Genomic DNA, 54,670 nt, shown 5'->3' on the forward strand with positions numbered 1-54,670 from the left:
AGTCGTCGTCGGTCATTTCTAGTCGAGTTTGCCGGTATCGGCTTTGGCGCGAATCAGGTTCAACAGCAGGATGTCGCGGGCGGCTTCGAGGTCGGCCACGCGCCGCGAACCCAGTTCTTCGGCCACGCCCTCGGCCACCTTCTCTTTGAGCTCTTCCGTCATCGACGGCGCGCCGAGGTCCTTCCACCAGTCCTCGATCGGTCCGCCCAGATGGGCGAGCACATGCTCGATGCCGCCCGCGCCACCCGAGAGGTGCAGGTTCATGAAAGGGCCCATCACGGCCCAGCGCAGGCCGGGGCCGTGCGCAATGGCGGTGTCGATGTCGGCCACGCTGGCCACGCCTTCGTTGACCAGGTGAAAGGCTTCACGCCAGAGCGCGGCCTGCAGCCGGTTGGCGATGTGGCCCTTGACCTCGCGCTTCACGTGGATCGGCCGCTTGCCGATGGCCGCATAGAAGGCCATCGTGCGGTCGATGGTCTCGGCTGAAGTGCGCTCGCCGCCCACCACTTCCACCAGCGGAATCAGGTGCGGCGGGTTGAACGGGTGGCCCAGCACCACGCGTTCCGGGTGCTTGCACTCGGCCTGCACGGCGCTGATGGCCAGCCCCGAAGAGCTCGATGCCAGGATGGCGTGGGCCGGTGCGGCCTCGTCCATGCGCCGGAACAGGTCGATCTTGAAATCCAGCCGCTCGGGGCCGCTCTCCTGGACGAAGTCGGCCTCCGCCACCGCGTCTTCAAGCCGCGCTTGAAAGCGCAGCCGCCCGGCCGACGCGCCCGCGGCCAGGCCGAAGCGTTCGAGCGTCGGCCAATGCGCGGCCACCGCCGCGCGCAGCCGCGCCTCGGCATCGGGTGAGGGATCGGTGGCGTCCACGTCCAGGCCCTTCGCCAGGAAAAAGGCGGCCCAGCTGGCGCCGATGACGCCGGTGGCGACCACCGCCACGCGCTGAGGGATTTCCGCAGGTCGGAGAGTCGGTTCCATCCGCATCGCCTCAGGAGTCCGCCGTGAAGCCGATCTTCTTCACCAGCGGCCCCCAGCGCTCCGCCTCGGCCCGCTGCGAACGCGCCATCTCCTCGGCCGTGGAGCCCTGGGCGATCAGGCCGACCACGGCCAGGCTGTCCGTCACCACCTTTTCCTTGATGGCCGCATTGATCGCGGCATTGGCCGCGGCCACCACGCTGGCGGGCGTTTTGGCCGGTGCATAGAAGCCGAACCACTCTTCGGTCGTCAGCTCGCCGAAACCCTGTTCGGCAAAGGTCGGCACTTCCGGCGAGAAGGGCGAGCGCGCCTTGCCCGACGTGGCGATCAGCCGCAGCTTGCCGGCCTTGTGGTTGGGAATGAAGTCGCCGCTAGGAGTGACCATGGCCGCGATCTGCCCGCCCACCACATCGGTCACGCCGGGAATCGAGCCGCGGTAGGGCACGTGCTTCAGGTCGACCCCGTTGTTCAGGCCCAGCAACGCGCCGATGAAGTGGGGCGTAGAGCCCGCCGCCGGCGAGCCGTAGCTGGCCTGGTTGGGGTTGGCCTTGGCCCAGGCGAGAAAGTCTTTCACCGTGCGCACATCGGGCGGCACCAGCTGGCCGACTGCAAGGCCATGGTGCATGACGGCGGCAATCGACACCGGCACGAAGTCCTTGCTCGGGTCGTAGCTGAGCTTGCTGTAGATGTGCGGATAGATCGAGGTGCATGAGAACGGCGACAACGCCAGCACGCTGCCGTCGGCCGGCGCGCTCTTGAGCGTCTCCAGCGCAATGCGGCCGCCGGCGCCCGGCTTGTTTTCGACCACCGCCACGTTGCGGGTATAGGCGGAGCCCGCGAGCTTTTCGCCCACGCGGCGCGCCACGCTGTCGCCCGAGCTGCCGGCCGGAAAGCCGTAGTAGATCTTGACCTGCTCGAGCGCCTGGGCCAGCGCCGCCAAGGGCGAGAGGGTGCCCAGCGCAGTGGCTGCGCCCAGCGTGTGGAGGAAGTGGCGGCGGTTGTTCATGGCATGTCTCCTGTTTTTCTGGCGGGTTATGGCAAGGTTCTGCGGGGTCGATCGGCCGCTTCAACGCGGCGCGAACTCGGGGCGCGGCCCGCCTCTGCGCGGCAGTCCCATCATCTGCCTTGCTTCGGCCGGCGTGGCCACTTCCATGTCGAGCTCATGGATAACGCGCACGATGCGTTCGGTGAGCTGCACGTTGGTGGCGAGCTCGCCGTGGCGGAAGTAAAGGTTGTCCTCCAGCCCCACGCGCGCATGCCCGCCCAGGAGCAGCGCCGCCACGTTCGCTTCGAGCTGCGAGGTGCCGATGCCGCTCACGCCGAAGATGCTGCCGCGGGGCAGGGTGTCGACCATCATCTGCAGGAAGCGCGGCGAATACGGCATCGCGTTCTGGAAGTTGCGGTGCACGTTCATCACCAGGTTGATGAAGTAGGGCTCGTCGTCATGGCCCTCGCCGATCAGCGTGGTCGTGTCCTGCAGGATGTGGGTGGGGCTGAACACCTCCCACTCGGGCTTGATGCCGCGCGCCTTCATGCCGGCAGCCAGTTCGCGGCCACGGGTAATGGGCGTGTCCATCAGGATCTGCTTGCCCTCGAAGCTCAGGTTGAGCGTGGTCGCGTCCAGCGTGCACATCTCGGCGCCCGCGTCCATGCCCTTGATGCGCTCTTCCCACGCAATCTCCCAGCGGTCGCCCGCCAGCGGCTTCACCATGTCGCCGTGCACACCGCCGCCGGTGGAGTTGTTGATGACGATGTCGCAGCCGCCCGCGCGAATGCGGCTGTTGATGTCGCGATACACCTCGGCATCGCAGGTGGCGCCGTCGTCCGGGCGGCGTGCGTGGATGGCCGCCACGCTGGCGCCGGCGTTCCAGCAGCGCAGCACGTCGGCCGCGATTTCGGCCGGCTGGGTGGGAAGGTGCGGGTTCTGCGACTTGTGCGCCATGCCGCCCGTGGGGGCGATGGTCACGATCACTTTGCGCTTCGACGACATGCTCCGGGTCTCCTGGTGTCTTCGTTCATGAGGGGCGCGCTATTATTTTTTGGAGGCGCAGGCACACTCAGTCATTGCGACGACATTTGGAGTCAGGGTTTACGCGGCGCGGCCCCCTTTTCCACGCCATCAGGAGCTTTCTTTTCATGTCCACGACGAAGCCGGCCATCAAGGCGGCATCGCTCACGATCGAGCAGCTGCTTCAGCGCTCGGCCTGGTTTCCGCTGCTCGACGAAGCGGCGCGCGAGCGCGTGCTCGACGAGATGCGCGAGGTCGAGGTGGCAGCCGGCGCCGCGCTGTGCCGCCGCGGCGATACGCCGCTGCACTGGTACGGCACGCTCGAAGGCCTGCTCAAGTGGTCGATCACCTCCAGCGACGGCCGCTCGGTCACCTTCGGCGGGCTCTCGGTCGGCTGCTGGTTCGGCGAAGGCACGCTGCTTCGCGCGGCCCCGCGATCGGCCGACGTCATTGCGCTACGGCCCAGCCGCGTGGCCCAGTTGCCGCTGGAGACTTTCGAGTGGCTGCACCGCACGCAGCGCGGCTTCGATCACTTCCTGCTGCAGCAGCTCAATGAGCGGCTGCACTGGTTCATGGGCAACTACGCGGCGCACCGGCTGCTCGACGCCGACAGCCAGGTGGCTCGCGCGCTGGCGGGGCTGTTCCACCCGTGGCTGTACCCGGGCAGCGAGCTGCATCTGCAGACCTCGCAGGAAGAGATCGCGAATCTCTCGGGGGTGTCGCGGCAGCGGTGCAATGCGGCACTGAATCGGCTGAAGGAGGCGGGCTTCCTGCGGATCGAATACGGGGGATCACCGTGATCGACCTGGAAGGGCTGCGGCGCTTCATCGAATAGGCGCGGCGAGCCGCGCCTGTGTGCCCTTCATTTCGCCGGCTTCGCCTTTTCCGCCAGCCGCTTGCGGAACTCCGTCGTCGTCAGGCCCGCAAAGCCCCAGTCGTCGGTGTCGATCTCTTCGATCACGATGTGCGTCCACTCGGGCGGCTTGTTCAGCACGCGTTCAAGCGTTTCCGTGAACTCGGCGATGACCTGGGTCTTCTGTTCGCGCGTCACGCCGTCGCGGGTGATCTTCAGGTTGATGAAAGGCATGGTGTGCTCCTTGGATGAATGAATGGTGTGATTACCACTTGCCCGTGCTCATGCCGCCGTCCACCGGCAGCACCACGCCCGTCGTGAAATCGGCGCTCGTGAGGTAGAGCACGGCGTCGGCGATTTCGCGCACGGTCGCAATGCGGCCGGCGGGCGAGAGGCCGTTCAGGAAGCCGTGCTGCTCAGGCGTGTACAGCGGCGTGTCGACGATGCCGGGCGCCACCGCATTCACCTTGACGTTGTGCGGCGCGAGTTCGAGCGCCAGCGCGCGCGTCGCGGCGTTGATGCCGCCCTTGATCAGCACCGGCAACGCGGCCGGCACCTGCTGGTTCGGCTGCAGCGCGATGCTCGCGGTGATGTTCACGATGTGGCCCCGGCGGCGCGCGACCATGTGCTTCGCGGCGGCCTGCGAGGCGTAGACGAAGCCCTTGAGGTTGGTGGCCACCAGCTGGTCGAGCTCTTCCGCTGTGTACTCGACGAACGGCTTGGCGTTGAAGATGCCCGCGTTGTTGATGAGCACATCGACTTGGCCGAAGCGCTCCACGGCACGGTCGATGAGTTGCTGCGCGGTCGCGCGCTGGCCGATGTCGCCGGCGACGCCGAGAAAGCGTGCCGGGTTGCCGAGCTGCTTTGCCGCGGCCGCGAGCCGCTCGTCGGTGCGTGCATTGGCGACCACGTTGAAGCCGCGTTCGAGGTAGGCCTCGGCCAGGCCCAGCCCGATGCCGCTCGAGGCGCCGGTGATGACGACCGTGGATGAAGTGCTGCTGTCTTGCATGTCGGGTTCTCCAGAAGTTGATGACGTGGGGAGAACTGTATTGATGACGCAGACATAGATAAATTACTAGACTCGCACTTCAATTGATACATGGGGTAATCAAACGATGCAGCGGCAGTTCGGCGACATCCTCCTGGGCAGCATCGAACTCTTCTGCCTTGCTGCGGAGACGGGCGGCTTCACGTCGGCGGCGCTCGCGGCGGGCGTGACACCGGCGGCCGTGAGCCGCTCGATCTCACGGCTAGAAAAGCGGCTGGGGCTGCGCCTGTTCGTGCGCACCACGCGCAGCGTGCGGCTCACCGATGCGGGCCGCACCTACTTCGCGCAGTGCCAGCAGGCGCTGGCGCAGCTTGCCGATGCCGAGCGCGAGGTGATGGGCCAGCAGGCGCTGCCTTCGGGCACGCTGCGCATCAGCGTGCCCACCACCTACGGCCACCACCGCATCCTGCCGCTGCTGCCGGGGTTCCGCGAACGCTTTCCCGACATCCGGCTGCACGTGCACCTGAGCAACCGCAACATCGATTTCGTGGAAGAGGGCTATGACATGGCCGTGCGCGTGCGCGCCCAGCCCGACTCCACGCTGATCGCGCGGCACCTGGAAGATGCAGACCTGGTGGTGGTCGCCACCCGCAAGTACCTGAAGAAGGCCGGCACGCCGCGCACGCTGAGCGACCTTGCCGCGCACGAGTGCGTCCAGTTCGAGCTGCCCAGCAGCGGCCGCCGCATCTCATGGCTCTTCAAGGAGAACGGCAAGGACCGCGAGGTCTTCGCGGACAGCGCCTACAGCTGCTCCGACGACGTGCTCGGCGGCGTCACCCTTGCCAAGAGCGACGCCGGGCTGTTCCAGACCTACCGCTTCGTGGTGGAAAAAGAGCTGGCCGACGGCACGCTCGTCGAAGTGCTCAAGCCCTTTGCCGGCCGCTCGCGCCCCTACACGCTGCTGTACCCGGACGGACGCCACGTGCCGCTGCGCATGCGGGTGTTCATCGACTTCCTCATGGCGCAGCGGCCGAACTGAAGGCTCAGCGGCAGGCGAAGCTGGCCGCCGCCTTCACGTCGCCGCCAAGGTAGGCAAGCTTCTTCGGATAGGTGCACAGCGGCCGTGCGAGCGATTGGTCGGCGTTCTGCAGCACCAGGTTGTCGGGCGCCACGCCTTTCTCGACCCAATCGGTCAACGCGGCGAACAGCTGGTTCGGTGCCGGCAGCGGCGGGTTGGCCGCGGGGCTCACGCCAGCGAGTCCGTTCACGGAGCCCACGCCCGCGCAGTGCCCCATCGCAGGAATCTCGAGGTAGCGGTAGAACTTCTGCGTCTCATCGATGCCGCCCATGGCCTTGGCCGCGCGCTCGTAGTAGTTGGCCGTGCCCGAGTTCGGAATCAGCTGGTCGGCCAGGCCGTGGTACGTCAGCAGCTTGGCGCCGCGGTCGCGGAACCTGGCCAGGTCTGGGTTGTCGGCATTGATGTTCGCGAACGCGGTTTGCAGCGCCTTGCCGCGGTCGCTGGCGTTGGCCAGTTGCGCATACGACAGCGCCTTCCAGTTGTTCGCGCCGTTGCCTGTTGCATTGATGAAGTCGGGCGTCGCAATCGTCGGGTCTTGCAGGTTCAGCGCCACCTGGTGCGCTGCAATCGGAAACGGGTTGGGCACGCCGCCCGTGGAGTCCGCGAGCGAGAACCCCGGCATGCCGGGGCTGTTGAGCGCGGTGCCGCGCGTGAGGCCGTACCAGAGCTGGCCCGAGCCCAGCGTAGCGCCGTAGCCCACGTCGCTCGCAGGTGCCGGTGCGCTGCCGTCGCGCGTCTGGCCGTACCAGATCTTGTTGACGGCTTGTGCCTGCACGGTCGTCAGGCAGGCGGCGGTGGCATTGCTGCCGCCGCTGCCGGTGCACAGCACGGCGGTGTCCTGCGTGGGGTCGTACTTGCAAGCCGCCGGGTCGCTGATGAAGCCTTCGTGCTGGCCGGTGAGCGTGCTGTCGCAGGCGCTCACCGCGGCGGACGACACCAGCGTCATCTGGTCTGGCGTGAGCGGCGTGCCGCCCAGGTCGCGCTGCATCACGATCTGCGGGTACAGCTCGGCGGTGATGAAGGTGGTCCAGTTGATCGCGCTGTTGCCTGCGAGGATGCCGTCGAAATCGTCGGGGTTCACCTGCGCCTGCATGTGGCCCTGGCGGCCGCCGGTGGAGCAGCCGTCCCAATAGGCGTACTTTGCGTCGCGCTGGTAGAAGCCGGCCGCGAGCGCCTTGGCTTTCACGGCCATTTCGTGGATGCCGCGGCTCGCAAAGTCCGTCCAAAGCGTGGTGTTGATGGTGCCGTCGGGGTTCATTGCAAAAGAGCCGTCCACCGCGCCGATGGGCAATTTCGATGCATGTCCTGCATCGGTGACTGCGCTCACCGAACCTTCGCCCGCCGCAATGGCGGCCGCGCCGACGCCGCCGATCTGCGTTTTGGCGCTGATGCCCGCATCGCCCACGAAGCCGCCGCCGCCGAGCACGCGCAGGCGATTGTTCCATTTGGCCGTCGTCGGCAGCCACACCTCGATGCCGATGCCCGGCGAGGTGGACGGCGCATCGGCCGGCCCTGCGTTGCCCGGCCCGACGTTGAGCTTGACCATGCATACGTCGCTGGCCGCCACGGTGCCCGAGGCCTTGCCGTCCAGGTTCAGGTCATCGCCCTGCTTGAACTGCTTCACCACGGTGACGGTGGTGTTCGCGTCGGGCTTGAAGGCGGTCTTCAGGCTTTCGTCGCAGGCCAGCGCCGTGGGGGCTGTGGGCGTTGTGGGGCCGGCGGGCGGCGGCGATGTGGGGATGAAAGGCAGCGAGGGCCCCGAGGAGCCGCTGCCACCGCAGGCCGTGAGCGCCGCGGCGGCGCACATGCCCATGCACAGGGCGGCCAACGCAGAGGGTGCAATGCGCGAAGGGGTGCGCGTGTTTTGTCCGGTGCGCAGGGTCGTTCGGGGCATCTTCTTGTCTCCTGTTGTGTGGAGATCGAATTTGCCTCTCGCCTGCGTCCTGGTCTATCGACAAGCGATCATCGCTTGCGGGATCCGTTCACCTCGCACCGGGACTTACCCGAGCCGTGCGCGCGCGGGCGTGGTGCCGACCAGCTGCTTGAACACCTGCGTGAAGTGCGCCTGGCTCGAGAAGCCGACCGTGTGCGCGATCTCGGCCAGCGACAACCGGCCTTCCAGCAGCGTGAGTGCGTGGCGCACGCGCTGCTCCATCACATAGCGGTACGGCGTCGAGCCTGTGCTGGCCCTGAAGAGGCGCGTGAAGTGCACCGCGCTCATGTTCAGTTCGGCCGCGAGTTCATCGATGCCGAAGTCTTCGCCCAGGTGCTGCATCACCCAGTCGTACACCCTGCGCAGGTCCGCCTGCGAGAGCCGCCCCGGCGCGCGCTTCGCGTTGCGCGCCCCGCCGTAGCGGCTTTGCAGATAGCTCACCAATGCCATGGACAGGCCCTGCGCATGCATGCGGCCCGACGTGCAGCCGCGCTCCACTTCGTCGCGCATGGCAATGGCGAGCGAGGTCAGCGTGGCGTCGGTGGTCGAGAGGTGCGTCTGCAGGTGCAGCTCGCCATCGCTCTCGGGCATCAGGCTGCGCAGCGTCTCGGGGCGGATCTCCAGCGCGATCACTTCGTCGCACTGGCCGGACCACGTCACGCGGTCGACCTCGTAGCCCTGGTCGAAGATGCACACGCTGCCGGGCCGGCTCTCGACGTGGCTGGTGCGTCGCCCCGTGGTCATTGCGGACTTCACATGGCCGCGCATGCAGAAGGCAAGCAGCGGATAGGGGTTGTAGCAGGCCGGGTTTTCGCCGCCGCCGTGCATCGCGCGCACCTCCAGCGCAAAGCCCTGCCATGGCGTGGCGGCCGCGTTCATCAGCATCCTGCCGTCGAAGCGCACGGGCTTGCCCGAAAGGTCGAGGAGGCTGATCTCGCGTGCCATCGCCATGCGCTCCTTCTACATCCCGCTCTACACGCCCAGCAATTCCTCGAGCGCCTTCGGCTCGGCCAGCAGGTCGGCCGACGCGCCATGCCGCACGATCTGCCCCTTTTCCATCACCACCGCAAGATCGGTGTGCGCGAGCACCTTGCGGTAGTCGCGGTCGACGATCAGCGTGGCGATGCCGGTCGCGCGGATCTCGCCGATCACGCGCCAGATCTCGGCCACGATCAGCGGTGCGAGCCCTTCGGTGGCTTCATCGAGGATGAGCAGGCGCGGGTTGGTCATGAGCGCGCGGCCGATGGAAAGCATCTGCTGCTCGCCGCCAGAGAGCTGCTGGCCGCCATGCGAGAGCCGCTCGGCCAGCCGCGGAAAGGTGGCCATCACTCGGTCGAAGGTCCAGGCGCGGCGGCCGTCGATGCCCGCGCGCTCGCTCATCACGAGGTTCTCGCGCACCGAGAGGTTCGGGAAGATGCCGCGGCCTTCGGGCACATAGCCGATGCCCAGGCGCGCCATTTTTTCGGGCGGCCAGCCGGTCACGGTGCGGCCGTCGACCTGCACTTCGCCCGAGGCCGGACGCACGTAGCCCATCATGCTGCGGATGAGCGTCGTCTTGCCCATGCCGTTGCGCCCGAGCAAGCCGACCGACGTGGCAGCAGGTATGCCGGCATGCACGCCGCGCAGGATGTGGCTGTTGCCGTAGTAGGTGTTGAGATCGCGGACGACGAGCATCAGTGGTCCTCTCCGAGGTAGGCGGTTCGCACTTCTGGGTTCTCACGGATCGATCGAGGGTCGCCCGTGGCGATCACCGTGCCGTTCACCATCACGGTGATGCGGTCGGCAACGCGGAACACCGCATCCATGTCGTGCTCCACCAGCAGGATGGCGTGCGTGGCCTTCAGCCGCGCGAGCAGGGTGAGCATGCGGTCGGTTTCCTCGGCGCCCATGCCCGCGAGCGGTTCGTCGAGCAGCAGCACGCGGGGCTTGGTGGCAAGGCACATCGCCACTTCGAGCTGGCGCTGCGCGCCATGGCTCAGCGTGCCGGCAATGCGCTGGGCTTCGTTCGAAAGGCCCGCCGCTTCCAGCGCCGCATCGGCCGCCGCATTGCTGGCTGCGCAGCACTGCGACGACTGCCACACCGTCCACGGCCGCGCCGTGGCCGCCTGCGCCGCGAGCCGGCAGTTCTCGTGCACGCTGAACTCCGGGAAGATAGTCGTGCGCTGGTAGCTGCGGCCCACGCCGGCGCGGGCGCGGCGCCATTGCGCGCGCTGCGTCACGTCGGCGCCGTCGAGCGTGATGCGGCCTTCGGAGGCCTCGATCTCGCCCGAGAGCATGTTGATGAGCGTCGACTTGCCCGCGCCGTTGGTGCCGATGACTGCATGGACTTCGCCGACGTGCAGGTCGAGGGTGACGGCGTTCACGGCGGTGAGGCCGCCGAAGCGGCGGGTGAGGCCTTGAACGGAAAGAAGGGCGGTGGCGTTCATGGTGTTGCTCCTTCCCCCCTCGGGGAAGGTTGGGATGGGGGCAGGCAAGGCGCTCGACGGTGGCGCCGCGCGCCCCCGGCCCTCCCCGGAAGGGGAGGGAGAAAGACAGAAGGCCGGTCATGCAGCCCCCTTCGGCGACAGCCGCTTCGCAAGGCCGATCAGCCCCTTCGGCAACAGCGCCACGAACACGATGATCGCGATCCCCAGCGTCAACTGCCAATGGTCCGCGAGCGGCCCCATCACCGCATGCGTGGAAAAGATCTCCTTCAGCAGCGTGAACGCAACGGCACCGATGACCGCGCCGCGCAAATGGCCCAGGCCACCGAGGATCACCATCAGCAGCACCTCGCCCGAGTTGTGCCACGCCATCAGTTCGGGGTTCACCACGCCGTCGCGCGAGGCCAGCAGAAAGCCCGCCAGCCCGGCCAGCGCACCCGCCAGCACGAAGGCCGCAAGCTTGTAGCCATACACCGGGAATCCCGCCGCGCGCATGCGCTGCTCGTTCACGCGAATGCCCGCGAGCGCTGCGCCGAAGCGCGAGCGTCGAACCAGGGCGAGGAGCCCGTAGGTGAACACCAGCGATGCGAGCACCACGTAGAACAGCACCATGCGGTTTTCCATGTCGAGCTTGCCGATGGCCGGGCGCACATACATGTAGATGCCGTCGCTGCCGCCGCCCACCTTGGTGTCGTGGAACACGAAGAAGGCCATCTGCGCGAAGGCCAGCGTCACCATGATGAAGTACACGCCGCGCGTGCGCAGGCTGAGCGCGCCCACGAACAATGCATAGAGCGCAGCGGCACCCATGGCCGCGGGCAGCAGCAAAGCGAGGTTGCCGCCCTCGTTGCCTGAGGCCAGCACCGTGACATACGCGCCGATACCGTAGAACGCCGCATGGCCCAGGCTCACGAGGCCGGTCATGCCGACCAGCAGTTCGAGGCTCAGCGCGAAGATCGACAGGATCATGACCTTGACGACGAAGTCCGACACGTAGTTGCCCATGAGCGGGCCCAGCACGCCGATGGCAACGGCGCAGATCACCGGCACGAGAAACGCGCCGCGCCGCATGGAAGTGTGCGCCTGCGTCATGGCCGCCTCCCCATCAGCCCTTCAGGCTTCCAGATCAGCACGATGGCCATCAGCAGGTAGATGCCGATGCCGGCAAGGTCCGCGAAGAACACCTTGCCGAAGGTGTCGACAAAGCCCACCAGCAGCGACGCCAGCAGCGCGCCGGTGATCGAGCCGATGCCGCCGATCACCACCAGCACGAAGCAGATGATGAGCACGCTCGCGCCCATGTTCGGATACACCGACGACATCGGCGCCGCGATCATTCCGGCCAGCGCCGCAAGCGCCACGCCCGCCGCAAACACGATGCGGTAGAGACGCTTCACGTCGATGCCCAGGCCGCGCACCATGTCGCGGTTGCTCGCGCCGGCGCGGATCATCATGCCCAGTCGCGTGCGGTTCACCACCCAGTACAGCGCCACCGCCAGCACGATGCAGGCGGCCGAGGCGAAGAGCCGGTACCACGGGTAGCTCATGACGTTGCCAAGCGCAAAGCTGCCGTCCAGCCACGCCGGCACCTTGACCCCGTGCACATCGTTGCCCACCAGAATGGAGCGCAGCTCCTCGAACACCAGGATCAGCCCGTAGGTCATGAGCACCTGCTGCAAGTGGTCGCGCTGGTAAAGGTAGCTGAAGAAGGCCCATTCGAGCACGTAGCCGAAGATGGCCGCCAGCACCACGCCGGCCACCAGCATCAGCAGAAACTGGTCCCCGAACAGCGGCGCGAGCGTGAACGCCATGTACGCACCGATCATGTAGAAGCTGCCGTGCGCCAGGTTGATCACGCCCATGATCCCGAAGATCAGCGTGAGCCCCGAGGCCACCAGGAAGAGCAGGAGTCCGTACTGAACCGAGTTCAGGCACTGGACGAGAAAGGTGCCGAAATCCACGTTAGGTCATCCCGGTAGGGGGCTTAAAGAAAGAGCGTGGCGCGCAGCGCCCGCGATGTTCGGGGGACACCGCGGAACCGGCTTTGCCGGGCCGCTGGTGTCGCCCCCTTGAGGGGGGAGTCGAGCTACACGAAGTGAGCGAGGGACGGGGGTGGGTCACATCCTGCAGCCACGGGCCGGGTCCGCCAGCCCCTTGGCCGCAATGCTCACCAGCCGGTTCTCCTTGCCTTCCACCTTGCGCAGGTAGATGTCCTGCACCGGGTTGTGCGACTTGCTCATCGTGAACGCGCCGCGCGGGCTGTCGATCTTGGCCTTCTCGATGGCGGCCGTGAACTCGGCCTTCTTGCCGATGTCGCCCTTGGTAGCGGCCAGGCCCACGCCCAGCATCTGCGCCGCGTCATAACCTTGCACCGCATACACGTCGGGCTGCAGCTTGAACGACTTGGCATACGCCACGCGGAACGCGTTGTCGCGCGCCGTGTTCAGGCCATCCGCGTAGTGCAGCGTGGTCAGCATGCCCTGCGCCGCTTCGCCCTGCGCGTCGAGCGTGCCGTCGGTCAGGAAGCCCGGCCCGTAGAGCGGAATCGTCTTGTTGAGGCCGGCGGCCTGGTAGTCCTTGACGAACTTCACCGCGCCGCCGCCCGCGAAGAAGGCATACACCGCATCAGGCTTGGCCGCGGCAATCTCGGTCAGCAGGGCTTGGAACTCGACATTGGGGAACGGCAGCGTGAGCTGCTTGTCGACCTTGCCGCCGGCTTTCTCGAAGCCTTCCTTGAAGCCGTTGACCGACTCCTCACCGGCCGCGTACTTCCAGGTGATGGTCATGACCTTCTTCTTGCCCTGCTGCTTGGCGGCCACTTCGCCCATGGCGTAGGCCGGCTGCCAGTTGCTGAACGAGCTGCGGAAGATGTTGGGCGCGCACATCGGACCGGTGACCGCGTCGGCACCCGCGTTGGGCACGATGAGCACGGTGCCGCTTTCCTTTGCGGCCTTGGCCATGGCCATGGCCACGCCGGAGTGCACGGTGCCCACGATCACGTCGACGTTGTCGCGCTTGATGAGCTTGTTGACGTTGTCGGTGGCCTTGGCGGGGTCGGACTCGTCGTCGACCTTGAAGAACTCGATTTCGCGGCCCGCGAGCTTGCCGCCCTGTTCCTCGACATAGAGCTTGAAGCCGTTCTCGATGGCCACGCCCAGCGCGGTGAAGGTGCCGCTGTAGGGCAGCATCAGGCCGACCTTGAGTTTGCCGGTACCCTGCGCGCCGGCGGCGGATGCCAGGGCGGCGAATGCGATCGCGGTGAGCGCGAGGCGGGCGGTGCGAACCGGGGTGAGTGGGGTCATGGTGTTTGTCTCCTGTTTTTGGTAATGAAAGAAGTGGTCGCGACGATGACACGATCCGGCTGATCGCGATGCGGGGAATGCCCGCATTCAGGGATTTCGAGCAGCTCGCATCCACTGACGCGCGCTGCGATGCCGTGGATCTGCGCGAGCGTTCCGTACTCGTCGTCGATACCCTGGATGGCCAGCACCGGGCAGCGGATGGTGTCGAGCTCGGCCTCGATGTTCCATTCGCGAAACGGCGGATGCAGCCAGATGCGGTTCCAGCCCCAGAAGGCCGAATCGGCGCTGTCGTGGTAGCGGCCGAGCTTCTTCGGCAGGTCGGTGGAAAGGTACGCGGTGCGGGCCTGCTCGATGTTCGCGACGGTCACGTCTTCCACGAAGATGTGCGGCGCCAGGACGACGAGGCCCTGCACCTTGTCGGGAAAGCGCGAGGCATACAGCAAGCTGATCGACCCGCCGTCGCTGTGGCCGAAGAGCCAGGGCTTTTCATCATCGCCGAGCTGCAGCGCGGCAAAGAGGGCGGGCAGCACCTCATGCGCCTGGCGGTGCATGAAGTCGACGTCCCAGATCTCGTTTTCTTCGCGCGGCGTGGAGCGGCCGTAGCCGGGGCGGGAGAACACCAGGCCGCGGGCGTTGGCGGCTTCGCAGACCTGGGCGGGAAAGTCCTTCCACATGGCGACGGAGCCGAGGCCTTCATGGAGGAAGACGATGAGCGGGGCATCGCTGCGCTCGGGGGCGATCCATTGGCACTCGATGCGCACCGCGCGGTTGCGCCATTCAATGGTGGCGAAGTCGGTGCTCATCGCATTGCTCCTTCCCCGCTGGGGAAGGTGGGGATGGGGGCTCGCGGCGCTGGCAGAGGCCATGCCTTTGCAAAGGCCGCTTGCCCCCACCCCAGCCCTCCCCGGAAGGGGAGGGAGAAAGACAGGGAGCCGCTCATGCCTGCCTCTCCCGCTCACGCAACCTGAACCTCTGGATCTTCCCCGTCGCCGTCTTCGGCAGCTCCTGCACAAACTCCAGGAACCGCGGGTACTTGTATGGCGCCAGCCGTTCCTTCACGAACGCCTTCAGTTCCTCGTCGGTGACCGACTGGCCTTCCTTCAGCACCACAAAGGCCTTCGTCTTGGTCAGCCCGTCCGCGTCTTCCTTGCCGATCACCGCGGCCTCGAGCACGGCCGGGTGCTGCATCAGCGTGGCTTCTACCTCGAACGGCGACACATAGATGCCGCTGACCTTCAGCATGTCGTCGCTGCGGCCGGCGTAGGTGTAGTAGCCGTCGGCATCGCGCGTGTACTTGTCGCCGCTCTTGGTCCAGCCGCCCTGGAAGGTTTCGCGCGACTTCTCGCGGTTGCACCAGTACATGAGCGCCGCGCTCGGGCCGCGGATGTAGAGGTCGCCCACTTCGCCGTCCGGCACCGGGCGGCCGTCTTCGCCGCGCAGCTCGACCTCGTAGCCTTCCACCGGCCGGCCGGTGGTGCCGTAGCGCACGTCACCGGGGCGGTTGGAAATGAAGATGTGCAGCATCTCGGTCGAGCCGATGCCGTCGATGATCTCGCAGCCGAAATGCGCCTTGAAGCGCTGTGCGATCTCACCAGGCAGCGCCTCGCCGGCCGAGGAGCACATGCGCAATGCCACCTGCTCGCGCGCCGGCAGCTTCGGCGAAGCGAGCATGCCCGCGAAGCCCGTGGGCGCGCCGAAGAAGACGGTCGGCTTGTGTTCGGTCCAGCGGCGGAAGGTGGCGTCGGGCGTGGGGCGCTCGGCCATCAGCACGACAGTCGCACCGACCGACAACGGAAAGGTCAGCGCATTGCCGAGGCCGTACGCAAAGTACATCTTTGCGGCCGAGAAGCACACGTCGTTCTCGGTGAGCCCGAGCACCGGCTTGCCATAGAGCTCGGCCGTCCACCACAGGTTGGCATGCGTGTGGACCGTGCCCTTGGGCTTGCCGGTGGAGCCGGATGAATACAGCCAGAAGCCGGGGTCGTCGGAAGCAGTGGGCGCGGCCGCTGCCATCGGCTCGGCGGCGGCGATCAGGCTGTCGAACTCCAGCGCGCCTGCGGGCAGCGCGCCGGTTGGTTGCGAGACGATCAGCGTGTGCACTTCATGCGTGCCGCGGCCCATCGCCTCCTGCAGGCCCGGCAGCAGCGCACCCGACACCAGCGCGGCCTGCGCGCGGCTGTGGTCGAGCATGTAGGCGTAGTCGTCCGGCGTGAGCAGGGTGTTGACCGCGACGGGCACCACGCCGGCATAGAGGCAGCCCAGAAAACTCACGGGCCAATCGCTGCTGTCGAGCATGAGCAGCAGCACGCGCTCTTCGCGCCGCACGCCGGCGGCCTTCAGCGCGGCGGCCAGGCGGCGCGCACGGTCTTCGAGCTGGCCGTAGCTCAGCGTGCCGCGGTCGTCGATGTAGGCGATGCGTTCGGCGCGGCCGCGGTTGAGGGAGAACAGGTGTTCGGCAAAGTTGAATCGTGCGGGCGGGCTCATCATGCGTGTCTCCTTGGGCCGTGTTCTGTTCTTTAGAGGCCGAGTTGCGCGAGCACGCCGAGGCTCGCTTGCACCGCGCTGCGGCGGTGATAGAAATCCAGCGCGCGCAATCCGCCGAGCTCGGCGCCGCCACCGGCGCGGCCGGGGCCGCCGTGCAGCGACATCGGCATCACGTTGCCATGGCCGGTGTGAGCCTGCGCCACCTCGGGCGTGACCACGTGCACGCGTCCGTGGCTGGGCGCAACCGCAACTGCGGCTTGCGCCAGCGCGGCGTCGTCGCTGCCGTAGAGAGACGTCACCAGCGAACCCTGGCCGCGATGCGCCAGCGCGATGCCGTGCGCAAGATCGCGGTAGGGCAGCAGCGTGGCCACGGGGCCGAACACTTCGACATCGTGCACGCGCTGCGCCGCATCGGCATCGCGCGCGCCCAGCAGCACCGGGCCGATGCAGGCGGCCACCGAGGGCTCGGCATCGATCAGCGGCGTGTTGCGGCCGTCATGCAGCACCGTGGTCTGTGCAGAGAGCGCTTCCAGTCCCTCGCTCACCGCATCCAGCTGCGCGCGGCTCACGAGCGAACCCATGCGCACGCTCTCGTTGCGCGGGTTGCCCACCGTCACGCCCTTGAGCTTGGTGCCAATGGCTTCGACGGCGGCTTCATACACCTCGGCCGGCACCAGGATGCGGCGGATGGCGGTGCACTTCTGGCCGGACTTCACCGTCATCTCGCGCACCACTTCGCGCACCAGCAGGTTGAAGGCCTCGCTGCCGGGCGCCTCGCCGGGCAGCAGCAGCGCGCTGTTGAGGCTGTCGGCCTCGATGTTCACGCGCACCGATCGCTCAGTAACGGCCGGGTGCGAGCGGATGACCGCCGCGGTTTCGGCCGAGCCGGTGAATGAGGCGACATCGAAGGGCTGCAGCGCGTCCATCAGGCCGGCCGAGCTGCCGCAGATGACGGAGAGCGCGCCCGCGGGCAGCACGCCCGCATCGACCACGTCGCGCACCATGCGCTGCGTGAGCCAGGCGGTGGCCGTGGCGGGCTTCACGATCACGGGCACGCCCGAGAGCAGCGCGGGCGCGGCCTTTTCCCAAAGCCCCCATGACGGGAAGTTGAACGCGTTGATGAACAGCGCCACGCCATGCGTCGGCACCTGCAGGTGTTGCGACATGAACACCGGCTCCTTGCCGAGCTTCGCCGCATCGCCGTCGCGCAGCGCGCGCACGTCGCCGAGCGCGTCGCCCCATTTGGCGTACTGGCCGAGCGTGAAGATTGCGCCGTCGATGTCGACGGCCGAGTCGTTCTTCACCGTGCCCGAATTCGCGGTCGCAATTTCGTAATAGGTATCGCGGTTGGCCTGCAGCACCTTCACGATGGCAGCAAGCAGCCCCGCGCGCTGACGGTAGGTGAGGGCGCGCAGCGCGCCGCCGCCCTGTTCGCGTGCAAAGGCAAAGGCCGCGGGCAGGTCGAGGCCGGTGGCGTCGACGCGCACGAGTTCGGTGCCCAGCACCGGATCGAAAAGAGGCGTGCCGGCGCCCGATCCGCTTTGCCAGCGGCCTGCGACGTAGTTGGAAAGGAGCTCGGTCATTGGGTGAACTTGATCTGCCCTTCGGGCAAGAGATAGAGAACGAGCGCGCGGCCTTGTGCCACCGTCGGGCGGTGCGCGGTGCCGGGCCCGTAGACGCACCAGCCTGCGGGCCGGCCGTCGAAGGTGGCGCCGGCGCTGCCTTCGAGCGGCATGATCAGGTCGATCTCGCCGTTGGGATGCGTGTGGTGCGGCCCTGCGATGTCCTGCATGTCGACCACGTCGACCGAGAAGCGGTGCAGTGCGTCTTCGGCCTTGAATACGCGGCCGTAGCGGATGCCGCCGCCCTCGCGCTCGCACAGCCAGCCTTCGGCCACGCCGCCGATGCAGGCCTGGCGCAGTTGCTCGAAAGTGGCGGTGCCCGCGCCGTGCGCGGCGTTCAGCCATTGGTCGAGCTGTTCGTCGAGCGGCCGGCCGGCAATTTCGGCGGTCAGGCCGGCAATCAACTGGTGAAATGCTTCCTTGCTGGACATTGGCGGGCTTCCTTTTTGGAGGCTGGCTGGCAGGGGGGCGCCACAGCGAACTTATGAACTACATTGCAGGATCGTTGCGCGTGCAGTATCTTGCTTGTGGTCGAACGATAAGCACCGAGTCAATAGGTGTCAAGCAATATAGTGCATATATGGTGTTTACCCTGAGCGCGCACAATCCCGGCCAAGAACGAGGACTTGCATGAACGAGCATGTAGACGCGGTGCTGTCCACCGCGCACGACGGCAATCACGCCGGCAACGCAGCCGCCGCATCGGCCGGGGAGGCTAGGAACCCATTGCTGGCCGCATTGGGCGACCGCGTGCGCAACCTGCGCGCGCAGCGCGGGCTCACACGCAAGGCCGTGGCCATTTCGGCCGGCGTGTCGGAGCGGCACCTGGCCAACCTCGAATACGGCATCGGCAACGCATCGATCCTGGTGCTGCAGCAGGTGGCCGGTGCGCTGCATTGCTCGCTGGCCGAGCTGGTCGGCGACGTGACCACCAGCTCGCCCGAGTGGCTGCTGATTCGCGAGCTGCTCGAGAACCGCAGCGAAACCGACCTGCGCCGGGTGCGCCTGGCGCTGGGCGAACTGCTGGGTACGGCTTCGGTCGATCCGGCTCGGCACCGCCGCATTGCGCTCGTGGGCCTGCGCGGCGCCGGCAAGTCGACGCTCGGGCAAATGCTGGCCGACGACCTGGAGCTGCCCTTCGTGGAGCTGAGCCGCGAGATCGAGAAGCTCGCGGGCTGCAGCGTGCGCGAGATCCACGACCTGTATGGCACCAATGCCTACCGCCGCTACGAACGCCGCGCGCTCGAGGAAACGATCCAGATCTACAGCGAAGTGGTCATTGCCACGCCGGGCGGCATCGTGTCCGACCCCGCCACGTTCAACGAGCTGCTCGCGCACTGCACCACCGTGTGGCTGCAGGCCGCGCCCGAAGAGCACATGGGCCGCGTGGCCGCGCAGGGCGACACCCGCCCCATGGCGGCCAGCAAGGAGGCCATGGAAGACCTGCGCCGCATCCTGAACGGGCGCGCCGCTTTCTATTCGAAGGCCGATCTTTCGGTGGACACCAGCGGCAAGACGTTGGCCCAGAGCTTCCAGGCGCTGCGGGCTGCCGCGCGCCAGTCGATCGGCATCGGCGCCTGAACTGAAGTTTTGAAAAAAGCGATACAGGCATTGACTTGCCTGTACGCATGCAGCATGATGCATGTCATCGGAACCAGAAGATGCATTATTCTTCCGGTTTGCATCTGGCCCCCACAGGAGACTTCCGTATGACCGAGACCACCACCCTTCAGGCGCCCCCACGCGTCGACTACCGCATCGAGCCCGCGCAATACAAGCACTGGAAGCTCAGCTTCGATGGCGCGGTAGCGCGCCTGGTGCTCGACATTGCGGAAGACGGCGGCATTCGCCCCGGCTACAAGCTCAAGCTCAACAGCTACGACCTGGGCGTGGACATCGAACTGAACGACGCGCTCAACCGCGTGCGCTTCGAGCACCCTGAAGTGCGCAGCGTGATCGTCACCAGCGGCAAGGACCGCATCTTCTGTTCGGGCGCCAACATCTTCATGCTCGGCGTCTCGAGCCACGCCTGGAAGGTGAACTTCTGCAAGTTCACCAACGAGACGCGCAACGGCATCGAAGATACGTCGAAGCATTCGGGCCTGAAGTTCATCGCGGCGGTGAACGGCGCCTGCGCCGGCGGCGGCTACGAGCTGGCGCTGGCCTGCGACGAAATTTTGCTGGTGGACGACCGCTCCTCGGCCGTGTCGCTGCCCGAAGTGCCTCTGCTCGGCGTGCTGCCCGGCACCGGCGGCCTCACCCGCGTGACCGACAAGCGCCACGTGCGCCATGACCTCGCCGACATCTTCTGCACCAGCGTCGAAGGCGTGCGCGGCCAGCGAGCGGTCGACTGGCGCCTGGTCGACGCGGTTGCCAAGCCCGCGCAATTTGCCGCCGCCGTGCAAGACCGCGCCGCGCAGCTCGCCGCCGGCAGCGACCGTCCCGCGGGCGGCAAGGGCGTGGCGTTGACCCGCCTGGAGCGCGAGGAAACCGCCGACAGCCTCAGCTATTCGCACGTCGACATCCAGATCGACCGCAGCAAGCGCACCGCCACGATCACCATCAAGGCACCCGTCGGCACCCAGCCTGCGGACATCGCCGCCATCGAAGCCGCGGGCGCCGCGTGGTGGCCGCTCGCGATGTGCCGCCAGCTCGACGACGCCATTCTTCACCTGCGCACCAACGAGCTCGACATCGGCACCTGGCTGCTCAAGACCGAAGGCGACGCACAGGCCGTGCTCGCATCGGACGCCGTGATGCTCGCCCACAAGGACCACTGGCTGGTGCGCGAAACCATCGGCGCGCTGCGCCGCACGCTGGCACGGCTGGACGTGTCGTCGCGCAGCCTGTTCGCGCTGGTTGAAGCAGGCTCCTGCTTCGCCGGCACGCTGGCGGAGCTGGCCTTTGCAGCCGACCGCAGCTACATGCTGGCGCTGCCCGACGATGCCGAGCGCGCGCCGAAGCTCGTGCTCAACGAATTCAACTTCGGCTTTTATCCGATGGTGAACGACCAGAGCCGCCTGGAGCGACGCTTCTATGAAGAGGCCGCGCCGCTCGACGCAGCACGCGCCGCCGCCGGCAAGCCGCTCGACGCGGACGAAGCACTGAAGCTCGGCCTGGTAACCGCCGCGCCCGACGACATCGACTGGGACGACGAGATTCGCATTGCCGTCGAGGAGCGCGCCGCCATGTCGCCCGACGCGCTCACCGGCCTGGAAGCCAACCTGCGCTTTGCCAGCAAGGAAAACATGGCCACCCGCATCTTCGGCCGGCTCACCGCCTGGCAGAACTGGATCTTCAACCGCCCCAACGCCGTCGGCGAAAAGGGCGCGCTCAAGGTCTATGGCACCGGCGAGAAAGCCGGCTTCGACCTCAATCGTGTATGACCCCCAGTCTTCGCGCACTTCGTGTCGCTTCGCCAACCCCCTTCCAGGGGGCAACGCCAGCGGCCCGGCAAAGCCGGTTCCGCGGCGTTCCCCGCACAGACATCTCTCCAGCAACCCATCGATAAAGGTTTCGCCATGAGCACGATCAACTACAGCGAGAAGATCCCCAACAACGTCAACCTCGGCGAAGACCGCACGCTGCAGCGCGCGCTCGAAGGCTGGCAGCCCAACTTCATCAACTGGTGGGACGACGTGGGCCCCGAGGGTTCGACCAACTACGACGTATACCTGCGCACGGCCGTGAGCGTCGATCCGCAAGGCTGGGCGCAGTTCGGCCACGTGAAGATGCGCGACTACCGCTGGGGCATTTTTCTGAACCCGGGCGACGCCAACCGCGAGATCCACTTCGGCGACCACAAGGGCGAGAAGGCCTGGCAGGACGTGCCCGGCGAACACCGCGCCAACCTGCGCCGCATCATCGTGACGCAGGGCGACACCGAGCCCGCATCGGTCGAGCAGCAGCGCCACCTGGGCCTCACGGCGCCAAGCATGTACGACCTGCGCAACCTGTTCCAGATCAACGTGGAAGAAGGCCGTCACCTGTGGGCCATGGTCTACCTGCTGCACAAGCACTTCGGCCGCGACGGCCGCGAGGAAGCCGAGGCTCTGTTGCAGCGCACCTCGGGCGACCAGGACAACCCGCGCATCCTGGGTGCCTTCAACGAGAAGACGCCTGACTGGCTCGCGTTCTTCATGTTCACCTACTTCACCGACCGCGACGGCAAGTTCCAGTTGGCCGCGCTGGCCGAGAGCGCCTTCGATCCGCTGGCGCGCACCACCAAGTTCATGCTGACCGAAGAAGCGCACCACATGTTCGTGGGCGAAAGCGGCGTGTCGCGCGTCCTGGCGCGCACCGCGCAGGTCATGAACGAGCTGAAGACCGACGATGCGCAGAAGGTGCGTGCCGCAGGCGCCATCGACCTGGGCACGATCCAGCGCTACCTGAACTTCCACTACAGCGTGACCATCGACCTGTTCGGTGCCGACCAGTCGAGCAACGCCGCCATCTTCTACAGCTCGGGCCTGAAGGGCCGCTACGAAGAAGGCAAGCGAGGCGACGACCACGTGCTCAAGGGCCAGACCTACAAGGTGCTCGAGGTGAAGGACGGCCAGCTCGTCGAGAAGGACGTGCCGATGCTCAACGCACTGAACGAAGTGCTGCGCGACGACTTCATCAAGGACTCGGTGGCCGGCGTCGGCCGCTGGAACAAGGTGCTCGAGAAGGCAGGCATTCCCACCCGCCTGGTGGTGCCGCACAAGGCCTTCAACCGCCAGATCGGCGCGCTCGCCGGCATCAAGATGTCGCCTGAAGGCCGCGTGGTGAACGAGGTCGAATGGGCCGCCAAGAAGAACGAATGGCTGCCGAGCGCCGAAGACTTTGCTTTCGTGGCATCGTTGATGGGGCGCGTGGTCGAGCCGGGCAAGTTTGCCGGCTGGATCTCGCCGCCGGTGATGGGTATCAACCGCCAGCCGGTGGATTTCGAGTACGTGCGTTTCGGCTGATTGGGGTATTACTCCCTCTCCCTCGGGGAGAGGGCAGGGGTGAGGGTAGGCGGCGTCCCCACGACAAGCTGCCGCCCCCTCACCCTGACCCTCTCCCCAAGGGGCGAGGGAAAGGAGAAAAAACATGGACATGGCCGTTGAAGCCGGGGTCATCAAGCAGCACCTGATCGACCCCGAGATCTGCATCCGCTGCAACACCTGCGAGGCCACCTGCCCCGTCAACGCGATCACGCACGACGACAACAACTATGTCGTTCGCGCCGACATCTGCAATGGCTGCATGGCCTGCATCTCGCCGTGCCCCACGGGCTCGATCGACAACTGGCGCACGATGCCCGTGGTGCGCGCGTACTCCATCGAGGAGCAGTTCACCTGGGAATCGCTGCCGGCAGAACTCTCGCCCGAAGAACTCGAAGCCGCGGGCGGTGCCGCCGACAGCGGCGATGAAGCCGCACCGGCCACAGCGCCCGTGCCGGCGCAAGCGCAGGCCGCCGCGGAAGCCGCCGAGCCTGTCTTCAATTCGGCCCAGTACGGCGCCACCGTGCCGCCTTGGTCGGCCGCGCACGCCTACACCAACCTCTTTCCGCCGAAGTCTCCGACGACGGCCACCGTGGTCGGCAACTTCAACTGCACCGAAGCGGGCTTCGACAGCGAGACGCACCACATCGTGCTCGACTTCGGCGTGGTGCCGTTCCCGGTGCTCGAGGGCCAGTCGATCGGCATCGTTCCGCCGGGTGTCGATGCCATCGGCAAGCGCCACCATGCGCGCCAGTACTCGGTGGCCAGCCCGCGCAACGGCGAGCGGCCCGGCTACAACAACGTGTCGCTCACCGTGAAGCGCGTGACCGAAGACCACCAGGGCGACCCGGTGCGCGGCGTGTGCTCCAACTATGTGTGCGACCTGAAGGTCGGCGACACGGTGCAGGTGGTGGGGCCTTTCGGTACCTCGTTCCTGATGCCGAACCATCCCAAGTCGCACATCGTGATGATCTGCACCGGCACCGGCAGCGCACCCATGCGCGCCATGACCGAATGGCGCCGGCGCCTGCGCAAGAGCGGCAAGTTCGAAGGCGGCAAGCTCATGCTGTTCTTCGGCGCGCGCACCCAGCAGGAGCTGCCGTACTTCGGCCCGCTGCAGTCGCTGCCCAAGGACTTCATCGACATCAACCTTGCGTTCTCGCGCACGTCGGGAAGCCCCAAGCGCTACGTGCAGGACCTGATGCGCGAGCGCGCCGCCGACCTGGCCGCGCTGCTGAAAGACGGCGCGAGCCATTTCTACGTGTGCGGCCTCAAGAGCATGGAAGAGGGCGTGGTGCTCGCATTGCGCGACGTGGCGAAGGAAGCGGGCCTGGACTGGGACACCGTGGGCGCCGCACTGAAGCGCGAAGGCCGGCTGCACCTGGAGACGTATTAAGCTGCGGCGGATGAAGTTCGCCGACTTTCACGCGGGGCAGGTCATCGAGGCCGGGCCTTACGTTGTTTCCGAGGCGGAGCTCGTCGAGTTTGCGCAAGCGTACGACCCGCAGTGGTTTCACACCGACGCAAAGGCTGCGGCCAGCAGCGCGTTTGGCGGACTCATCGCGAGCGGGTGGCACACCTGCTCCATCGCGATGCGCCTGGTGGTCGATGCCGCCCTTGCGGGCTCCGAGTCGTTCGCGTCGCCGGGGCTCGAACATGTGCGCTGGCCCCATCCCGTGCGGCCCGGCGATGCCTTGCGGCTCGTGGCCGATGTCATCGAGGTGCGGCGCTCCGAAAAACGGCCTACGCTGGGCATCATGCGCTGGCGCTGGCGGCTCTTTAACCAGCGCGAGCTGATGGTGCTCGACGTGGAAGTCACGAGCCTATTCAGGCTTGAAGCGACCGGCTGACGCTCCATGAAGAAAAGCCCGCAACGCCTGGGCGCTGCGGGCTTTCTGGCCGCTAGCGGCCTTCGAGTGCGAAGCGGGTTACCTCGTCACGTCGACCGCGCCCGAGCCCTTGGCCTTGCCACTGGCCTTCGCGTCCACGCCGGCACCCGAAGGCTTCACCGCGCCGCCGGCCGAGCCCACCGCACCCGTCGCGCCGTTCAGCGTGCCGCCGACCGTGTTGGTCACACCGCCGGCTGCATTGGTTGCGCCTCCCACCGCGCCAGTGGCACCACTCACGGCCCCGGTGGCACCGCCTACCGTGTTCGTTGCGTTACCTACGGCACCCGTTGCACCGCCGACCACGCCTCCGAGCGTATTGCCCAGGCCGCCCGCTGCGCCGCTGGTGCCACCGCCGGCATTGCCGCTGGCAGAGGTGCCCGCCGTTGCGGCCGTTCCCGCCCCTGCACCTGCACTGCCCTGGGCCGGTGCGGTCTTCACCGCGCCCGACGTGTTGACATCGGCATTCACGCCTACACCGACTCCAACGCCTTGTGCCTGTGCAAAACCGCTCAGTGCGAGCAGGCTTGCGAGCAAGGCGCCGACGACGATGGACTTGTGTTGTTGTTGCTGCTTCATAGGTAACTTTTCCTTTCGATTGAATGGTCGGATGACCAGAACCGGCTTTGGGCCAGTTCGGTCGCTACCGTGACCACACCGGCATATGTCGCCGTGTGCGAAGCAGTCGCTCACTTGCGTGGGACGCCTCCGTCAGCGAAAAAGAGGGCTCGCGCGTTAACCCCGCCGCGTCCCTCGCAGATCCACAACCGTTCGATCCGTAGGGGCAAATCGCCTTCATTTCGGTATGCTTCATTTCACGCAACTAATAATGTTGCATGAAACGAGACAACAAGCTTTCCGCAGTTCTCCACGTGCTGCTGCACATGGCCGAGACGGACGGGCCCGTCACCTCCGAATCGCTGGCCGTGGCCATGCACACCAACCCGGTTGTGGTGCGGCGGGTCATGTCGGGCCTGCGGCAGGCGGGCTTCGTGAGCTCGGCCAAGGGCCATGGCGGCGGGTGGGTGCTGTCGTGCTCGCTGGCCGCGGTCACGCTGGGCGACATTCACAACGCGGTCGGCTCGCCCGCGCTGCTGGCCATGGGCAACCGCACCGAGAGCCCCGGCTGCGTGGTCGAGCAGGCGGTGAACGCCGCGCTCGACGGCGCCTGCCAGCAGGCGGAGGCCTTGCTGCTCAAGCGTTTCAACAGCATCACGCTTGCCGACTTGTCGAAAGACTTTCATCGCCGCATGACGGGCGGCGGCTTCACTCAGAAGGACATCGAACATGCGCTATGACGCTCTGGTCGTGGGCGGCAGCTTTGCCGGCCTTTCCGCTGCAATGCAGCTTGCCCGTGCACGCAAGAAGGTATGCGTGGTCGATGCGGGCGCGCCGCGCAACCGCTTTGCCGCAGCCTCGCACGGCTTTTTCGGCCAGGACGGCACGCCGCCGCTGAAGATGATTGCCGATGCGCGTGCCAAGGTGCTGGCGTATCCGAACGTCACCTTCATCGAAGGGAGCGTGGCGAGTGCCCATGCCGATGGTTCGGGCGGATTCAATGCGTCCCTGGAAGGCGGCCGGCAGCTATCGGCCGGCAAGATCGTTCTGGCGTTCGGCGTGCAGGACGGCTTTCCGGACATTGCAGGCGTGCGCGAGCGCTGGGGCACCAGCGTGCTGCACTGCCCCTATTGCCACGGCTATGAGTTCAGCGGCAGGCAACTCGGCATCCTGCTCGAGAGCCCGCACCCACCGGAGCACGCAATGCTCATCGCCGAATGGGGGCCGGCCACGCTGTTCCTGAACGGCAACCACACGGTCGACGACGAAGTGCACGCCAAGCTGCAGGCGCGCGGCGTGACGATCGAAACGGGTCGCGTCGTCGCACTCGAAGGGCCGGGGCAAGAGCTTTCGGCCGTGCGCCTCGAAGGCGGCCGCTTCGTGCCGCTCGACGCGCTGTTCCTGGCGCCCCGCACACGCCCCGGCAGCCCGCTGGCCGAGCAGCTGGGCTGCGCTTTCGACGACGGCCCGTTCGGCCCGGTGATCCGCACCGACGCGATGAAGATGACCACGGTGCCCGGCGTTTTTGCCGCGGGCGACGCCGCCATGCTCATGCACAACGCCACGCTGGCCTCCGCCGACGGCGTGATGGCGGGGGTGTCTCTGCACAGGTCGCTGGTGTTCGAAACCTGACCCCGCCAAAACGGCCCCAAAATCCCTCTATAATTCGACTCCTGAAATGCGGGAATAGCTCAGTTGGTAGAGCGCAACCTTGCCAAGGTTGAGGTCGAGAGTTCGAGACTCTTTTCCCGCTCCACATTTCTAGCAAAAGGCCACCTCACCGGTGGCCTTTTCTTTTGGGCGCTGCAAAGTTTTCAGCCCCGTGCCGGCAGCACCGTCCCCCGGCTTTCGCCGAATCCGATGCGCGCATGCCCCGGCTTCTCGCACCAGCCGCGCAGCAGCACCGCATCGCCGTCTTCCAGAAACCCGCGCTGCTCGCCGTTGGCCAGCGTGACCGGGCTTTGCGCGGCACGCGTCAGTTCGATGATTGCGCCGGCCTCTCCCGGCCCCGGCCCCGAGATGGTTCCGCTGCCGAACAGGTCGCCCGGGTTCAGGCTGCAGCCGCCCACGGTGTGGTGCGCCACCATTTGCGCCACGCTCCAGTACTGGTGCTTGAAGCTCGTGCGCGACAGGCGGGAAGGGCCGCTCTTGTCGCTCCGCGCCTTCTCGCTTTCGAGCCACACCTCGAGCCGGATGTCGATGGCGCCGCTTTCGCGGTTCGCTTCGTTCTCCAGGTAGTCGAGCGGCTGGGGCTCGTTTGCAGGCCGCGTCCAGGCCTGGCGGTACGGCGCGAGCGCCTCCATCGTCACGATCCACGGCGAGATGGTGGTCGCAAAATTCTTTGCCAGAAACGGCCCGAGCGGCGCCATCTCCCAGAACTGGATGTCGCGCGCCGACCAGTCGTTGAGCAGACAGATGCCGAAGATGTGTTCTTCCGCATGCGCGAGCGGAATGGGCTCGCCCGCCGCATTGCCTTCGCCGATCCACACGCCGAGCTCGAGTTCGTAGTCGAGCCGTGCGCAGGGGTGATACGTCGGTGCCTTGGCGCCCGATGCCATCGTCTGGCCCATGGGGCGGTGAAAGCGCTGGCCGCTCACGCCGATGGTCGACACGCGCCCGTGGTACGCCGTCGGAATCCAGCGGAAGTTGGGTGTCACGTCGCCATCGGGGTTCATCAGGCGGCTGATGTTGAGCGCGTGGTCGATGGAGGTGTAGAAGTCGGTGTAGTCGCCGATGCGCGCGGGCACCGTGTACTCGACCTCGGCTTGCGGCACCAGGCATTCGCGCACGGCGTTTCTCGTTGCGACCGGTGCGTCGCCCCGCAGCAATGCGAATACCGCGTGGCGCAGCGCCTGCCATGCGGCGCCGCCGAGCGCGAAGAAATCGTTCAGCGCCGGCAGTGCGGCGGCTCGGGCCGCATCGAGTGCGAGTCCGTCGAGCAGCTGGCGCGCCGAAAGCGCCGCCATGTCGAGCACCTGGTCGCCAATGGCGATACCGCCTCGAAACGGCTCCGGGCTGCCCGCGCGGCGGAACACCGCAAAGGGCAGGTTCTGGATCGGAAAGTCTGTTTCGGCGGCATTGGCCGAGTCGAGCCAGCTCCTCGCGGCGGCGTCATGCGTGTGGTTGAGCGCAATCATTTGTCTTGCTGCCCCAGGTTCAGACCGATGCCATCAGCGCATCGTCGAAGATCGCGACCGCGCGCGTCCAGCCCGCCGATGCGCCGCGGATCTTGTGCGGAAAGCAGCTGATGAAGAATCCCGTGGGCGGCAGCACCTCCAGGTTGTGCAGCTTCTCGATGTGGCAGTAGCCGATGTCGCGGCCGGCCTTGTGGCCTTCCCAGATCAGCGAGGCGTCTTTCGTTTCGCCGTACTTCTTGGCCGTGTGCACAAAGGGCGCGTCCCAGCTCCACGCATCGGTGCCCGTCAGGCGCACGCCGCGCTCCAGCAGGTACATGGTGGCTTCGTAGCCCATGCCCGCACCGGCCGACACGTAGTCGGCATGGCCGTAGCGCGAACCCGCGCGCGTGTTCACCACCACGATCTCCAGCGGGCTCAGCGTGTGGCCGATGCGCTTGAGTTCGGCTTCCACGTCCTCTGCGGTGACCACATAGCCATCTGCAAAGTGGCGAAAGTCGAGCTTCACGCCCGGCTGAAAGCACCATTCGAGCGGCACGTCGTGAATGGCAATGGCCGGCTTCTTCTCGCCCAGCGCCTTGTCCATCGTGGAGTGAAAGTGATAGGGCGCATCGAGGTGCGTGCCGTTGTGCGTGGAAAGCTGCACCAGCTCCACGGCCCAGCCTTCGCCGTCGGGCAGGTCTTCCTTCTTGAGGCCCGGAAAGAAGGGCTCGATCTGCTCGTACGTTTGCTCATGCGTGAAATACTGGATCTTCGGCGCGAAGGCGGGCGGATCGGAGAGCACATCGTTTTCGAGAAAGATCGACAGGTCGACAAACTTGCGTGGCATGGCGGGGCTCCTTGCAGGGTATTGATGTTGGCGTGAAGGGTTCGTCAGGGCTGCTGCCAGCGCAGCAGCCGCTTCTCGGCAAAGGCCAGCAGCGCGTTGCTCACAAAGCCGATGAGCCCGAGCAGCACGATGCCGGCGAAAAGATCGCTGGCGCGAAACGCGCGCGCCGCGAGAAGAATTGCCTGGCCCAGCCCGCTTTGCGAGGCGATCATTTCGCCCACGACCGCAACGATGAGCGCAATGGTCAGCGCGAGCCGCATGCCGGCCAGGATGTCCGGCATGGCGTTGGGCAGGCCCATCTTCCAGACGAAGGCCGCGCGCGACATCTGCAGGCAGCGCGCCACTTCCGAAAGCCGCGGTTCCACGGCCGCAAAGCCGTGCACCGTGGCCAACAGCACCGGCCACATCGCGCCAAAGGCCACCACGAAGAGCACCATGCCCGGGTTCAGCCCGAAGATCGAGATGGCCAGCGGCAGCAGCGCCGAGGCGGGCAGGGGGCGAATGAATTCGAGCGTCGGCTGCACCCACGCGCGCACCGCGGGCGACACGCCAATGGCCGCGCCCAGCACCACGCCGAACAGCGAGGCCAGCAGCCAGCCTTGCAGCATGCGGCCTACCGTGGCCTGCGTGAAGCCGAGCAGTTCGCCGTTGCCGTTCGCATCCGAAAGGTTGAGCCCTTCGAGCAGGCTCGCAAAGGTGGCTTGAGGCGTGGGCAGGAACACGCGGCTCACCCAGCCGGCGTTGCTGGCAACCCACCACAGCGCGACGAGCGCGCACAGCACGGCGACGGAGCCGAGCCATTCCGTGCCGATGCGGCGGCGGCCGGCCTCGTTCATGGCAGCACCCCCATGCGCCGTGCCACCACGCGCTGCAGCAGCACCATGCCCGCATTGATCGCAAAGCCCACCACGCCGATCCAGCCAAGCCAGGCGAGCATCAGCGCCGGGTCGAAGCTTTGCTGCGCGATCATCATCGCGTAGCCCATGCCGTGCGGGTTGGCCGCAATCTCCACCGTCACGGCCACCACCAGCGCCACCGCCACGCCGAGCCGCAGCGCGACAAACAGGCGCGGCACGATGGCCGGCAGCACGATCTTGAAGGCGCGCTCGCGCGGCGACAGCCCCAGCACGCGGCTCACTTCGAGCAGCCGGGGCTCGATCTGCTGCACCGCTGACTGCACCAGCACCAGCAGCGGCCAGAAGGTGGCGAACGCAACGATGGCCAGCTCCATGCGCACGCCGAAGCCGAAGGTCAGCATTGCGAGCGGGATCAGCGCCACCGAAGGCACCGGCCGCAGCACTTCGATGGACAGCGAACCGAGCTGCGCCGCGCGGCGCGAGAGCCCGATCACCAGCCCGAGAGCAATGCCGAGCACCGCGCCCAGCAACAGGCCGAGCGCGGCCGTGCCCAGCGTGAAGCCCGTGGCCTGCCACAGCGAGCCGTCGAGCGCCGCGCCCATGAAGGCCTTGGCCGCGGCACTTGGCGGCGCGAGCGCATCGCTGCCCAATGCGGCCGCGCGGCGTGCGTACCACTCGAAGGCGCCGACCAGCGCGGCCGGAAAGACCCACGGCCGCAGCCAGCGAAAGAAGCCGTGTTCAGTCATGGCCCTGCTCGATGAAGGCAAACAACTCGCGACGCAGCCGCAGATATTCCGGGTGCTCCTTGGTCGTGAGCTGGTCGCGCGGGCGCGGAATCTTCACCTCGATCATCCGCGCCAAGCTGGGCCGCCCCGGCCCGGGGTTGGCTTGCAGCGCAATCACGCGGTCGCCCAGGTAGATGGCTTCTTCCAGGTCGTGCGTGACGAACAGCACCGTCAGCCCGTCGTCGCGCACCAGCCGCGCAAGCTCGTCCTGCAGGCTCTGGCGCGTGAGCGCATCGAGCGCACCGAAGGGCTCGTCCATCATCATGAGTTCGGGCTTTTGCGCCAGGCAGCGGGCAATTTGCGCGCGCTGCTGCATGCCGCCCGAAAGCTGCACCGGAAACTTCTGCGCATGCTTTGCAAGGCCCACCTTGCCGAGCACGTCGGCAATGCGCAGCGCACGCTCGGCCGCCGGCACGCCGGCGGCCTCGAGCGCCAGGCTCACGTTGCCCTCGACGGTGCGCCAGGGCAGCAGCGCGCGGCCGTAGTCCTGGAACACGAAGGCCACTTCGCGCGAAGGCTCCGTCATCTTCACGCCGTTGCGCCGCACCTCGCCGGCGCTTGCGGTGACAAGGCCGCTGGCCGCGCGCAGCAGCGTGGTCTTGCCGCAGCCGCTCGGGCCGACGATGCAGACGAACTCACCGCGTGCCACGTCGAACGAAGTGGGCGACAGGATCTCGCGTCCGCCGAGCCGGATCGCGACGCCATCGAAGCGAAGGAAGTCGGCGGCAGCGTTCACTTGGCAATCAGCTTTGCAACGTCGATGGAGGTCTTCAGCATGTCCTGGTCCTTCATCAGGCCGACCCAGTAGCCCAGCTGCTTTTCGTTCACGGTGGCGCCCGGCGGCGAGATCTGGATCTTCGCGAGCACCTCGGGCGGCAGCTTGATGTACTTGCCGATGGCCGCGCGCACCTTGGCGTCGTTCTTCGGCTGCTGCATGAAGGCCGCGGCCTCGACCAGAGACTCGCGGAACGCGCGCGTGGCACCCGGGTTCTTTGCCACCCATTCGCGCTTGGCCGCATGCACGATGGTCTGGTTGTTCTCCGGCAGGAAGGTGGAGTAGTACGAGGCCACATAGCCCGCGCCGCTTTCGGTGATGCGGCTCATGAATGGGTCGGCCGACACCACCGCATCGACCGAGCCGCCGCGCAGCAGGTCGGCATGCTGCGGAAACGACGCCTCGACGAAGTTGACCTTGCGGTAGTCCACGCCGCTGTCCTTGAGCCAGGCGCGAAAGGTCACGTGCAGGAACGCGCCGAGCCCCGGCACGCCGATCTTCTTGCCCACGCAATCCTGCGGGTTCTTGATGCCCGAGCCCGCGCGCGCCACCAGTCCGAAGCCGGTGATCGTCTTCGATGTGAGCCCGCCGCCCGCGACCAGCACCAGGTCGAGCCCGCCGTCCACCGCCTGCAGGAACACCGAAGGCGTGGGCCCGCCGATCTGCAGCGAGTCGGACTGCAGCGCCGCCGGAATGGTGGAGTTGAGCGGAATGAACTTGAGTTCCACCTCGAGGTTGCGCTTCTTGAAGTAGCCCTCTTCGGCGGACACGAACACCGAGGCGAAGTCCGACACGGCCGTGTAGCCGAACACGATCTTCGGGTTCGATTGCGCGCGCGAAGGCAGGGCCGCGGCGGCCGATGCGGCGCCCAGCACCGACAGCAGGGTGCGTCGTTTCATCATGTCTTTTGTCTCCTGGGAGTGGTGGTTTTCTTTGGCGGAGCCTTCGGCCGCGGCAGCGCTGCACGCAGCCCGCCGACGATGAAGTTCACGAGCATTGGCGTGGCCGCAGGATCGCTGCGCACGTTCTCGCCGTGCGACAGCCGTTCGATGCGGCTGTCGTTCAGGTGATGCAGCAGCGCGCCCAGCGCGAACTGGTAGGCCCACGCCACCTGCCCGCGCGTGGCGTGCGGCATGGCAAGGTGCAGCGCGTCGATGTACGCCTCGGCCAGCGGATCGAAGTAGCCGCGCAACACGCGGTCGGCTTCCTCGGTGGCGTGGTAGAGCTCGCGTGCCACCAGCAGTGCGTAGTACTCGCCCTCGGCACTGGCGCGCAGCGCGAGCACCGGGCCGGTGAAGGCTTCGATGATGCGCGGCAGCGTGCGCAGGTCGGCCGGGTCGATGTGCACCGCCTTGAGGCCCGCGAGCCGCTCATCGATGCTGTGGCTCCAGTGCTCGAAGATCGCGTGGAAGAGCTCATGCTTCGGGCCGTAGTAGTAGCCCACCAGGGCCAGCGGCACGCCCGCTTCTTCCGCGATCTGGCGGATCGTGACCGCGTGATAGCCGTGCTGCGCAAAAAGTTTTTCCGCCGCCAGCAGGATGGCCTGCCGCCGGTCGGGCCGGGTGGCTTCGGCCACGGTGGCCGCGGCCCGGTGGGCGCTTCGTTTGGCGGGCGGGGTCCGGGTGTTCATCGGGCGTATTGAACGTCTGTACAAAACTATTGAACACACGTACAAACCCTGAGGTCAACCCCGATTGAGCGGCGCGGAATGCGGCATTACGCTCAATGCCATGCTCGCTCCCAACACTCCCCAGATTCGCCTCTACCAGGACTGGCTGCGCGACCAGCGCGGCCTCTCGTTCGACACCTACGACGCGCTGTGGCGCTGGTCCGTGACCGACCTCGACGCCTTCTGGCAGAGCATCTGGGACTACATGGGCATGCAGTCGCCCACGCCGCACACCGCGGTGCTGGCCGAAGCGCGCATGCCCGGTGCCACGTGGTTCCCGGGCGCGCAGGTGAACTACACGCGCGAGGTGCTGCGCCATGCCGATGCGGCGCATGCGGCCGGCATGCCCGCCATCGTGAGCGACAACGAGCTCGGCGAAGTACGCGAGATGTCGTGGCCCGAGCTGCGCCGCCAGGTGGCTTCGGTTGCTCTCACCTTGCGCTCGCTTGGCGTGCGGCGCGGAGACCGCGTGGCCGCCTACATGCCCAACGTGCCCGAAACCATGGTGGCGTTTCTCGCGTGCTCGAGCATCGGCGCGGTGTGGAGCGTGTGCGCGCCCGACATGGGCACGGCCGCCGTGGTCGACCGCTTCCGCCAGATCGAACCCACGCTGCTGATTGCCGCCGACGGCGTGCATTACGGCGCCAAGCCCATCGACCGCAGCGCCGTGGTGCAAGAGCTGCGCGATGCACTGCCCAGCGTGCAGAAGCTGCTGCTGCTCAGAACGCCGTATGCCGCGCAACAGCTCACGGCCGATGCGGACTGGCAGGGCGCCATCGCGCGCAACAACGCGGAGGTGGCCTCGTTCGAACCCGAGTGGCTGCCCTTCGACCATCCGATCTGGATCGTCTATTCGAGCGGCACCACCGGCCTGCCCAAGCCCATCGTGCACGGGCAGGGCGGCATTCTCATGACCATGTATGCCTGCGGGCTGCACAACGACGTGGGCGCGAGCTACGGCGCCAACAACTTCGGTGAGCGCTTTCACTGGTACAGCTCCACGGGCTGGGTCATGTGGAACTGCCAGCTCGGCGGCCTGGCCTTCGGCTCGACCATCGTCATCTACGACGGCCACCCGGCCGGCAGCAAGGAGAAGCCCGACTGGGCCGTGCTGTGGCGCTTTGTCGCCAAGCACCGCATCACCTTCTTCGGCGCCGGCGCGGCCTACTTCACCAACTGCATGAAGGCCGGCGTGGTGGCGGCCGAATGCGGAGACCTCACGCGCGTGCGTGCCCTGGGCAGCACCGGCTCGCCGCTGTCGGAAGAGGTGCAGCGCTGGGGCACGGAGCAACTGCTGGCCGCGGGCGCCGACAGCGTGTGGTGGTGCAACATTTCAGGCGGCACCGACTTCTGCGGCGCATTTGTCGGCGGGAACCGCGAGCTACCTGAAGTACCCGGCCAGATGCAGTGCCGGCAGCTCGGCCACGCGGTCGAGGCTTGGAACGAAGACGGCCAGCCCGTCATCGGCGAAGTGGGCGAGCTGGTCTGCACCAAGGCGATTCCATCGATGCCGCTGTACTTCTGGGGCGACGAAGGCAATGCGCGCTACCTGTCGAGCTACTTCGACACCTACCCCGGCATCTGGCGCCACGGCGACTGGATCAAGATCGGCGAAGACGGCGGCTGCATCATCTACGGCCGCAGCGACGCCACCATCAACCGCCAGGGCCTGCGCATGGGCACCAGCGAGATCTACAGCGCCGTGGAAGGCCTGCCCGAAGTGCTCGACTCGATGGTGGTCGATCTCGAATACCTCGGCCGCGAAAGCTACATGCCGCTGTTCGTGGTGCTGCGCCCCGGCGTGCCGCTGGACAACGCCATGCGCGCGAAGATCAACGACGCCATCAAGACCTCGCTTTCACCGCGCTTTGCGCCCAACGACATCTTCCAGGTGGACGAAATCCCGCGCACGCTTTCGGGCAAGAAGCAGGAGCTGCCGATCAAGAAGCTGCTGCTCGGCCAACCGATCGAGAAAGTGGTCAACCGCGAGGCCATGGCCAACCCCGGGAGCCTCGACTGGTTCGTGGCCTTTGCAGCGCGGCGCGCGGCTCAGGCCAGCAGTTCGTAGAGCACCATGCGCGTTCGGCGTCCGCGGATCTCGGCGTCTTCCTCGATGCGGCGCGTGCGCAGCCGCCCGCGCAGCGCCTCGAAGGTGGCTTCCGACACCAGCGTCTGCGTGCCCAGCTGCTTGTTGATGCCCTCGATGCGGCTCGCCACGTTGATCACGTCGCCAAAGGCGGTGTAGGCCAGGCGGTCATTCGACCCGAGCACGCCGGCGATCACCACGCCCGTGTGAATGCCGATGCGGGTGCGGAATTCGGGCAGGCCTTCGGCGCGCCACTTGCGGTTGAGCTCGCCCATTTCGGCATGCAGTTGGAGCGCCGCCGTGCAGGCCTGGTACTCCGCGTCGCGCAGGTCCGCGGGTGCGCCCCACAGCACCATGATGCCGTCGCCGATGAACTTGTCGATCACACCGCCGTGCTGCGCGAACACGCGCGCCGCAAGATTGAAGTACTCCGTCAGCATGCCCACCAGCACATCGGGTTCGAGCGATTCGGAGATGCGGGTAAAGCCCTCGACGTCGGTGAACATCACGGCAATGCGGCGCGGCGAGCCGCTGGGCGCCAGCGTGTGGCCTTCGGCAATGAGCCGGTTGATCACGTCGACCGGCACGAACTTGCTGAAGGCCTTGAGGCTTCGCGCCGATTCGTCCAGGGCCTGGTCCAGGTGCTGGATTTCGAGCACCCGGCTTGTTTCACGCGGCAGGTTGTCCAGCTCCAGCAAGCCGATGCGCCGCGCAATGCGCGACAGGTTCTCCACCGGCGCCGTGACCAGCTTGGAGAGCCGCAGCGACAGCAGCAGCGTCGCCGCCAGGAAAATCACGGCCAGCAGCAGCCCCCACAGCACGGCGCGCTGCAGGCCGCCCAGCAGCATGTGTTCAGGCACCCAGCTCACCAGCTGCCAGCCAGTGGACGGAATGCGCGAGTGCTGCACCAGATAGCGCTTGCCCTCGAACGCGATCGAAAAGCTGGTGTCGTGCGGTCCGGCCGCAAGGCCGTCGGCAACCATGTGCTCGTGCAGTGCGCCAAGAATGCCGCCCTTGGCCGGCGCCAGTTCGCGGACCACGCCCGGCACGTCGCTGCGGGCGAGCACCTGGTAGTCGGCGCTCAGAAGGGCGCTGTTGCCCTGGCCGCTACCGCTGCTGAAGAGGCGCACGAATTCGGACAACCGCCCCAGCGACACGTCGCCCGCCACGACCATCGCGCGCTCGCTGCCTTCGTCCGGGCCGCGCCTGCTTGGCAGTGCATAGGTCACGCCCAGCTCCTGTGCGGCGGCAAAAACATAGGGCTGGGTCCAGATCGGGCCCTTGGCCTGGCGGGCCTGCAGGTACCAGCTGCGCTGCGTCGGGTCGTAGCTGCTGCGGTAGGCCTCGATGCGCGTCGTGCCGTAGCGTTGCCGCACGTCGCCCGGCGCATTGGAGGCCGGCTTGTACTCCCATGTTTCGGTGGTGAAAGCCGGCCCGCGCGAAATCTGCCGCACCGCCAGCGCCGGGTAGCGCAACACCATCAGCATCTGGCCGTCGCTGTTGGCCACGTAGGTGCTGTCGAGCTCGGGGGATTGCTGCAGCAGCGTCCACAGCAGTTCGGCGGTCTGGCCGGAGTTGTCGCCCGCGGGACGCAGGTTGGGCGAGTCGCCGATGGCGCCCACCACCGATTCGGTCTTGGCCAGAAAGGCGAGCACCTTGTCTTCGGTGCGGTCGTGGTTGGCCTTGTGGGCGGATTGCCCGATGCTGGAGACCAGGCGCTGCGAGCCCCAGTAGCCCAACGCCACCAGCAGCAGCGACTGGCTCAGGGCAACGGCGCTGACGACCGTGCCCACGTCCACTCTGAAGCGGCGCGGCTTGCGATAGGGGCCGGTGGCCCTTGGCGATGTTGGTGTTGTCTCCACAAAAGCAAAAGACGGCTGCCCCGTCGAGGAATGCAGCGGTCATTTTGCGGTGGGTGCGCTAACAGGTGTCAGCGTAAGTGTGCAGTGCGCTACTAACGCATCGAAGTTTTGGGCAGAGGTGTGCAGAATTTCGCGGCCGATGCAACACTTCAGCGGCGCAAGGGAACTATTTGGGTCCACGTGCGTCGTGGAAAATTATTCCTAGCGTATGCCGCCGGCCTGCGCGCACGCGGCTCACGCCATGCCGCATCGTCACGCGGTAGATGCCGCGCGTGCCGGCCACCGGCCGCTGGTTCACCGCGAAGATCACCGCTTCGCCTTGCGCGAGCGGCACTACCTCGGCGCGCGACTGCATGCGCGGCCGCTGCTCGGTCAGCACGAATTCGCCGCCCGTGAAGTCTTCGCCCGGCCGGCTCAGCAGCACCGTGAGCTGCAGCGGAAACTGCAGGTCGCCGTACAAGTCCTGGTGCAGGCAGTTGTAGTCGCCCTCGTCATAGCGAAGCAGCAGCGGGGTGGGGCGCAACTGGCCCGCCGCATGGCAGCGCGCAAGGTAGGAGGCGTGGTCCGCCGGGTAGTCGGCCGGCTGACCCATGGCCGCGGCCCATGCGTTGGCAAGAGGCGCCAGCCGCTCGTAGAGGGCGCCGCGCCACCCGGCGAGCAAGGGTGGCAGCGGGTCGGCGAAGTACTGGTACTCGCCCTGGCCGAAGCCGTGGCGCTGCATCACCACGCGGCTGCGGAAGTGGCCGGGTTCGTCGTAGAGCGCGGCAAGTGCGGCGCATTCCTTGGGGGTGAACAGCACGCCCGTGGTGGCGCAGCCGCGCGCGGCGAGTTCGGTTTCGATGCGCGGCCAGTCGAGGGCCGCAGCGGATTTTTCGGGAGAGTTCGTCGGCATGCGGGCAGTGTGCTGCCGGCGCGGCGGCGGCGCTGGCCGTTTCCGGACACCACTTCCGGCCTGCTTACCCGCCTATATCCACTCGTCGGCTACAGCCACTTGCCGCTGCCCGTCGGCATCTGGATGTTGGTGGCCGGATCGCTGCCGCTCACCAGCGCCCCAATCGCAATGCTCAACAGCGAAATGAAGATGCTTGCGAAGAACGCGGTCCAGAAGCCGGAGAGCTTGAATCCCCGCACCAGCGCGGCCACCAGCATGATCATCAGCGCGTTGATCACCAGCAGGAAGAGGCCGAAGGTCAGCAGCGTCAACGGCAGCGTGAGCACGATCAAGAGCGGCTTCACCACGGCATTGGCCAGGCCCAGCAGAAGGGCCGAGATCACCAACGCGGATGTGCTCTCGAACTTGAGGCCGCGGAAGATCAGGCTTGCGACCCACAGCGCCAGCGCCGTGATGGCCCAGTGCACGAGAAAGGGGGCGAGATTGTTCAGCATGGTGTGAAAGACGAAAGAGGCGGAAGACGGCCCGCCTGGTGGTTCAGGCCATCATATCGGCAGCGTCTCGGGATGAGCCGCGACGTGCCTCGGCGAGCAGCCAGTCGCTGAAGAACTTCAGCAGCGGCCGCTGATCGGCCCGCTCGGGCGTCACGAGGTAGTAGTTGCGCTCGCCCGAGAGCGGCCGCGCGCAGGCCACCACCAGTTCGCCGCGCGCAAGCTCGTCGGCGACCAGCATGGTGGGCATCAGCGCCACGCCCAGGCCGTGCGACGCGGCTGCGGCCAATATGGAAAACAGCTCGTATCGCGGCCCGCCGCGCGCGTTGGGCGCATCGATCTGCTGCGCGTCGAACCACTGGCGCCAGCCGTCCGGCCGCGTGCTTTGCTGCAGCAGCGGCATCTTAGCGATGGCGGCGGGCGCCACCGGCTTGCCGCGCGGCAGAAGCGACGGGCTGCAGACCGGCACCACGTCTTCATGCATCAGCATGAGTGCGTGCGTGCCGGCCCAGTTTTCTACTTGCGCCGGTGTGCCGGCGTACAGCGCGGCATCGAATTCGGCATCGGCAAAAAGAAAGGGGCGGGTGCGCGTCTCGATGTGCACCACCACGTCGGGCTGCAGCGCCGCAAAGCCCTTGAGGCGCGGCATCAGCCAGCGCGTGGCAAAGGTGGGCACGGCCGCCAGCGAGAGCGAGCCGCCTTCGCCCTGGTGCGCCATGGCGTCGAGCGTGTCGCGTTCCATGGCCTCGAGCCGTTTGGTGATCTGCCGCGCGTAGGCCGCGCCGCTTGCGGTAAGGGCCACGCCATGTCGGGTGCGGCGGAACAGCGCCACGCCCAGGAAGGCTTCCAGCGTGCCGATCTGGCGCGACACGGCGCTTTGCGTGAGCGCGAGTTCCTGCGCGGCGCGGGTGTAGCTCTCGTGGCGCGCGGCGGCGTCGAAGCACACGAGGGTCTGCAGGGGTGGGATCTTGCGGCGCATGTATGCCGCTAGTGTATGACTGGGACGATGCCGCTACCAATGGAAACGACTTCGTGCGCAGCCGCAAGATGTGCGTCACACGCATATCTGGGTGAGGATTCATCGTTTGCGCCCGGCCCCCTGCATGGCTAGGATCGGCCCATTCCCCCCTTTTTCCCTATTCCGGAGACAGCCACATGGCCGCCAAAGCGCAATTCCACTGGGACGACCCCCTTCTTCTCGACCAGCAACTGACCGACGAAGAACGCATGATCCGCGACGCGGCCAATGCCTATTGCCAGGAGCGCCTCGCGCCCCGCGTTATCGAAGGCTTTCGCACCGGCGAAACCGACCCCGCCATCTTTCGTGAAATGGGCGCTCTCGGCCTGCTCGGCCCCACGATTCCCGAGCAGTACGGCGGCCCCGGCCTCAACTACGTGGCCTACGGCCTGATCGCCCGCGAAGTGGAGCGCGTCGATTCGGGCTATCGCTCGATGGCCAGCGTGCAGAGCTCGCTGGTGATGGTGCCCATCTTCGAATTCGGCACCGAAGCGCAAAAGCAGAAGTTCCTGCCCAAGCTCGCCACCGGCGAATGGATCGGCTGCTTCGGCCTGACCGAACCCGACCACGGCTCCGACCCCGGCAGCATGGTCACGCGCGCCAAGAAGGTGCCGGGCGGCTATTCGCTCAGCGGCGCCAAGATGTGGATCAGCAATTCGCCCATCGCCGACGTGTTCGTGGTGTGGGCCAAGGAAGTCAGCGAAAGCGGCACCGTGGGCCCGATCCGCGGCTTCGTGCTCGAGAAGGGCATGAAGGGCCTCAGCGCCCCGGCCATCCACGGCAAGGTCGGCCTGCGTGCCAGCATCACCGGCGAAATCGTGATGGACGGCGTGTTCTGCCCTGAAGAAAACGCGTTCCCTGAAGTGCAGGGCCTCAAGGGCCCGTTCACCTGCCTGAACAGCGCGCGCTACGGCATCTCGTGGGGCGCACTCGGCGCCGCCGAAGACTGCTGGCACCGCGCCCGCCAGTACACGCTGGACCGCAAGCAGTTCGGCCGCCCGCTCGCGGCCAACCAGCTCATCCAGAAGAAGCTGGCCGACATGCAGACCGAGATCACGCTCGGCCTGCAAGGCAGCCTGCGCCTGGGCCGCATGAAGGACGAAGGCACCGCCTCGGTCGAGATCACCTCGATCATGAAGCGCAACAACTGCGGCAAGGCCCTCGACATTGCCCGCCTGGCGCGCGACATGATGGGTGGCAACGGCATCAGCGACGAGTTCGGCGTGGCGCGCCACCTGGTGAACCTGGAAGTGGTGAACACCTACGAAGGCACGCACGACATCCACGCGCTGATCCTGGGCCGCGCGATCACCGGCATTGCGGCTTTCGCGAACTAAGCGACGCATGGCCAAGCCCGCAGCCCTGGACGGCATCAAGGTTCTCGATCTGTCCCGCGTGCTCGCGGGCCCGTGGTGCACGCAGATCCTCGCGGACCTGGGCGCCGATGTCATCAAGATCGAGCGCCCCGGCGTGGGCGACGACACGCGCACCTGGGGCCCGCCGTTCATCAAGGACGCGAACGGCAACGACACCGACCAGGCCAGCTACTTCACGGCCTGCAACCGCAACAAGCGCTCGGTCACGGTCGACATGGCCACGCCCGACGGGCAGGCGCTGCTCCAGCAGATGGCGGCGCAGGCCGACATCGTGGTCGAAAATTTCAAGACCGGCGGCCTGAAGCAATACGGCCTCGACCATGAGAGCCTGCGCGCGGTCAACCCGCGCCTCATCTATTGCAGCGTGACCGGCTTCGGCCATGACGGCCCGTATGCCGAGCGCGCGGGCTACGACCTGATGATCCAGGCCATGACCGGCATGATGAGCATCACCGGCCGCCCCGACGGAGAGCCCGGCGGCGGCCCGCTGCGCGTGGGCGTGGCGCTCACCGACCTGTTCACCGGCGTCTATGCGAGCACTGCGGTCCTCGCGGCGCTGCAGGTGCGCGACCGCACCGGCGAAGGCCAGCACATCGACATGGCGCTGCTCGACGTGGGCATGGCCATCCTCGCCAACCAGGCGAGCGCCTTTCTCAACACCGGCAAGGCGCCGCAGCGCCAGGGCAACACGCATCCGAGCCTTGCGCCTTATCAAGACTTTCCGACACTGGACGGTTCGATGCTGCTGGCCATCGGCAACAACGGCCAGTTCGCGCGCTTCTGCGAGGCGGCCGGCCACCCGGAGTGGGCGGCCGATGCGCGCTTTGCCACCAACACGCTGCGCGTGAAGCACCGCGGTGTGCTCATTCCGATGATGGAAGAGCTCACGCGCACCCGCACCACCACCGATTGGGTCACGCTGCTCGAAGACAAGGCCGTGCCCTGCGGCCCGATCAACGACATTGCCCAAGCCTTCGACGATGCGCAGGTCAAGTCGCGCGGCCTGGCCGTGACGCTGCCGCGCGATGCGGGCAACGGCATCGAGAGCATCACCGGTGTGGCGAGCCCGCTGCGCCTGACGGCCACGCCGCCCGTGCTGCGCCATGCGCCGCCGGCGTTGGGGCAGCACACGCGCGAGGTGCTGGCCGAGTTCGGCATCGACGCCGCGCGCTTCGACACCCTGCGCGCGGCGGGCGTGGTCTAAGAAGCAGGCAAGCAAGGAGAACAAGCCATGACGGACCCGATACACAGCCCTCTGTTCTCGGTGCTGCGCATCGACCACGTCGTGCTGCGCGTGAAGGACGCGGAGCGCGCCATTGCCTTCTACCGCGACGTGCTCGGCTGCGCGGTCGAGAGGCGCCGAGAACACCTGGGGCTCGTGCACCTGCGCGCCGGCACCAACCTCATCGACCTTGTCACGCTTGACGGCCCGCTCGGCAAGCAGGGCGGCGCCCTGGCCGGCAAGGAAGGCCGCAACGTCGACCACATCTGCCTGCGCATCGAGCCCTTCGACGAAGCGGCGATTCGCGCGCTGATGGCTCGGCACGGCGTGCTGGTGAACGGCGAGGTGCAGAACAACTTCGGTGCCGAAGGCGACGGGCCTTCGATCTACATCACCGACCCGGACGGCAACGGCATCGAACTCAAGGGTGCGGCGGGCTGATTCTGCTTGCCGCGGTTTTGGGGTCGGCGCTGCTGTTTGTTCAGGGCGGCGCACCCGCCGACGGGGTACCTTTCTCCGCGAATGTCCCCCGGCCTGCGGCCTCCTCCTTTATTTCGCTGCGCAAGGCACCCCATCAGCGGGTGCGTTGGGCGGAGCCGTGGTTGATCAGCGGTACACCAGCAGCGTGCGCAAGTGCACAGGGCATCGGGTGCTCCGCGCAGCGAAATAAAGGAGGAGGGGCGAAGCCCCGGGGACATTCGCGGAGGGGAGTACCCGGTGGCCTTTGCACACACCCTGAATGCACCCTCCCCGAATGCACCCCCACCTCGACTACCGCTCCGCCCGTTGAGCTTCGCGGAGAATCGGCGCGCGCCATCGTGCATACAACGATTTTTCAAGGGAGCTTTTCAATGTCCGAACTTTCATCTGCCGTGCGTGCCACCGCGCGACTTTCCGTCGCCATGTCGGCGCTGGTCGTCGCTGCGCTGCTGGCCGCCTGCGGCTCGCGCCAACCGGCCACGCCCGAGCCTCCGCCCGCAACCGCCACGCCACGCAACAGTGTCGTCATGCCCGCCATCGCCTATGGCACCACCACCAAGGGCGTGCAACTGTCGAAGGCCGACGACGCCTGCGATGTGCCTGCTTCGCTGCGGCAAGCCGTGCAGGATCAGCTGCTTGAGCCCTACGAATTTCTGCTCACGCCGCCGGCACCCGCCAACGCGCAGGCTGCGCCCGTGCTGAAGCTGGAAATTACCGATCTGCTGGCGAACGCGGGCGGCCTCTACGGCGGCCCCAAGATCGTTCAGCTGCGCGGCACGCTGGAGCGCCAGGGCGACGCGCCCGCGAAGTTCACCGCGCAGCGCCAGATGTTCATCTACTTCGGCATGCCGCGCAGCACCTGCAGCATGGTCGGTGTCGTGACCTACAAGCTGGGCGAGGACATCGCGCAGTGGCTGCTGAAGCCGGTGGACGGTGCGGTGCTGGGCGAGCGCCAATAAGGAATCCCGGGCGATGACTCAGATGAAAAAGGTCGAGGCGGTCGCTGTACCGACCGCCTTCGATGACCAGGGTGCCTGGGAGATCGTGCGTGTCGACTACGCGCTGCAGCAACTCACAGTCGTCGCCCAAGACATAAAAAGCGATACGTCGATCAGAGTCGGGTTCGACGGCGTCGTGGCCTATCGGGTCATGGACGAGCGCGACCTGGGCGAATACTGGCCCGCCTGTTCCCAGCCGAACGGATGGGTTTATTCGATTCGATCGGGTGGCTGGCTGTCACAGGAATCGGTGCGCTCCGGCAGCTGCATCGGGTTGTTCTACCCCGATGTCCATGAGTACCTGGTGGCCGGATTCACCGATTGCGTCTCCGTTCTTTGCACCAGCGAGCCGCGGGTCGAATTGGGCCGCGGCAACAGCTAGCTCGCGCGCCCCACGATCGCCACCCCGAACACCACCACGCCGAGCACGAGGTTCAGGCTCACCAGCTTACGCACCATGTCGAGCCGCCCGGCCGCCACGGGCCACGCGCTCTCGTCCACCGCGCGCCGCAGCGCCCTGAACACCGAGGCGCGGATGTACACGTAGATACCTGCCATGACGATGGCGATGCCCATCATCGCCTCGACGCGCCAGTGCACGCCGCGGAAGCCGCCCATCAGCAGGATCATGGCCACGCCGGTCACGAACAGCAGCGTGACCGCCGCATCCACCCCGACGAAGAAGCGCCGGAGCGCCGCGGCCATCGTGCGCAGGCGCAGCGGCGGCTCCAGCGTGGCAACGGCGGCGGGGCGCACGGCAAAGTGCAGGGTGGCCATGCCGCCGACCCAGAAGGCGGCGGCCAGAAGATGGATGAAAAGCAGGATGACGTGTTGCATGGGACCGATCAGAACACCGAAAGGCGCGAGTGCGCAATGCCGGCGCTGTTGCGTTAAAACTCCGTCTTTCGCATGCAAGAAAGAAAGACGAGGCTTCGATGACCCGCACCATCGCGCAAAAACGCGCCGACTTCCGCGCCCTTCATGAGCAGGGCTGCTTCGTCATTCCCAATCCTTGGGACACGGGCAGCGCGCGCTACCTCGAAGGCCTGGGCTTCAAGGCGCTGGCCACCACCAGTTCGGGCTTTGCGTGGTCGCGCGGCGGGGCCGATGGCGCACTCGATCGCGGGTTGATCCTCGACCATCTGCGGGAGCTGGTCGCGGCCACCGACCTGCCGGTGAACGCCGACTTCGAGAACGGCTTTGCCGCCGATGCGCAGGGCGTTGCCGAAAGCGTGCGGCTTGCGGTCGAGACCGGCGTGGCCGGCCTTTCGATCGAAGATTCGACCGGCGATGCCGCGAACCCGCTCTTTCCTATCGAGGTGGCGGTAGAGCGGCTGCGCGCTGCGCGCCAAGCCATCGATGCGGCGGGCGGCGACACCTTGCTGGTGGGCCGCGCCGAAAATTTCTTTGCGGGCCGCCCGGACCTGGACGACACCATCGCGCGGCTCAAGGCTTATGCCGAAGCTGGCGCCGATTGCCTCTACGCACCCGGCATCAAGACGCGCGAGCAGATTGCCGCGGTGGTTGCGGCGGTGGCGCCGAAGCCGGTCAACCTGCTCGTCGGCTCGACCAGCGAACTCACCATGCAGGACATCGCCGAACTCGGCGTGCGGCGCGTGAGCGTGGGCGGCGCGCTCGCGCGTTCGGCCTGGGGCGGGTTCATGCGCGCCGCGCGCACGCTGGCGGAAGAGGGACGCTTCGACGGTTTTGCCGGCGCCGCCATGGGCAGCGAACTCGACGGCTTCTTTCGTCCGTTCGGAAAGAGATAAGCGAAAAGGACCCCAGGCCCCGTCATGGATGCACTGCTCGCGGAAATCCGCAGCTGCAATGCCTGCGCGGCCTACCTGCCGCTGGGGCCGCGGCCGGTGGTGCAGGCCAGCGCCAGTGCGCGGCTGCTGATCGTCGGCCAAGCCCCCAGCCTGACGGTGCACACCACCGGCGTGCCGTGGAACGACAAGAGCGGCGAGCAGTTGCGCCGCTGGCTCGGCATTGACCGCGAGGTGTTCTACGACCCGGAGCGCGTGGCGATCATGCCGATGGGCTATTGCTACCCGGGCCGCGGCAGCAGCGGCGACCTGCCGCCGCGAAAGGAGTGCGCCGGTCTCTGGCACGAACGCCTGCTTGCGCAGATGAAGCACATCGAACTGACACTGCTCATCGGCCAGTATGCGCAGCGCCATTTCCTGGGCAGTGCCAGCAAGGGCAGCGTGACCGAAACCGTCGAAGCCTTTGCGGACTACGCGCCGCGCTTCGTTCCGCTGCCGCATCCGTCGCCGCGCAACACGGGCTGGTTCAAGCACCATCCGTGGTTCGAGAGCGACGTGCTGCCGGTGCTGCGCGAGCGCGTGCGGCATGCGCTGAGGAACACCGGTTAGCCGGTCTTGCCGACCTTGCGAATAGCGTTCTTCCGCGCCGCGGGCCGCCGCGGCGGCTTTGTCTCCAGCACCAGTTCGGCCGGCAACGTGTCGTTCCACGATTCGGTGAAGTAGGCGCGGTCGCTCGGCACGAGTTGCGGCAAGGCCTCGCGCAACAAACTCAGCGACTGCTCGGCCGCCTTCAGGTCGCCCGCATGCGCCGCATACCAGGCATGCTCGAACAACAAGCTGCAATGTTGCAGGCCGGGGTAGCGCCGGCGGCCGGCCTGGTGATCGGCCAACCGCGCCTGCGCCACCTCGACCCAGCGCGCAGGCCAGTGCGCCGCATCGAACGCATCCGCAAGCGGTCCGGCAAGCGTCGATATCGCGGCAGGGTCCAGCGGCTTCTGCGCGCGGAATTGTGCGAGCGTGGCTTGCGGCTCGGGGCGGCAATCGCCGCGCGCGATGCGCATCAGGTAGATCGCGTTCCAGGCGGAGCGACCCTGGCCGTCGGTGTGGCCGCAGAGCCATTCGCTGAAGGCAATCCACTGCACGGCGCGGCGCGTGGTGTCGGCATTGCCGTCGTGCGCAAGGGCCGGCAGGTCGGAGAGGCCGACGCGGTCGAACAGCCATGCGGCCATGCCCATGTTGGCGGCCACGTGCTGCGCCGCGTCGAAGGAGTGCGACTCGAAGGCTGCGGCCAGCGCCTCGCCGAAGCGGCGCAATGCCTCTTCGGCCAGTGCCGCGGCCGCGGGCTTGTCGTCGGCGGCAAGCCCCAGTGCGCGCGAGCGGCACACCAGCGCCCAGAGGTTGCACCACTCGAAGCGCACGTCGGGGTGGTGGCGCAGCACCAGCCCGCGCGCCGCGTCACCGGCCATGCCGCCCAGCAGCGATTCGGCCAGCGGCAGGTCGCGCGCGGTGTAGGCGCACCACGCCGAGACGATGCATTCCATCGCACCCAGGTAGTCGTTGCCCGCCACATGGTGCGCGAGGCGCTGCTTCTTGAGCGCCTGCAGCCGGCGGCGTGCCTGTTCGTTGTCGCCTAGCCGGCGCCACAGCATGGCCTCGTTGAGCGTGACCAGCGCGCGCTGAAAGTCGGTGGCGGCCAGCGTGCCGGCCAGGCGAATCGACTCGAGCGCGCTGGCCGGCTGGCCAGGCGTGCCGCCGCCCGCGACCGGCGCCATGAGCCGGCCTTGCCGCGCTGCCTGCTGCGAGGCGACCAGCTGCTTCCAGAAGGCAGCGTCTTGCAGATGCACGGCATCGGGCGGCATTGGTGAACCGGCTGCCGTCGAATCTTTCTTGCGCGAGCGCAGCCCAAGGAAAGACGCCACCTCGGCCGCCGTGGCGGCGCGGCCACCCACCAGCAGGCGTACACGCTTCGCCTCCGCCGCGGGCAACCAGAAGGGCCCCTGGCTGCGCCGCTCGTCGTTCAGAAAGCGCGGCTCACGCTGCGTGTCTTCGCCCCAGCCGACCTCGATGTTCCACGCCTTGAAGTCGCGAAAGGCGCGGCTCACGACCATGCGCAGCGTGCTCGCGCCCGTGACTTCGCCGCGAAGGTCGGCCAGCCGCACCAGGCCGCTTTCGACATCGTGCGCGTGCTTCATGCGCGCGAGCAGCCAGAGCGACTGGAAGGCCGCGCGCCGGCCATCGACCGATTGCGGCGAAGTGAGTTCGATGGAAACAGAGGCGGGGGCAGCGGATTTGGGCACGCCCCGGATTGAACCTCAAATTGCGCGGCGATGCTTGGAGGCCGAGGCCGTTTTTCCTTCAGTACCTGTCCCGCTCCGTCAGCGCTTGGACCTGGCTGCGCCCGATGCCCAGGTCTCGCAGCTCGTGGTCGCTCATGCCGGCCAGATGCTGCGAGTCGGCGCGGCTGCGGCGGTGCTCCGCAGCACGGCGGCGCCAGCTGCGCAAGGCATGCATCAGGCGTTGATGAAAGGGCGAGTGCGTTAGCGCTGTCACGATGGGCTCCTTGTTGGGGAGCGCCGATCTTGCGGCGATGCATGCTATTGTGGAAGTTGAGATTCCTGACACTTCCAATCAGTATTCCTGATGCGACACCTCAACCTCGACCAGCTCCGTACGCTCATTGCCATTGCCGACCTTGGCACTTTCTCGGCGGCCGCCAGTGCGCTGCACCTTGCCCAGCCCACCGTGAGCCTGCACATCAGCGAACTCGAGTCGCGGCTGGGCACTTCGCTGGTGGTGCGCGGCAACCGCCGCGTCACGCCCACCGCGGCTGGCGCGGCATTGGTCGAGCGCGGACGCAAGCTGCTGCGCGACACCGACGATGCCATCGAAGCCGTCAAGCGCCAGGCCGAAGGCCGCACCGGCCGCGTGCGCCTGGGCACTTCCACCGGTGTGGTGGTCGACCTGCTGCCGCAAGTGCTCGAGGCCTTGGGCGTGGGGCATTCAGGCATCGACGTGGAGGTGAGCATCCTCGGCTCGAACGATGCGATGTCCCGGCTGGCTGCGGGCACCCTCGATATCGGCCTGGTGGCCGTGCCGCAGCCGCCGCTGCGCGACCTGGTCGTGACGCCGTGGCGCGACCAGGCCATGATGGCCTTCGTGCCGCAGCGCTGGAAGGCGCCCAAGCGCGTGACGCCCGCATGGCTGGCGGCGCAGCCGCTGATCTTCAACGAGGCCACGACGCACATGTACCGGCTCACGATGGAGTGGTTTGCGGCGGCGGGCTTCGCACCGCGCGCACGCATCGAGCTGAACTACGACGCCGCCATTCGCAGCCTGGTGGCGGCCGGCTACGGCGCCGCGCTGCTGCCGCTGCAGCAGTCCACCGACGCAGCGCTGAACGAGCGCATGCAGATCTTGCCGGTCACGCCCAAGCTCATGCGCCGCCTCGGCATTGCACACCGCCAGCGTGCCACGCTCGACGGCGCCACGCTGAGCGTGTTGAAGGTGCTGACGGAGTTTCGCCAGCTCTGATTTCAGCTGCGCGTGGCCTCGTTCGGAAGGCCTTCGATCGGGCACTCGGCGGTGCCGATGGTGCTGCGCGTGAACGACTCCACGTGCTTGCGCGCAGCTTCGGGATCGTTGATCCACTGCTTGTAGAAGTCGAACGGGCATTCGGCCACGCCCTTGTCGCCGTCGCCCGAATTGATGACACCGGTGTAGCCGCGGTGCATGAGCTTGAACAGGTGGTTCTGCGACTGGCCGTTCTTGCGCGCATCGCGGATCAGCCCCATGGAAAGTTCGGCGTAGTTGATGCCCATTTCTTCCTCGCCGCATTCGCCGAGCGTGCGGCCGTCGAAACCGATGATGGCCGAATGCCCGAAGTACGAGTACACGCCGTCGAAGCCCGCCGCATTGGCCACCGCCACGTAGGTGTTGTTCATGAAGGCCATGGCCTTGGACACCAGGATCTGCTGCTCCTTGGCCGGGTACATGTAGCCCTGGCAGCGAATGACGAGCTCGGCGCCGCGCATGGTGCAGTCGCGCCAGATCTCGGGGTAGTTGCCGTCGTCGCAGACGATGAGGCTGATCTTCATGCCCTTGGGACCTTCGCTCACGTAGGTGCGGTCGCCCGGATACCAGCCCTCGATGGGCACCCACGGCATGATCTTGCGGTACTTCTGGACGACTTCGCCCTGGTTGTTCATGAGGATCAGCGTGTTGTAGGGCGCCTTGTCCGGATGCTGCTCATGGCGCTCGCCGGTCAGCGAGAACACGCCCCACACGTTGGCGCGGCGGCAGGCGTCGGCAAAGATGGCGGTCTCCTCGCCGGGCACGGTGGCGGCGGTGTCGTACATCTCCTTCTCGTCGTACATGATCCCGTGCGTGGAGTATTCGGGAAAGATCACCAGGTCCATGCCCGGCAGGCCCTTCTTCATGCCGACCAGCATCTCGCCGATCTTGCGGGCGTTGTCCAGCACCTCGGCCTTGGTGTGCAGGCGGGGCATCTTGTAGTTGACGACCGCGACGCCCACGCAATCGCTGCTGCTCGAAATATCACCATGTCGCATGACGTTGCTCCTGAAGGATGGTTGAGAAACAAGAAAAAAAGCCCGGCCCGGCGTTGATCCGGTTCGGGCTTGTCTGCGGTGCGGCGGTTCGTGTCGTCGAAGCCGATTGTTCTCAACTCAGCGGGGGCTGCCCATACGTCATTTCGCTGATTGCGGCGGGGGCGTTCAGCGGGGCCGCGCGTAATCGGATTCGATCCAGGCCGTGGCGCTGGACGCGGTGAGCTTGAAGGCCGGCGAGACGTTGACGCTGGCAAGCTCGGTGTCGTCCGCATCGTCATGCGCGGTGAGTGTGGCGGAGGGGCTGTCCTCGTCGGGCACGATGGCGAGCGACACGCGCACGCGCTGGTCATTGCGCGCGGTGACGGTCACGCTCTTGTTGAGCGTGGCGTGCAGCTGCTGCTCATGGCGGCGAATGACTTCGGCGGCGGTCTTCACCAGCGTCGAAAACGCGGGGCCGTCGAGCGGCTTGGGGTTCTTCTTGTCGCGGCCCATGGTCCACGGGCCGACCAGTGCAGGCTCCGGGTCGCCGTGGCGGGTCATCTCGACGGCCCAGCCGTCGTCTTCCTCGTTCTTGATCACGCGGGCGGTCCATTGGCCGTCGCGCCAGAGGCGGGCTTCCTGAAGGGGGAGGGTGTCGTCGGAGTCGGTGGTGGAATCTGTGGCTTCGGTCATTCGGATGCTTGTGAGGGCGTGGATTTGCGCGCGGCCATTTTCGCCTGCGCCAACGGGCGCTCAGCGCTCAGAAGACCGACAGCCCGGTGCGCGCGACGAAGAGCTCCAGCGCCTTCATGCCGAGCAGCGAGTTGCCCGTGGCGTCCAGCGCGGGCGACCAGACGCACAGCGTGAGCCTGTCGGGCACCACGGCCACGATGCCGCCGCCCACGCCGCTCTTGCAGGGCAGGCCGATCGAGAACGCCACATCGCCCGCCGCGTCGTAGGTTCCGCAGGTGAGCATCAGCGAGTTGATGCGCCGTGCCTGCCGCTCGCCGGTGACCTCGGCCTGGCCGTCGATCGGATGCGAACCGTCGCGGCACAAAAACGCGGCCGCACGTGCGAGCTGGCGGCAGTTCATCCGCAGCGCGCACTGGTGAAAGTAGGTGTCGAGCACATTGGCCACGTCGTTGTCGATCTTGCCGAAGCTCTTCATGAAGTTGGCGAGCGCGATATTGCGAAAGCCCGTGGCGGCTTCGGACTGCGCCACCTCGTCGTCGAACGCGATCGGCTCTCCGCACAGGCTGCCCATCAACGCAAGAATGTCGGCCTTGGCGCTGCCGCCGTTGGCGCGCGCTTGGCTCACGAGGCGGTCGGCGACGGCAATGGCGCCCGCATTGATGAACGGATTGCGCGGCTTGCCGTGCTCGTTCTCCAGCTGCACCAGCGAGTTGAAGGGGTTGCCCGAGGGCTCGCGTCCGATGCGCTCCCACAGCGCGTCGCCCATGCGCTGCATGGCCAGCGTGAGCGTGAAGAGCTTGGACACGCTCTGGATCGAGAACGGCGTTTCGGCGTCGCCGGCAAAAGCCTCGGCGCCTTGGCAGGTGCGCAGCGCAATGCCGAGCTGCTGCGGATCGACGCAGGCCAGCGCCGGAATGTAGCTGGCCACCGTGCCGGCTGTGCCCAGCAGCGGCCGCAGCGTCGCGACGATGTCGTCGAGCACCGGCTGAAAGTCTGTGTTCTTCATGCCCGCGCCTTTCGCCGGTTGACCATCACGATGCCTACGGCGACACCCACCAGCGCCAGCATGAGATGCAGCGTGAGCGGCTCGCTGAGCAGTACCACGCCGAACACCAATGCGAACAGCGGCGTCAGAAAGCTGAACGACGACATCTGCGTGGCGGGGTAGTGCCGCAGCAGCCACATCCACGTGAGATAGCTCGCGAACGCGCCGATCACGGTCTGCAGGCCGATCGAGGTCCACGCCCAGGCCGAATACGAGAAGCCCCACTTTTCGCCCAGCAGCAGCGAGATCACAGGGCACACCGCCGCGGTCACGCCCACCTGGTAGAACAAGGCCTTCTCGGCGCTTGCGGTGGCAAGCTTCGTGGTGCGCAGCGCCAGCGTGGTCAGGCCCCAGAGCATGCCGCCCACGAGCCCCATGGCATCGCCCAGCAACTGGTTGGAGCTCGAGTGCCCGAAGCCCTCGCTGAACGCGAACACCACGGCGGCGAAGGCGATGACGAGGCCCAGCCATTGCAAGCCCCGCAGGCGCTCGGCCGGCACCCAGCGCGGCAGCAGCAGCGACACCCAGAACGGCGCGGTGTAAAGAAAGACCGTGAGCCGCGAGGCCGAGGTGTGCTGCAGGCCCAGGTAGATGCAGGCGAACTCGCCCGCGAACAGCAGCCCTACGAGCAGGCCGCCCGGCAGCGTGCCGTCGCGCTCGAAAAGCGGCACGCGGCGCCACACGCACCAGAGCCACAGCAGCGCCACCGCACCCGCCATGCGGATGGAGGCCTGCCAGAGCGGCGGCACTTCGGTGACGGTGGTCTTGATGAGAATCTGCTGCAGCCCCCAGAACGCGCAGCATGCGATGAGAAGGCCGATGGCGAGGGAGTCGAGATGGGTCTTGCGCTGGATCATTCGTCGGGTCAGAGCGGATGCTCGGTGTAGAAGCGCCCGCCGTGGAACAGCAGTGGCGAGGCGCCCGCGTTGTGCGTGCAGCGCTCCACCTCGCCCACGAAGATCACATGGTCGCCTTCGTCGTAGCGGCTGCGGTTGAAGCACTCGAAGCTCGCCGCCGCACCCGCCAGCACCGGCGCGCCGCCCAGGCCTTCGGTAAAGGCCACGTCCGCCCAGCGGTCGATGTTCTTGGTGGCGAAGCGCTCGGCCAATTCCTTCTGGTTGGCCGCCAGGATGTTGATGGCGTAGTGCGACCCGGTGCTGAGCGCCGGCATCGAGCCCGCCGCCCGCGCCAGGCTCCACAGCACCAGCGGCGGCGCAAGCGACACGGAGTTGAACGAATTCGCCGTGAGGCCGACCAGCACGCCGTCGGCCGAACGCGCGGTGACGATGGTTACGCCCGTGGCGAACATGCCGAGCGCCTCGCGAAATTCTGCGGGCGAGAAGGTAGGGGGCTTGGCCCGGCGGGTGGTGGTCACGAAAGAGGCTGTGCGTTGGAAGGCGAGGGACTATTCTGGCTTAGCGCACGCGCGGCTGCTCGGCGCGCGCCGCATAGCCCCGGTCGCAATCGCTGGTTCCGCGGTGTTCATCCGAAGAACCAGTAGCAGACCGCGATGGCCGCCACCACGCCCGCCAGCTCCGCCAGAAGCGCACAGGCCACCGCATGGCGCGCCCGCTGGATGCCCACGGCGCCGAAGTACACGGCCAGTACGTAGAAGGTGGTCTCGGTGCTGCCCTGGATGGTGGCGGCCACCAGCGCGGGGAAGCTGTCCACGCCCTGAGTCTTCATGGTTTCGATCAGCATCGCGCGCGCCGCGCTGCCCGAGAAGGGCTTGACCAGCGCGGTGGGCATGGCGTCGACAAAGCGCGAATCCCAGCCGCCCATGTCGACCAGCCAGCGCAGGCCGCCGAGCACGAATTCGAGTGCGCCCGAGGCCCGCAGCACGCCCACGGCACACAGCATCGCCACCAGATAGGGCAGCAGGTTCTTCGCGATGTCGAAGCCTTCCTTCGCGCCTTCGATAAAACACTCGTAGACCTTGATGCGGCGGATCGCGCCGGCCAGCAGGAACACGATGATCACGCTGAACAGCGCGAGGTTGCCCATGAGCGACGAGAGCGAAGAAATGGCCGCTGCCGACAGCGTGCCCAACAGTGCCATGAAGCCGCCGAGCAGCAGCGCGCCCGGCACCAGATAAGCCAGCACCACCGGGTCCCACAGCCGCAAGCGCTGCGCCACGGCCACCGAGAGCAGGCCCACCAGCGTCGATGCGCTGGTGGCCAGCAAGATGGGCAGGAACACCATCGTCGGATCGCTCGCGCCTTGCTGCGCGCGGTACATGAAGATGGTCACCGGCAGCAGCGTGAGCGACGAGGCGTTGAGCACCAGAAACAGGATCTGCGCGTTGGTGGCGGTGACCGGGTCGGGGTTCAGCCGCTGCAGCTCGCGCATCGCCTTCAGGCCGATGGGGGTGGCTGCGTTGTCGAGCCCGAGCGCGTTGGCCGCGAAGTTCATCGTGATGAGCCCCAGCGCCGGGTGCCCCGCGGGCACGCCCGGCATCAGCCGCCGGAACAGCGGCCCGAGCAGGCGCGCGAGCCAGCCGACCAGGCCTGCCGCCTCGGCAATGCGCAGGAAGCCGAGCCACAGCGTGAGCGTGCCGAACAGCAGCACCATCACCTCGACCGCGAGCCGCGCCATGGCGAACAGGCTTTCGACGATGGCCGCAAAGACGGCCGGGTCGCCGCCCACGAGCCAGCGCCCGAGCGCCGCCAGCATCGCCATTCCGAAGAAACCCAGCCACAAGCCGTTGAGCACGCGTGTTCTTTCCCTTTTTTGTGGCGTCGATCATAGGGCTCCGCTGGCGCCTGCCGCGGGCTACAGTGCGGGCCATGACAGCCACTTTCCTGATCCGCCGGCTCGCGGCCCTGGTGTGGGCCGCCGTGGCCTCGGCGTGGCTGGCGGGCTGCGCGGGCCTCCCGCCGCCGCAGCCGCGCACGCCGACTGCGGCCATCACCGACGTGGCAGGCACCGCGCTCGGCCAGCTGGTGCGGCCGGGCGCGCCCGACGCGGCGGCATCGCAGTCGGGCTTTCGGCTGCTGCCGGAGGCCGCCTTCGCCTTCGATGCCCGCATTTCGCTCGCGCGGCATGCCGAGAAGTCGCTCGACGTGCAG

General features: G+C 67.1%; 56 protein-coding genes, 1 tRNA gene and 1 pseudogene (2 of these 58 only partly in view). 20 read left to right on the top strand and 38 right to left on the bottom strand.

What is annotated here, in order from left to right:
• The 4 genes in view from M0765_RS09010 to M0765_RS09025 are tightly spaced (at most 60 nt apart) and all read right to left on the bottom strand, a layout consistent with a single transcriptional unit that may run on beyond the window.
• Positions 1-16 carry the start of a feruloyl-CoA synthase gene (locus M0765_RS09010; protein ID WP_258503216.1) on the bottom strand. It extends 1,793 nt beyond the left edge of the window, so the window shows 16 of its 1,809 coding nt (coding positions 1-16); it begins with the start codon at positions 14-16; the stop codon falls past the left edge of the window.
• Positions 17-18: 2 nt separating this feature from the next.
• The gene (locus M0765_RS09015) at positions 19-978 is read right to left on the bottom strand and encodes a 3-hydroxyacyl-CoA dehydrogenase NAD-binding domain-containing protein (protein ID WP_258503218.1); all 960 of its coding nucleotides are present in this window, start codon (positions 976-978) and stop codon (positions 19-21) included.
• A 10-nt stretch (positions 979-988) separates the two neighbouring features.
• Positions 989-1,981 carry a Bug family tripartite tricarboxylate transporter substrate binding protein gene (locus M0765_RS09020; RefSeq protein ID WP_258503219.1) on the bottom strand — a complete coding sequence of 331 codons (993 nt, stop codon included), beginning with the start codon at positions 1,979-1,981 and terminating at the stop codon, positions 989-991.
• A gap of 60 nt (positions 1,982-2,041) precedes the next feature.
• A complete protein-coding gene (locus M0765_RS09025) occupies positions 2,042-2,965 on the bottom strand; it encodes a 3-keto-5-aminohexanoate cleavage protein (RefSeq protein WP_258503220.1) in 924 nt (307 codons plus the stop codon).
• A gap of 146 nt (positions 2,966-3,111) precedes the next feature.
• Here M0765_RS09025 and M0765_RS09030 point away from each other — a divergent pair.
• Positions 3,112-3,818, top strand: a pseudogene (locus M0765_RS09030) (Crp/Fnr family transcriptional regulator).
• 27 nt (positions 3,819-3,845) lie between these two features.
• Here the strand turns inward: M0765_RS09030 and M0765_RS09035 are convergent.
• Together M0765_RS09035 and M0765_RS09040 are read right to left on the bottom strand one after the other, a co-directional pair.
• On the bottom strand, positions 3,846-4,070 hold the full coding sequence (locus M0765_RS09035; protein WP_258503222.1) for a tautomerase family protein: 225 nt from the start codon (positions 4,068-4,070) through the stop codon (positions 3,846-3,848).
• Positions 4,071-4,101: 31 nt separating this feature from the next.
• Positions 4,102-4,845, bottom strand: a complete 744-nt coding sequence (locus M0765_RS09040; protein WP_258503224.1) for an SDR family NAD(P)-dependent oxidoreductase — start codon at positions 4,843-4,845, stop codon at positions 4,102-4,104.
• Between the two features lie 106 nt (positions 4,846-4,951).
• Here M0765_RS09040 and M0765_RS09045 point away from each other — a divergent pair, with 106 nt between their 5' ends.
• A complete protein-coding gene (locus M0765_RS09045) occupies positions 4,952-5,863 on the top strand; it encodes a LysR family transcriptional regulator (RefSeq protein ID WP_258503226.1) in 912 nt (303 codons plus the stop codon).
• Between the two features lie 4 nt (positions 5,864-5,867).
• Here M0765_RS09045 and M0765_RS09050 read toward each other — a convergent pair whose 3' ends face one another.
• The 11 genes from M0765_RS09050 to M0765_RS09100 form a co-directional block, all read right to left on the bottom strand.
• Complete coding sequence (locus tag M0765_RS09050) at positions 5,868-7,796, bottom strand: tannase/feruloyl esterase family alpha/beta hydrolase (RefSeq protein WP_258503228.1); 1,929 nt, start codon at positions 7,794-7,796, stop codon at positions 5,868-5,870.
• A gap of 105 nt (positions 7,797-7,901) precedes the next feature.
• Positions 7,902-8,780: a helix-turn-helix domain-containing protein gene (locus M0765_RS09055; protein WP_258503230.1), complete on the bottom strand. Its 879-nt coding sequence runs from the start codon at positions 8,778-8,780 to the stop codon at positions 7,902-7,904.
• Between the two features lie 27 nt (positions 8,781-8,807).
• A complete protein-coding gene (locus M0765_RS09060; RefSeq protein WP_126746614.1) occupies positions 8,808-9,509 on the bottom strand; it encodes an ABC transporter ATP-binding protein in 702 nt (233 codons plus the stop codon).
• Complete coding sequence (locus M0765_RS09065) at positions 9,509-10,261, bottom strand: ABC transporter ATP-binding protein (RefSeq protein WP_258503233.1); 753 nt, start codon at positions 10,259-10,261, stop codon at positions 9,509-9,511. Before M0765_RS09065 ends, M0765_RS09060 begins: the two co-directional genes overlap by 1 nt.
• 117 nt (positions 10,262-10,378) lie before the next feature.
• On the bottom strand, positions 10,379-11,350 hold the full coding sequence (locus M0765_RS09070) for a branched-chain amino acid ABC transporter permease (RefSeq protein ID WP_258503234.1): 972 nt from the start codon (positions 11,348-11,350) through the stop codon (positions 10,379-10,381).
• Positions 11,347-12,219 (bottom strand): branched-chain amino acid ABC transporter permease, encoded by an 873-nt coding sequence (locus M0765_RS09075; RefSeq protein ID WP_258503236.1) that lies wholly within the window; start codon positions 12,217-12,219, stop codon positions 11,347-11,349. Before M0765_RS09075 ends, M0765_RS09070 begins: the two co-directional genes overlap by 4 nt.
• A 156-nt stretch (positions 12,220-12,375) precedes the next feature.
• Complete coding sequence (locus M0765_RS09080; RefSeq protein ID WP_258503237.1) at positions 12,376-13,560, bottom strand: ABC transporter substrate-binding protein; 1,185 nt, start codon at positions 13,558-13,560, stop codon at positions 12,376-12,378.
• Entirely contained in the window at positions 13,557-14,363 is an 807-nt protein-coding gene (locus tag M0765_RS09085; protein ID WP_258503239.1) for an alpha/beta fold hydrolase, read from the bottom strand. Before M0765_RS09085 ends, M0765_RS09080 begins: the two co-directional genes overlap by 4 nt.
• Positions 14,364-14,496: 133 nt before the next feature.
• Positions 14,497-16,044 (bottom strand): benzoate-CoA ligase family protein, encoded by a 1,548-nt coding sequence (locus M0765_RS09090; protein WP_258508187.1) that lies wholly within the window; start codon positions 16,042-16,044, stop codon positions 14,497-14,499.
• Positions 16,045-16,076: 32 nt separating this feature from the next.
• A complete protein-coding gene (locus M0765_RS09095; RefSeq protein WP_258503240.1) occupies positions 16,077-17,627 on the bottom strand; it encodes a 3,4-dehydroadipyl-CoA semialdehyde dehydrogenase in 1,551 nt (516 codons plus the stop codon).
• The gene (locus tag M0765_RS09100; RefSeq protein ID WP_258503241.1) at positions 17,624-18,097 is read right to left on the bottom strand and encodes a DUF4863 family protein; all 474 of its coding nucleotides are present in this window, start codon (positions 18,095-18,097) and stop codon (positions 17,624-17,626) included. The genes M0765_RS09095 and M0765_RS09100 overlap by 4 nt, the downstream gene beginning before the upstream one ends.
• A gap of 199 nt (positions 18,098-18,296) precedes the next feature.
• On the opposite strand from M0765_RS09100, the gene M0765_RS09105 reads away from it, so the two are divergent.
• From M0765_RS09105 to M0765_RS09125, 5 genes are all read left to right on the top strand, one after another.
• A complete protein-coding gene (locus M0765_RS09105; RefSeq protein WP_258503242.1) occupies positions 18,297-19,247 on the top strand; it encodes a helix-turn-helix transcriptional regulator in 951 nt (316 codons plus the stop codon).
• A gap of 128 nt (positions 19,248-19,375) precedes the next feature.
• Positions 19,376-21,052 (top strand): 2,3-epoxybenzoyl-CoA dihydrolase, encoded by a 1,677-nt coding sequence (gene boxC / locus M0765_RS09110; protein ID WP_258503243.1) that lies wholly within the window; start codon positions 19,376-19,378, stop codon positions 21,050-21,052.
• Between the two features lie 135 nt (positions 21,053-21,187).
• Positions 21,188-22,615 (top strand): benzoyl-CoA 2,3-epoxidase subunit BoxB, encoded by a 1,428-nt coding sequence (gene boxB, locus M0765_RS09115; RefSeq protein WP_258503244.1) that lies wholly within the window; start codon positions 21,188-21,190, stop codon positions 22,613-22,615.
• A 124-nt stretch (positions 22,616-22,739) separates the two neighbouring features.
• On the top strand, positions 22,740-24,029 hold the full coding sequence (boxA, locus tag M0765_RS09120; RefSeq protein ID WP_258503245.1) for a benzoyl-CoA 2,3-epoxidase subunit BoxA: 1,290 nt from the start codon (positions 22,740-22,742) through the stop codon (positions 24,027-24,029).
• A 10-nt stretch (positions 24,030-24,039) separates the two neighbouring features.
• Positions 24,040-24,483 carry a MaoC family dehydratase gene (locus M0765_RS09125; RefSeq protein ID WP_258503247.1) on the top strand — a complete coding sequence of 148 codons (444 nt, stop codon included), beginning with the start codon at positions 24,040-24,042 and terminating at the stop codon, positions 24,481-24,483.
• Between the two features lie 78 nt (positions 24,484-24,561).
• On the opposite strand, the gene M0765_RS09130 is transcribed toward M0765_RS09125, so the two are convergent.
• Entirely contained in the window at positions 24,562-25,098 is a 537-nt protein-coding gene (locus M0765_RS09130) for an adhesin (protein ID WP_258503248.1), read from the bottom strand.
• A gap of 257 nt (positions 25,099-25,355) precedes the next feature.
• Between M0765_RS09130 and M0765_RS09135 the strand changes: the two genes are divergently transcribed.
• The 3 genes from M0765_RS09135 (at position 25,356) to M0765_RS09145 (ending at position 26,833) form a co-directional block, all read left to right on the top strand.
• Entirely contained in the window at positions 25,356-25,817 is a 462-nt protein-coding gene (locus M0765_RS09135; RefSeq protein WP_258503250.1) for an RrF2 family transcriptional regulator, read from the top strand.
• Positions 25,807-26,709, top strand: coding sequence for an NAD(P)/FAD-dependent oxidoreductase (locus M0765_RS09140; RefSeq protein WP_258503252.1), 903 nt, complete (start codon positions 25,807-25,809; stop codon positions 26,707-26,709). The genes M0765_RS09135 and M0765_RS09140 overlap by 11 nt, the downstream gene beginning before the upstream one ends.
• 48 nt (positions 26,710-26,757) lie before the next feature.
• Positions 26,758-26,833: transfer RNA gene (locus tag M0765_RS09145), tRNA-Gly, on the top strand.
• 58 nt (positions 26,834-26,891) lie between these two features.
• Here M0765_RS09145 and fahA read toward each other — a convergent pair.
• From fahA to M0765_RS09180, 7 genes are read right to left on the bottom strand one after another with little or no spacing between them, the layout of a single operon-like run.
• Entirely contained in the window at positions 26,892-28,214 is a 1,323-nt protein-coding gene (gene fahA, locus M0765_RS09150) for a fumarylacetoacetase (protein ID WP_258503254.1), read from the bottom strand.
• Between the two features lie 19 nt (positions 28,215-28,233).
• Positions 28,234-29,040: a cyclase family protein gene (locus tag M0765_RS09155; protein ID WP_258503255.1), complete on the bottom strand. Its 807-nt coding sequence runs from the start codon at positions 29,038-29,040 to the stop codon at positions 28,234-28,236.
• Positions 29,041-29,084: 44 nt separating this feature from the next.
• Complete coding sequence (locus tag M0765_RS09160) at positions 29,085-29,876, bottom strand: ABC transporter permease (RefSeq protein WP_258503257.1); 792 nt, start codon at positions 29,874-29,876, stop codon at positions 29,085-29,087.
• On the bottom strand, positions 29,873-30,643 hold the full coding sequence (locus tag M0765_RS09165) for an ABC transporter permease (RefSeq protein ID WP_258503258.1): 771 nt from the start codon (positions 30,641-30,643) through the stop codon (positions 29,873-29,875). Before M0765_RS09165 ends, M0765_RS09160 begins: the two co-directional genes overlap by 4 nt.
• The gene (locus M0765_RS09170; RefSeq protein ID WP_258503259.1) at positions 30,636-31,418 is read right to left on the bottom strand and encodes an ABC transporter ATP-binding protein; all 783 of its coding nucleotides are present in this window, start codon (positions 31,416-31,418) and stop codon (positions 30,636-30,638) included. Before M0765_RS09170 ends, M0765_RS09165 begins: the two co-directional genes overlap by 8 nt.
• Positions 31,415-32,359, bottom strand: coding sequence for an ABC transporter substrate-binding protein (locus M0765_RS09175; RefSeq protein WP_258503260.1), 945 nt, complete (start codon positions 32,357-32,359; stop codon positions 31,415-31,417). Before M0765_RS09175 ends, M0765_RS09170 begins: the two co-directional genes overlap by 4 nt.
• Positions 32,356-33,087, bottom strand: a complete 732-nt coding sequence (locus tag M0765_RS09180) for a TetR/AcrR family transcriptional regulator (protein ID WP_126746637.1) — start codon at positions 33,085-33,087, stop codon at positions 32,356-32,358. The genes M0765_RS09175 and M0765_RS09180 overlap by 4 nt, the downstream gene beginning before the upstream one ends.
• 100 nt (positions 33,088-33,187) lie before the next feature.
• Between M0765_RS09180 and M0765_RS09185 the strand changes: the two genes are divergently transcribed.
• On the top strand, positions 33,188-35,194 hold the full coding sequence (locus tag M0765_RS09185; RefSeq protein WP_258503262.1) for an acetoacetate--CoA ligase: 2,007 nt from the start codon (positions 33,188-33,190) through the stop codon (positions 35,192-35,194).
• Here the strand turns inward: M0765_RS09185 and M0765_RS09190 are convergent.
• From M0765_RS09190 to M0765_RS09205, 4 genes are all read right to left on the bottom strand, one after another.
• A complete protein-coding gene (locus tag M0765_RS09190) occupies positions 35,176-37,074 on the bottom strand; it encodes an adenylate/guanylate cyclase domain-containing protein (RefSeq protein WP_443098621.1) in 1,899 nt (632 codons plus the stop codon). The two genes, M0765_RS09185 and M0765_RS09190, sit on opposite strands and share 19 nt — an antisense overlap.
• Before the next feature lie 166 nt (positions 37,075-37,240).
• Positions 37,241-37,966 carry a 2OG-Fe(II) oxygenase gene (locus tag M0765_RS09195; protein ID WP_258503266.1) on the bottom strand — a complete coding sequence of 242 codons (726 nt, stop codon included), beginning with the start codon at positions 37,964-37,966 and terminating at the stop codon, positions 37,241-37,243.
• An 89-nt stretch (positions 37,967-38,055) separates the two neighbouring features.
• Positions 38,056-38,460: a phage holin family protein gene (locus M0765_RS09200; protein ID WP_126746642.1), complete on the bottom strand. Its 405-nt coding sequence runs from the start codon at positions 38,458-38,460 to the stop codon at positions 38,056-38,058.
• A gap of 43 nt (positions 38,461-38,503) precedes the next feature.
• Positions 38,504-39,436 carry a LysR substrate-binding domain-containing protein gene (locus M0765_RS09205; protein WP_258503269.1) on the bottom strand — a complete coding sequence of 311 codons (933 nt, stop codon included), beginning with the start codon at positions 39,434-39,436 and terminating at the stop codon, positions 38,504-38,506.
• A 176-nt stretch (positions 39,437-39,612) separates the two neighbouring features.
• Here M0765_RS09205 and M0765_RS09210 point away from each other — a divergent pair, with 176 nt between their 5' ends.
• The 5 genes from M0765_RS09210 to M0765_RS09230 all read left to right on the top strand — a co-directional run bounded on the left by M0765_RS09210 (position 39,613) and on the right by M0765_RS09230 (position 43,933).
• Entirely contained in the window at positions 39,613-40,812 is a 1,200-nt protein-coding gene (locus tag M0765_RS09210; RefSeq protein ID WP_042580725.1) for an acyl-CoA dehydrogenase, read from the top strand.
• A gap of 7 nt (positions 40,813-40,819) precedes the next feature.
• Positions 40,820-42,055, top strand: a complete 1,236-nt coding sequence (locus M0765_RS09215; RefSeq protein ID WP_258503271.1) for a CaiB/BaiF CoA transferase family protein — start codon at positions 40,820-40,822, stop codon at positions 42,053-42,055.
• A 27-nt stretch (positions 42,056-42,082) separates the two neighbouring features.
• On the top strand, positions 42,083-42,514 hold the full coding sequence (locus M0765_RS09220) for a VOC family protein (protein WP_258503272.1): 432 nt from the start codon (positions 42,083-42,085) through the stop codon (positions 42,512-42,514).
• 410 nt (positions 42,515-42,924) lie between these two features.
• Positions 42,925-43,512, top strand: coding sequence for a hypothetical protein (locus M0765_RS09225; protein ID WP_258503273.1), 588 nt, complete (start codon positions 42,925-42,927; stop codon positions 43,510-43,512).
• A 13-nt stretch (positions 43,513-43,525) separates the two neighbouring features.
• The gene (locus M0765_RS09230) at positions 43,526-43,933 is read left to right on the top strand and encodes a hypothetical protein (RefSeq protein ID WP_258503274.1); all 408 of its coding nucleotides are present in this window, start codon (positions 43,526-43,528) and stop codon (positions 43,931-43,933) included.
• Here M0765_RS09230 and M0765_RS09235 read toward each other — a convergent pair.
• Entirely contained in the window at positions 43,930-44,388 is a 459-nt protein-coding gene (locus M0765_RS09235; protein WP_258503276.1) for a CopD family protein, read from the bottom strand. The two genes, M0765_RS09230 and M0765_RS09235, sit on opposite strands and share 4 nt — an antisense overlap.
• Positions 44,389-44,486: 98 nt before the next feature.
• On the opposite strand from M0765_RS09235, the gene M0765_RS09240 reads away from it, so the two are divergent.
• Positions 44,487-45,320, top strand: a complete 834-nt coding sequence (locus M0765_RS09240) for an isocitrate lyase/PEP mutase family protein (protein ID WP_258503278.1) — start codon at positions 44,487-44,489, stop codon at positions 45,318-45,320.
• A gap of 24 nt (positions 45,321-45,344) precedes the next feature.
• Positions 45,345-45,926, top strand: coding sequence for a uracil-DNA glycosylase family protein (locus tag M0765_RS09245; RefSeq protein ID WP_258503279.1), 582 nt, complete (start codon positions 45,345-45,347; stop codon positions 45,924-45,926).
• On the opposite strand, the gene M0765_RS09250 is transcribed toward M0765_RS09245, so the two are convergent.
• Together M0765_RS09250 and M0765_RS09255 are read right to left on the bottom strand one after the other, a co-directional pair.
• Entirely contained in the window at positions 45,923-47,614 is a 1,692-nt protein-coding gene (locus M0765_RS09250) for a hypothetical protein (RefSeq protein ID WP_258503281.1), read from the bottom strand. The two genes, M0765_RS09245 and M0765_RS09250, sit on opposite strands and share 4 nt — an antisense overlap.
• Before the next feature lie 58 nt (positions 47,615-47,672).
• On the bottom strand, positions 47,673-47,867 hold the full coding sequence (locus tag M0765_RS09255; protein ID WP_258503282.1) for a DUF1127 domain-containing protein: 195 nt from the start codon (positions 47,865-47,867) through the stop codon (positions 47,673-47,675).
• A gap of 90 nt (positions 47,868-47,957) precedes the next feature.
• On the opposite strand from M0765_RS09255, the gene M0765_RS09260 reads away from it, so the two are divergent.
• Positions 47,958-48,848, top strand: a complete 891-nt coding sequence (locus M0765_RS09260) for a LysR family transcriptional regulator (protein WP_258503283.1) — start codon at positions 47,958-47,960, stop codon at positions 48,846-48,848.
• A 2-nt stretch (positions 48,849-48,850) separates the two neighbouring features.
• Here the strand turns inward: M0765_RS09260 and M0765_RS09265 are convergent, their stop codons facing one another.
• The 6 genes from M0765_RS09265 to M0765_RS09290 all read right to left on the bottom strand — a co-directional run bounded on the left by M0765_RS09265 (position 48,851) and on the right by M0765_RS09290 (position 54,314).
• Positions 48,851-49,885 carry an aliphatic amidase gene (locus tag M0765_RS09265; RefSeq protein WP_258503284.1) on the bottom strand — a complete coding sequence of 345 codons (1,035 nt, stop codon included), beginning with the start codon at positions 49,883-49,885 and terminating at the stop codon, positions 48,851-48,853.
• 165 nt (positions 49,886-50,050) lie between these two features.
• Complete coding sequence (locus M0765_RS09270) at positions 50,051-50,557, bottom strand: hypothetical protein (RefSeq protein WP_258503285.1); 507 nt, start codon at positions 50,555-50,557, stop codon at positions 50,051-50,053.
• Between the two features lie 67 nt (positions 50,558-50,624).
• Positions 50,625-51,563, bottom strand: coding sequence for a glutaminase (locus tag M0765_RS09275; RefSeq protein WP_258503286.1), 939 nt, complete (start codon positions 51,561-51,563; stop codon positions 50,625-50,627).
• A complete protein-coding gene (locus M0765_RS09280) occupies positions 51,560-52,459 on the bottom strand; it encodes a DMT family transporter (protein ID WP_258503288.1) in 900 nt (299 codons plus the stop codon). The genes M0765_RS09275 and M0765_RS09280 overlap by 4 nt, the downstream gene beginning before the upstream one ends.
• Before the next feature lie 8 nt (positions 52,460-52,467).
• Positions 52,468-52,977, bottom strand: a complete 510-nt coding sequence (locus M0765_RS09285; protein ID WP_126746657.1) for a flavin reductase family protein — start codon at positions 52,975-52,977, stop codon at positions 52,468-52,470.
• Positions 52,978-53,084: 107 nt separating this feature from the next.
• Positions 53,085-54,314 carry a nucleoside recognition domain-containing protein gene (locus M0765_RS09290; protein WP_258503290.1) on the bottom strand — a complete coding sequence of 410 codons (1,230 nt, stop codon included), beginning with the start codon at positions 54,312-54,314 and terminating at the stop codon, positions 53,085-53,087.
• 74 nt (positions 54,315-54,388) lie between these two features.
• Between M0765_RS09290 and M0765_RS09295 the strand changes: the two genes are divergently transcribed.
• A protein-coding gene (locus M0765_RS09295; protein ID WP_258503291.1) for a phospholipase D family protein crosses the window boundary here: on the top strand, positions 54,389-54,670 show its 5' end (the start). It continues 1,302 nt past the right edge of the window; 282 of the gene's 1,584 nt are visible here — the first part of the coding sequence; the start codon lies at positions 54,389-54,391; its stop codon lies off the right edge, out of view.

The sequence above is a fragment of the Variovorax sp. S12S4 genome (assembly GCF_023195515.1).
In the GTDB taxonomy this organism is placed as follows: Bacteria; Pseudomonadota; Gammaproteobacteria; order Burkholderiales; family Burkholderiaceae_C; genus Variovorax.

What these genes read in the sequence shown, in the direction of transcription:
- M0765_RS09155 (WP_258503255.1), bottom strand. Translation starts at nt 29,040, where the DNA reads ATGCCACGCAAGTTTGTCGACCTGTCGATCTTTCTCGAAAACGATGTG.
- M0765_RS09180 (WP_126746637.1), bottom strand. Translation starts at nt 33,087, where the DNA reads ATGAACACCCGGACCCCGCCCGCCAAACGAAGCGCCCACCGGGCCGCG.
- M0765_RS09015 (WP_258503218.1), bottom strand. Translation starts at nt 978, where the DNA reads ATGGAACCGACTCTCCGACCTGCGGAAATCCCTCAGCGCGTGGCGGTG.
- M0765_RS09125 (WP_258503247.1), top strand. Translation starts at nt 24,040, where the DNA reads ATGAAGTTCGCCGACTTTCACGCGGGGCAGGTCATCGAGGCCGGGCCT.
- M0765_RS09205 (WP_258503269.1), bottom strand. Translation starts at nt 39,436, where the DNA reads ATGCGCCGCAAGATCCCACCCCTGCAGACCCTCGTGTGCTTCGACGCC.
- M0765_RS09165 (WP_258503258.1), bottom strand. Translation starts at nt 30,643, where the DNA reads ATGACTGAACACGGCTTCTTTCGCTGGCTGCGGCCGTGGGTCTTTCCG.
- M0765_RS09100 (WP_258503241.1), bottom strand. Translation starts at nt 18,097, where the DNA reads ATGTCCAGCAAGGAAGCATTTCACCAGTTGATTGCCGGCCTGACCGCC.
- M0765_RS09105 (WP_258503242.1), top strand. Translation starts at nt 18,297, where the DNA reads ATGAACGAGCATGTAGACGCGGTGCTGTCCACCGCGCACGACGGCAAT.
- M0765_RS09235 (WP_258503276.1), bottom strand. Translation starts at nt 44,388, where the DNA reads ATGCAACACGTCATCCTGCTTTTCATCCATCTTCTGGCCGCCGCCTTC.
- M0765_RS09020 (WP_258503219.1), bottom strand. Translation starts at nt 1,981, where the DNA reads ATGAACAACCGCCGCCACTTCCTCCACACGCTGGGCGCAGCCACTGCG.
- fahA (WP_258503254.1), bottom strand. Translation starts at nt 28,214, where the DNA reads ATGATTGCGCTCAACCACACGCATGACGCCGCCGCGAGGAGCTGGCTC.
- M0765_RS09070 (WP_258503234.1), bottom strand. Translation starts at nt 11,350, where the DNA reads ATGACGCAGGCGCACACTTCCATGCGGCGCGGCGCGTTTCTCGTGCCG.
- M0765_RS09090 (WP_258508187.1), bottom strand. Translation starts at nt 16,044, where the DNA reads ATGAGCCCGCCCGCACGATTCAACTTTGCCGAACACCTGTTCTCCCTC.
- M0765_RS09175 (WP_258503260.1), bottom strand. Translation starts at nt 32,359, where the DNA reads ATGATGAAACGACGCACCCTGCTGTCGGTGCTGGGCGCCGCATCGGCC.
- M0765_RS09245 (WP_258503279.1), top strand. Translation starts at nt 45,345, where the DNA reads ATGGATGCACTGCTCGCGGAAATCCGCAGCTGCAATGCCTGCGCGGCC.
- M0765_RS09225 (WP_258503273.1), top strand. Translation starts at nt 42,925, where the DNA reads ATGTCCGAACTTTCATCTGCCGTGCGTGCCACCGCGCGACTTTCCGTC.
- M0765_RS09035 (WP_258503222.1), bottom strand. Translation starts at nt 4,070, where the DNA reads ATGCCTTTCATCAACCTGAAGATCACCCGCGACGGCGTGACGCGCGAA.
- M0765_RS09040 (WP_258503224.1), bottom strand. Translation starts at nt 4,845, where the DNA reads ATGCAAGACAGCAGCACTTCATCCACGGTCGTCATCACCGGCGCCTCG.
- M0765_RS09140 (WP_258503252.1), top strand. Translation starts at nt 25,807, where the DNA reads ATGCGCTATGACGCTCTGGTCGTGGGCGGCAGCTTTGCCGGCCTTTCC.
- M0765_RS09210 (WP_042580725.1), top strand. Translation starts at nt 39,613, where the DNA reads ATGGCCGCCAAAGCGCAATTCCACTGGGACGACCCCCTTCTTCTCGAC.
- boxA (WP_258503245.1), top strand. Translation starts at nt 22,740, where the DNA reads ATGGACATGGCCGTTGAAGCCGGGGTCATCAAGCAGCACCTGATCGAC.
- M0765_RS09065 (WP_258503233.1), bottom strand. Translation starts at nt 10,261, where the DNA reads ATGAACGCCACCGCCCTTCTTTCCGTTCAAGGCCTCACCCGCCGCTTC.
- M0765_RS09275 (WP_258503286.1), bottom strand. Translation starts at nt 51,563, where the DNA reads ATGAAGAACACAGACTTTCAGCCGGTGCTCGACGACATCGTCGCGACG.
- M0765_RS09045 (WP_258503226.1), top strand. Translation starts at nt 4,952, where the DNA reads ATGCAGCGGCAGTTCGGCGACATCCTCCTGGGCAGCATCGAACTCTTC.
- M0765_RS09050 (WP_258503228.1), bottom strand. Translation starts at nt 7,796, where the DNA reads ATGCCCCGAACGACCCTGCGCACCGGACAAAACACGCGCACCCCTTCG.
- M0765_RS09270 (WP_258503285.1), bottom strand. Translation starts at nt 50,557, where the DNA reads ATGACCGAAGCCACAGATTCCACCACCGACTCCGACGACACCCTCCCC.
- M0765_RS09215 (WP_258503271.1), top strand. Translation starts at nt 40,820, where the DNA reads ATGGCCAAGCCCGCAGCCCTGGACGGCATCAAGGTTCTCGATCTGTCC.
- M0765_RS09160 (WP_258503257.1), bottom strand. Translation starts at nt 29,876, where the DNA reads ATGAACGAGGCCGGCCGCCGCCGCATCGGCACGGAATGGCTCGGCTCC.
- M0765_RS09230 (WP_258503274.1), top strand. Translation starts at nt 43,526, where the DNA reads ATGACTCAGATGAAAAAGGTCGAGGCGGTCGCTGTACCGACCGCCTTC.
- M0765_RS09130 (WP_258503248.1), bottom strand. Translation starts at nt 25,098, where the DNA reads ATGAAGCAGCAACAACAACACAAGTCCATCGTCGTCGGCGCCTTGCTC.
- M0765_RS09260 (WP_258503283.1), top strand. Translation starts at nt 47,958, where the DNA reads ATGCGACACCTCAACCTCGACCAGCTCCGTACGCTCATTGCCATTGCC.
- M0765_RS09195 (WP_258503266.1), bottom strand. Translation starts at nt 37,966, where the DNA reads ATGCCGACGAACTCTCCCGAAAAATCCGCTGCGGCCCTCGACTGGCCG.
- M0765_RS09265 (WP_258503284.1), bottom strand. Translation starts at nt 49,885, where the DNA reads ATGCGACATGGTGATATTTCGAGCAGCAGCGATTGCGTGGGCGTCGCG.
- M0765_RS09095 (WP_258503240.1), bottom strand. Translation starts at nt 17,627, where the DNA reads ATGACCGAGCTCCTTTCCAACTACGTCGCAGGCCGCTGGCAAAGCGGA.
- M0765_RS09135 (WP_258503250.1), top strand. Translation starts at nt 25,356, where the DNA reads ATGAAACGAGACAACAAGCTTTCCGCAGTTCTCCACGTGCTGCTGCAC.
- M0765_RS09060 (WP_126746614.1), bottom strand. Translation starts at nt 9,509, where the DNA reads ATGCTCGTCGTCCGCGATCTCAACACCTACTACGGCAACAGCCACATC.
- M0765_RS09085 (WP_258503239.1), bottom strand. Translation starts at nt 14,363, where the DNA reads ATGAGCACCGACTTCGCCACCATTGAATGGCGCAACCGCGCGGTGCGC.
- boxC (WP_258503243.1), top strand. Translation starts at nt 19,376, where the DNA reads ATGACCGAGACCACCACCCTTCAGGCGCCCCCACGCGTCGACTACCGC.
- M0765_RS09025 (WP_258503220.1), bottom strand. Translation starts at nt 2,965, where the DNA reads ATGTCGTCGAAGCGCAAAGTGATCGTGACCATCGCCCCCACGGGCGGC.
- M0765_RS09080 (WP_258503237.1), bottom strand. Translation starts at nt 13,560, where the DNA reads ATGACCCCACTCACCCCGGTTCGCACCGCCCGCCTCGCGCTCACCGCG.
- M0765_RS09185 (WP_258503262.1), top strand. Translation starts at nt 33,188, where the DNA reads ATGCTCGCTCCCAACACTCCCCAGATTCGCCTCTACCAGGACTGGCTG.
- M0765_RS09055 (WP_258503230.1), bottom strand. Translation starts at nt 8,780, where the DNA reads ATGGCACGCGAGATCAGCCTCCTCGACCTTTCGGGCAAGCCCGTGCGC.
- M0765_RS09240 (WP_258503278.1), top strand. Translation starts at nt 44,487, where the DNA reads ATGACCCGCACCATCGCGCAAAAACGCGCCGACTTCCGCGCCCTTCAT.
- M0765_RS09220 (WP_258503272.1), top strand. Translation starts at nt 42,083, where the DNA reads ATGACGGACCCGATACACAGCCCTCTGTTCTCGGTGCTGCGCATCGAC.
- M0765_RS09200 (WP_126746642.1), bottom strand. Translation starts at nt 38,460, where the DNA reads ATGCTGAACAATCTCGCCCCCTTTCTCGTGCACTGGGCCATCACGGCG.
- boxB (WP_258503244.1), top strand. Translation starts at nt 21,188, where the DNA reads ATGAGCACGATCAACTACAGCGAGAAGATCCCCAACAACGTCAACCTC.
- M0765_RS09280 (WP_258503288.1), bottom strand. Translation starts at nt 52,459, where the DNA reads ATGATCCAGCGCAAGACCCATCTCGACTCCCTCGCCATCGGCCTTCTC.